The organism is Xanthobacter cornucopiae (assembly GCF_043195065.2).
Lineage (GTDB): Bacteria > Pseudomonadota > Alphaproteobacteria > Rhizobiales > Xanthobacteraceae > Xanthobacter.
Map to the genome: position 1 here is coordinate 3474206 of NZ_CM195531.1, position 57210 is coordinate 3531415.

Annotated in this window: 50 protein-coding genes (2 of these 50 only partly in view); 26 read left to right on the plus strand and 24 right to left on the minus strand. The window is 70.5% G+C overall.

The window, feature by feature from the left end:
• Window positions 1-547, minus strand: the 5' portion of a protein-coding gene (locus V5F53_RS15390; protein ID WP_393994986.1) for a Tim44/TimA family putative adaptor protein. It extends 179 nt beyond the left edge of the window; the window shows 547 of its 726 coding nt (coding positions 1-547); it begins with the start codon at window positions 545-547; the stop codon falls past the left edge of the window.
• A 541-nt stretch (window positions 548-1088) separates the two neighbouring features.
• On the opposite strand from V5F53_RS15390, the gene V5F53_RS15395 reads away from it, so the two are divergent.
• The gene (locus tag V5F53_RS15395; RefSeq protein ID WP_393994985.1) at window positions 1089-2030 is read left to right on the plus strand and encodes a glucokinase; all 942 of its coding nucleotides are present in this window, start codon (window positions 1089-1091) and stop codon (window positions 2028-2030) included.
• Between the two features lie 30 nt (window positions 2031-2060).
• On the opposite strand, the gene V5F53_RS15400 is transcribed toward V5F53_RS15395, so the two are convergent.
• Window positions 2061-2918: a LysR substrate-binding domain-containing protein gene (locus V5F53_RS15400; protein ID WP_393994984.1), complete on the minus strand. Its 858-nt coding sequence runs from the start codon at window positions 2916-2918 to the stop codon at window positions 2061-2063.
• 111 nt (window positions 2919-3029) lie between these two features.
• Between V5F53_RS15400 and V5F53_RS15405 the strand changes: the two genes are divergently transcribed.
• Window positions 3030-3950 (plus strand): DMT family transporter, encoded by a 921-nt coding sequence (locus V5F53_RS15405; protein ID WP_393994983.1) that lies wholly within the window; start codon window positions 3030-3032, stop codon window positions 3948-3950.
• On the opposite strand, the gene V5F53_RS15410 is transcribed toward V5F53_RS15405, so the two are convergent.
• Window positions 3938-4639, minus strand: coding sequence for a hypothetical protein (locus V5F53_RS15410; RefSeq protein WP_393994982.1), 702 nt, complete (start codon window positions 4637-4639; stop codon window positions 3938-3940). The genes V5F53_RS15405 and V5F53_RS15410 overlap by 13 nt on opposite strands.
• A gap of 421 nt (window positions 4640-5060) precedes the next feature.
• Between V5F53_RS15410 and V5F53_RS15415 the strand changes: the two genes are divergently transcribed.
• Window positions 5061-5849 carry a Bax inhibitor-1/YccA family protein gene (locus V5F53_RS15415; protein ID WP_393994981.1) on the plus strand — a complete coding sequence of 263 codons (789 nt, stop codon included), beginning with the start codon at window positions 5061-5063 and terminating at the stop codon, window positions 5847-5849.
• Window positions 5850-6144: 295 nt separating this feature from the next.
• A complete protein-coding gene (locus V5F53_RS15420) occupies window positions 6145-6666 on the plus strand; it encodes a GNAT family N-acetyltransferase (RefSeq protein WP_393994980.1) in 522 nt (173 codons plus the stop codon).
• Window positions 6667-6719: 53 nt separating this feature from the next.
• Here the strand turns inward: V5F53_RS15420 and argB are convergent, their stop codons facing one another.
• Window positions 6720-7625, minus strand: a complete 906-nt coding sequence (gene argB, locus V5F53_RS15425; RefSeq protein ID WP_393994979.1) for an acetylglutamate kinase — start codon at window positions 7623-7625, stop codon at window positions 6720-6722.
• Window positions 7626-7969: 344 nt separating this feature from the next.
• Here argB and V5F53_RS15430 point away from each other — a divergent pair, with 344 nt between their 5' ends.
• Both V5F53_RS15430 and V5F53_RS15435 read left to right on the plus strand, forming a co-directional pair.
• A complete protein-coding gene (locus tag V5F53_RS15430) occupies window positions 7970-9592 on the plus strand; it encodes a hypothetical protein (protein WP_393994978.1) in 1623 nt (540 codons plus the stop codon).
• A 100-nt stretch (window positions 9593-9692) separates the two neighbouring features.
• Window positions 9693-10826, plus strand: a complete 1134-nt coding sequence (locus tag V5F53_RS15435) for an alpha-D-ribose 1-methylphosphonate 5-triphosphate diphosphatase (RefSeq protein ID WP_393994977.1) — start codon at window positions 9693-9695, stop codon at window positions 10824-10826.
• A 16-nt stretch (window positions 10827-10842) separates the two neighbouring features.
• On the opposite strand, the gene V5F53_RS15440 is transcribed toward V5F53_RS15435, so the two are convergent.
• Window positions 10843-11898: a DUF2125 domain-containing protein gene (locus tag V5F53_RS15440; RefSeq protein ID WP_393994976.1), complete on the minus strand. Its 1056-nt coding sequence runs from the start codon at window positions 11896-11898 to the stop codon at window positions 10843-10845.
• Window positions 11899-12039: 141 nt separating this feature from the next.
• Here V5F53_RS15440 and V5F53_RS15445 point away from each other — a divergent pair, with 141 nt between their 5' ends.
• Window positions 12040-12639, plus strand: coding sequence for a gamma-glutamylcyclotransferase (locus V5F53_RS15445; protein WP_393994975.1), 600 nt, complete (start codon window positions 12040-12042; stop codon window positions 12637-12639).
• Window positions 12640-12696: 57 nt separating this feature from the next.
• Here V5F53_RS15445 and V5F53_RS15450 read toward each other — a convergent pair whose 3' ends face one another.
• The 5 genes from V5F53_RS15450 to ftsE all read right to left on the minus strand — a co-directional run bounded on the left by V5F53_RS15450 (window position 12697) and on the right by ftsE (window position 16470).
• Window positions 12697-13155: a hypothetical protein gene (locus V5F53_RS15450; protein WP_509212441.1), complete on the minus strand. Its 459-nt coding sequence runs from the start codon at window positions 13153-13155 to the stop codon at window positions 12697-12699.
• Entirely contained in the window at window positions 13152-13958 is an 807-nt protein-coding gene (locus tag V5F53_RS15455; protein ID WP_393995406.1) for a lysophospholipid acyltransferase family protein, read from the minus strand. The genes V5F53_RS15450 and V5F53_RS15455 overlap by 4 nt, the downstream gene beginning before the upstream one ends.
• A gap of 31 nt (window positions 13959-13989) precedes the next feature.
• Window positions 13990-14781, minus strand: coding sequence for a YdcF family protein (locus tag V5F53_RS15460; protein ID WP_393994973.1), 792 nt, complete (start codon window positions 14779-14781; stop codon window positions 13990-13992).
• Window positions 14782-14852: 71 nt separating this feature from the next.
• Window positions 14853-15824, minus strand: a complete 972-nt coding sequence (locus V5F53_RS15465; RefSeq protein ID WP_393994972.1) for a cell division protein FtsX — start codon at window positions 15822-15824, stop codon at window positions 14853-14855.
• Window positions 15811-16470 carry a cell division ATP-binding protein FtsE gene (ftsE, locus tag V5F53_RS15470; RefSeq protein ID WP_393995405.1) on the minus strand — a complete coding sequence of 220 codons (660 nt, stop codon included), beginning with the start codon at window positions 16468-16470 and terminating at the stop codon, window positions 15811-15813. The genes V5F53_RS15465 and ftsE overlap by 14 nt, the downstream gene beginning before the upstream one ends.
• 152 nt (window positions 16471-16622) lie before the next feature.
• On the opposite strand from ftsE, the gene hpt reads away from it, so the two are divergent.
• Window positions 16623-17159, plus strand: coding sequence for a hypoxanthine phosphoribosyltransferase (hpt, locus tag V5F53_RS15475; protein WP_393994971.1), 537 nt, complete (start codon window positions 16623-16625; stop codon window positions 17157-17159).
• A gap of 262 nt (window positions 17160-17421) precedes the next feature.
• Here the strand turns inward: hpt and V5F53_RS15480 are convergent, their stop codons facing one another.
• From V5F53_RS15480 to V5F53_RS15490, 3 genes are all read right to left on the minus strand, one after another.
• Window positions 17422-18480: a cytochrome-c peroxidase gene (locus V5F53_RS15480; RefSeq protein ID WP_393994970.1), complete on the minus strand. Its 1059-nt coding sequence runs from the start codon at window positions 18478-18480 to the stop codon at window positions 17422-17424.
• Window positions 18481-18914: 434 nt separating this feature from the next.
• Window positions 18915-21773: a phosphoenolpyruvate carboxylase gene (gene ppc, locus V5F53_RS15485; protein WP_393994969.1), complete on the minus strand. Its 2859-nt coding sequence runs from the start codon at window positions 21771-21773 to the stop codon at window positions 18915-18917.
• Between the two features lie 88 nt (window positions 21774-21861).
• Entirely contained in the window at window positions 21862-22773 is a 912-nt protein-coding gene (locus V5F53_RS15490; RefSeq protein WP_393994968.1) for a hypothetical protein, read from the minus strand.
• Window positions 22774-22945: 172 nt separating this feature from the next.
• Here V5F53_RS15490 and V5F53_RS15495 point away from each other — a divergent pair, with 172 nt between their 5' ends.
• Window positions 22946-23284 (plus strand): hypothetical protein, encoded by a 339-nt coding sequence (locus V5F53_RS15495; protein WP_393994967.1) that lies wholly within the window; start codon window positions 22946-22948, stop codon window positions 23282-23284.
• Window positions 23285-23362: 78 nt separating this feature from the next.
• Window positions 23363-23788 (plus strand): hypothetical protein, encoded by a 426-nt coding sequence (locus tag V5F53_RS15500; protein WP_393994966.1) that lies wholly within the window; start codon window positions 23363-23365, stop codon window positions 23786-23788.
• Between the two features lie 366 nt (window positions 23789-24154).
• Here the strand turns inward: V5F53_RS15500 and V5F53_RS15505 are convergent, their stop codons facing one another.
• Complete coding sequence (locus V5F53_RS15505; protein WP_393994965.1) at window positions 24155-25858, minus strand: acyl-CoA dehydrogenase family protein; 1704 nt, start codon at window positions 25856-25858, stop codon at window positions 24155-24157.
• A gap of 77 nt (window positions 25859-25935) precedes the next feature.
• Window positions 25936-27027, minus strand: a complete 1092-nt coding sequence (locus tag V5F53_RS15510) for an FUSC family protein (RefSeq protein WP_393994964.1) — start codon at window positions 27025-27027, stop codon at window positions 25936-25938.
• Between the two features lie 264 nt (window positions 27028-27291).
• Between V5F53_RS15510 and V5F53_RS15515 the strand changes: the two genes are divergently transcribed.
• Together V5F53_RS15515 and V5F53_RS15520 are read left to right on the plus strand one after the other, a co-directional pair.
• Window positions 27292-28182, plus strand: a complete 891-nt coding sequence (locus V5F53_RS15515; RefSeq protein WP_393994963.1) for a YihY/virulence factor BrkB family protein — start codon at window positions 27292-27294, stop codon at window positions 28180-28182.
• Window positions 28182-28661, plus strand: coding sequence for an MmcB family DNA repair protein (locus V5F53_RS15520; protein ID WP_393994962.1), 480 nt, complete (start codon window positions 28182-28184; stop codon window positions 28659-28661). The genes V5F53_RS15515 and V5F53_RS15520 overlap by 1 nt, the downstream gene beginning before the upstream one ends.
• A 34-nt stretch (window positions 28662-28695) precedes the next feature.
• Here V5F53_RS15520 and V5F53_RS15525 read toward each other — a convergent pair whose 3' ends face one another.
• A complete protein-coding gene (locus V5F53_RS15525) occupies window positions 28696-29250 on the minus strand; it encodes an ActR/PrrA/RegA family redox response regulator transcription factor (protein ID WP_393994961.1) in 555 nt (184 codons plus the stop codon).
• A 92-nt stretch (window positions 29251-29342) separates the two neighbouring features.
• The gene (locus V5F53_RS15530) at window positions 29343-30710 is read right to left on the minus strand and encodes an ActS/PrrB/RegB family redox-sensitive histidine kinase (protein WP_393994960.1); all 1368 of its coding nucleotides are present in this window, start codon (window positions 30708-30710) and stop codon (window positions 29343-29345) included.
• A gap of 175 nt (window positions 30711-30885) precedes the next feature.
• On the opposite strand from V5F53_RS15530, the gene V5F53_RS15535 reads away from it, so the two are divergent.
• Both V5F53_RS15535 and V5F53_RS15540 read left to right on the plus strand, forming a co-directional pair.
• A complete protein-coding gene (locus V5F53_RS15535; RefSeq protein WP_393994959.1) occupies window positions 30886-32319 on the plus strand; it encodes a polyhydroxyalkanoate depolymerase in 1434 nt (477 codons plus the stop codon).
• Between the two features lie 74 nt (window positions 32320-32393).
• Entirely contained in the window at window positions 32394-33149 is a 756-nt protein-coding gene (locus V5F53_RS15540; protein ID WP_393994958.1) for a M48 family metallopeptidase, read from the plus strand.
• On the opposite strand, the gene V5F53_RS15545 is transcribed toward V5F53_RS15540, so the two are convergent.
• Together V5F53_RS15545 and V5F53_RS15550 are read right to left on the minus strand one after the other, a co-directional pair.
• Window positions 33137-34231: an AbrB family protein gene (locus tag V5F53_RS15545; RefSeq protein ID WP_393994957.1), complete on the minus strand. Its 1095-nt coding sequence runs from the start codon at window positions 34229-34231 to the stop codon at window positions 33137-33139. The genes V5F53_RS15540 and V5F53_RS15545 overlap by 13 nt on opposite strands.
• Window positions 34228-35499 carry a pyridoxal phosphate-dependent aminotransferase gene (locus V5F53_RS15550; protein WP_393994956.1) on the minus strand — a complete coding sequence of 424 codons (1272 nt, stop codon included), beginning with the start codon at window positions 35497-35499 and terminating at the stop codon, window positions 34228-34230. Before V5F53_RS15550 ends, V5F53_RS15545 begins: the two co-directional genes overlap by 4 nt.
• A gap of 256 nt (window positions 35500-35755) precedes the next feature.
• Between V5F53_RS15550 and V5F53_RS15555 the strand changes: the two genes are divergently transcribed.
• Window positions 35756-36346, plus strand: a complete 591-nt coding sequence (locus V5F53_RS15555) for a malonic semialdehyde reductase (RefSeq protein WP_393994955.1) — start codon at window positions 35756-35758, stop codon at window positions 36344-36346.
• A gap of 39 nt (window positions 36347-36385) precedes the next feature.
• Here V5F53_RS15555 and V5F53_RS15560 read toward each other — a convergent pair whose 3' ends face one another.
• Window positions 36386-36844: a heme-binding protein gene (locus tag V5F53_RS15560; RefSeq protein WP_509212446.1), complete on the minus strand. Its 459-nt coding sequence runs from the start codon at window positions 36842-36844 to the stop codon at window positions 36386-36388.
• 150 nt (window positions 36845-36994) lie between these two features.
• Window positions 36995-37792 (minus strand): bestrophin-like domain, encoded by a 798-nt coding sequence (locus tag V5F53_RS15565; protein ID WP_393994953.1) that lies wholly within the window; start codon window positions 37790-37792, stop codon window positions 36995-36997.
• Window positions 37793-38019: 227 nt separating this feature from the next.
• Here V5F53_RS15565 and V5F53_RS15570 point away from each other — a divergent pair, with 227 nt between their 5' ends.
• From V5F53_RS15570 to ubiB, 5 genes are all read left to right on the plus strand, one after another.
• Window positions 38020-38550, plus strand: coding sequence for a universal stress protein (locus V5F53_RS15570; protein ID WP_393994952.1), 531 nt, complete (start codon window positions 38020-38022; stop codon window positions 38548-38550).
• A 138-nt stretch (window positions 38551-38688) separates the two neighbouring features.
• Entirely contained in the window at window positions 38689-42198 is a 3510-nt protein-coding gene (locus tag V5F53_RS15575; RefSeq protein ID WP_393994951.1) for a PAS domain-containing hybrid sensor histidine kinase/response regulator, read from the plus strand.
• Window positions 42199-42410: 212 nt separating this feature from the next.
• Window positions 42411-42608, plus strand: coding sequence for a hypothetical protein (locus V5F53_RS15580; protein WP_393994950.1), 198 nt, complete (start codon window positions 42411-42413; stop codon window positions 42606-42608).
• Between the two features lie 172 nt (window positions 42609-42780).
• Complete coding sequence (ubiE, locus tag V5F53_RS15585; protein ID WP_393994949.1) at window positions 42781-43593, plus strand: bifunctional demethylmenaquinone methyltransferase/2-methoxy-6-polyprenyl-1,4-benzoquinol methylase UbiE; 813 nt, start codon at window positions 42781-42783, stop codon at window positions 43591-43593.
• 64 nt (window positions 43594-43657) lie between these two features.
• Window positions 43658-45223, plus strand: coding sequence for a 2-polyprenylphenol 6-hydroxylase (gene ubiB / locus V5F53_RS15590; RefSeq protein WP_393994948.1), 1566 nt, complete (start codon window positions 43658-43660; stop codon window positions 45221-45223).
• Between the two features lie 803 nt (window positions 45224-46026).
• Here the strand turns inward: ubiB and V5F53_RS15595 are convergent.
• Entirely contained in the window at window positions 46027-46440 is a 414-nt protein-coding gene (locus V5F53_RS15595) for a Ros/MucR family transcriptional regulator (protein ID WP_393994947.1), read from the minus strand.
• A gap of 328 nt (window positions 46441-46768) precedes the next feature.
• On the opposite strand from V5F53_RS15595, the gene msrB reads away from it, so the two are divergent.
• Window positions 46769-47254, plus strand: coding sequence for a peptide-methionine (R)-S-oxide reductase MsrB (msrB, locus tag V5F53_RS15600; protein WP_393994946.1), 486 nt, complete (start codon window positions 46769-46771; stop codon window positions 47252-47254).
• Window positions 47241-49364, plus strand: coding sequence for a S9 family peptidase (locus tag V5F53_RS15605; RefSeq protein ID WP_393994945.1), 2124 nt, complete (start codon window positions 47241-47243; stop codon window positions 49362-49364). The genes msrB and V5F53_RS15605 overlap by 14 nt, the downstream gene beginning before the upstream one ends.
• Window positions 49365-49388: 24 nt before the next feature.
• Here the strand turns inward: V5F53_RS15605 and V5F53_RS15610 are convergent, their stop codons facing one another.
• The gene (locus V5F53_RS15610; RefSeq protein WP_393994944.1) at window positions 49389-51536 is read right to left on the minus strand and encodes a CHASE2 domain-containing protein; all 2148 of its coding nucleotides are present in this window, start codon (window positions 51534-51536) and stop codon (window positions 49389-49391) included.
• Window positions 51537-51568: 32 nt separating this feature from the next.
• Window positions 51569-53200: a M10 family metallopeptidase gene (locus V5F53_RS15615; protein WP_393994943.1), complete on the minus strand. Its 1632-nt coding sequence runs from the start codon at window positions 53198-53200 to the stop codon at window positions 51569-51571.
• Between the two features lie 435 nt (window positions 53201-53635).
• Between V5F53_RS15615 and V5F53_RS15620 the strand changes: the two genes are divergently transcribed.
• From V5F53_RS15620 to V5F53_RS15635, 4 genes are all read left to right on the plus strand, one after another.
• Window positions 53636-54109, plus strand: coding sequence for a division/cell wall cluster transcriptional repressor MraZ (locus V5F53_RS15620; RefSeq protein ID WP_393994942.1), 474 nt, complete (start codon window positions 53636-53638; stop codon window positions 54107-54109).
• Entirely contained in the window at window positions 54106-55143 is a 1038-nt protein-coding gene (gene rsmH, locus V5F53_RS15625; RefSeq protein ID WP_393994941.1) for a 16S rRNA (cytosine(1402)-N(4))-methyltransferase RsmH, read from the plus strand. Before V5F53_RS15620 ends, rsmH begins: the two co-directional genes overlap by 4 nt.
• A gap of 4 nt (window positions 55144-55147) precedes the next feature.
• On the plus strand, window positions 55148-55783 hold the full coding sequence (gene ftsL / locus V5F53_RS15630) for a cell division protein FtsL (RefSeq protein ID WP_393994940.1): 636 nt from the start codon (window positions 55148-55150) through the stop codon (window positions 55781-55783).
• 283 nt (window positions 55784-56066) lie between these two features.
• Window positions 56067-57210, plus strand: the 5' portion of a protein-coding gene (locus V5F53_RS15635) for a peptidoglycan D,D-transpeptidase FtsI family protein (RefSeq protein ID WP_393995404.1). 554 nt of this gene lie beyond the right edge of the window; 1144 of the gene's 1698 nt are visible here — the first part of the coding sequence; it begins with the start codon at window positions 56067-56069; the stop codon falls past the right edge of the window.

Genomic DNA, 57210 nt, shown 5'->3' on the forward strand with positions numbered 1-57210 from the left:
CCGTGGCCGCCTGCACCACCGCCTGCTCCAGATCGGCGCGGGAGATGGCCACGAAGCGGGATTCCATGGTCTCGCCCCGGCTTTCGCGGTCAGTGATGGCGGCGGCGAAATTATCGTAGACCTCCTTCGAGAGGAGATCCTTCAGGGCCCGCCGGTCGCCGTTGGCGAAGGCGGTGACGATCATCTCATAGGCGGCCTTGGCGCCGGACAGGAAATGCTTGGCGTCGAAATCCGGCTCCAGCCGCGCCACCTCGTCCAGGGCCGCCGCCACGGCGCTGCCCTCGGGGGCGACGCCCTCCCAGCGATATTTCGGCGCCTCGCCGTCGTCGGCCTCGGCCGGTGGCTGGGGTGCGCCGGGGCTCGCGGTGTTGCGCTCCGGCAATGACACCACGTTGTCCGCCGCCGGCTGGGGCGGGCGGGCGGTGTCGCGGGAATAGGGATCGTATGGCGGACGCTCGCGCCCCGTGCGCTGGCCCAGCACGCTGCGCAGCCGCACGAAGATGAACACGGCCAGGGCCAGAAAGATGATCGTGTAGATATCGAGCACTGCGCTTCGCCATGCCTTGCGGCGCCGTGGCCACCGCCACCACGCCTCGTTTGCCTCGTATGAGCCCCGCCGCCGGATGTCGCCGCATCGCGGACCGGGCCTCGCTGCTTTATGTACGCCCCTCGCCCGCTCCCGCCAGTCCTTCCGGGCGCGTCTCGCACATAATCCGCTGCACCTTACGGCAGCCGGCGCCGGCGCGCCACCTCGCACTGGCCCCGGTTGCCACCGGCGGCAGCACGCACCCTGCCTCTTCTCCCGGAGATTGAAGGCGGAAAAGAGACCGTGTCCAGGCGGGGATACGCCGCAGGACCCCGGCCGCGGCGCCAGCGAGACCCGGACGGCGGATTTCCGGCTTGCGCGGACGGCCCGCCTCGACGCAAATCCCGGAGGCTCGGCGGCGCCGAGGCCCGTGGCGCGCCACGGCGCCGCAGCCGGCGCGCCGGGAGAACAGGCGACGGACACGGTTTCTTCAGCCGGGCTGGCGCCTACTGCGCGCGAAAGCGCACACTATCGCAGGCCCGTTCATCATGCCGGATCGCCCATGGCCCCCACGCTCCTGATTGCGGATGTCGGTGGCACCACCACCCGGATCGCCCGCTGCGGCATCGACGGCGCCCCCTTCGACGTGCGCCTGGAAGCCAATGATTCCTATGCCTCCCTGCCGGAGCTCATCGCCGCCTATCTGGCCGCCGTCCCCGGGGCGGCGCCGAACGTGGCGGTGCTGGCGGTGGCCGGCCCGGTCGAGGGCGACGAGGTCCGCCTCACCAACCGCGCGTGGCAGTTCTCCCGCGCGGCGCTCGCCGCCACCCTGGGCGTCGCGCGGCTGGAGGTGCTCAACGACTTCGTCGCCGTTGCCCATGCCGTGCCGCAGCTCGGCCGCGACGACCTGCTGGGCGTCGGGGTCGGCCGCGCGGTGGCCGGGCGGCCGCGGCTGGTCTGCGGGCCCGGCACCGGCTTCGGCACCGCCCTCATCCTGCCGCGCGACGGCGGCTTCGAGGTGCTGCCGAGCGAGGCCGGGCATATGCGGCTCGGCGCCGTCACCACCGACGAGGCCCGCATCGTCGCCCACATGGTGCGCGATCGCGGCCCGGTCTCGGTGGAGCATGTGCTGTCCGGCGGCGGGCTGACGCGCCTGCACCGCACCCTGACCGGCGAGCAGCTTTCCTCCCACGCCATCATCAAGGCCGCGACCAACGGCCAGCCGAGCGAAAAGGAGAGCTGCGCCGTGTTCCTGCGGGTGCTCGGCCGGGTGCTCGGCGACCTCGCCCTGGCGTTCGAGGCGCTCGGCGGCGTCTATGTGGCCGGCGGCATCGGCCGGGCGCTGGCCCCGCTGTTCACGGAGAGCCCGTTCCGCGCCGCGTTCGAGGACCACCCCCCGTTCCGCGAGCACCTCGCCCAGGTGCCGGTGCAGGTGATCACCCACGCCGCGCCGGGCCTCATCGGCGCCGCCCAGATCGGCCGCCGGCTGTTGCCGCAGGGCTGAGAGCCACGCCCCCCAAAGGCGCCGCCCGCCTCAGGCGGCGCGGCCCACCCCCGCCTCGTGGTCGCAGAACGCGACCACCGCCTCCGCCAGGGCCTCGGCGGCGGCGCCGGGCCGGTCCGACAGGCACAGGGCAAGCTCGGTCGGCGCGATGGCCGGCAACCCCTCGGCGCCGTCCAGCACGCGATGCCCCGGCCCCACCGCCCGCCGCTCCAGCAGCGCCACGCCCAGGCCGCCGGCCAGGGCCGCCTCGATGCCGAGCAGGTTCGGGCTCTCATAGGCGATGCGCCAGTCGCGCCCCGCCCGCTCCAGCGCATGCACCGCGCGGTTGCGGTAGAGGCATCCCTGCGGAAAGGCCACCAGCGGAACCGGGTCGAGCGGAACCTCGCCGGGCCCCGCCACCCATACCAGCCGCTCCGGCCAGGCCGCGCGCACCGGGGCGCCGCCGCCCTCCCGCTTCAGCAGCGCCAGGTCCAGGTCGCCGCGGGCGAGGTCGGCCGCCAGTTCGCAGCTCAGAGCGCAGCGCACCGACAGGCGCGCGGAGGGATGGCGCCGGGCGAAATCGGCCACCAGGCCGGTCAAGGCCGCCACCGCGAAATCCTCGGGAATGCCGAAACGCACCACCCCCGCCGCGCCCACTTTGAGCGCCGCCCGGGCCTCCGCGCTCAGGGCGAGAATGCGGCGAGCATAGCCGATAAGCCGCTCCCCCTCCGCCGTGAGGGCCACCCCGCGCGCGCCGCGCACCAGCAGGTCATGGCCCGCCTGCTCCTCCAGGCGGCGGACCTGCTGGCTCACCGTGGACTGGGTGCGATGCACCCGCTCGCCGGCCCGGGTGAACCCACCGGCATCCACCACGCTCACGAAGGCCTTAAGAAGATCGAGGTCGAACATCGTCCACCCGCGCCCCCATCCATTCAGATTTCCACTACATGGCATCAAAACATCGAATTTCTCAATCCCTCTCCACCGTGCGAAAGAACAGGACCGACCCGTGAGCGAACCATGACCAAGCCCCAGTTCCCCTCCCTGGCTCCGAGCCTCGCCTTCGACGGCACCCTGGTGCTGATCGTCCTGTTCTGCCTGATCTGGAGCTCGGCATTCGCGGCGGCCAAGATGGCATTGGCCGACTGCCCGCCGCTGCTGCTGCTGTCGGCGCGGTTCCTGCTGGCCGGCGGACTGCTGCTTGGCGGCTGCGCCGTCATGGGCGCCCTCGCCAATGTGGGCTGGCGCGCCCTTGCGCTGTTCGCTGGCATCGGCGTGCTCAACAACGCCGCCTACCTCGGCTTTTCCTATTGGGGCATGACCACCGTCTCGTCGGGCTTCACGGCGGTGGTGGTCAGCGCCACCCCCCTTCTCACCGCTCTGGCGGCCGCGCCGCTGCTCGGCGAACGGCTGACCGGCAAGAAGCTCGTGGGCCTCCTGCTCGGCTTCGCCGGGGTCGCCATCGTGCTGCGCTCGCGCATCGGCGGCGGGCACGAGGACCCGACGGGCACGCTGTTCGTGCTCGCGGCGCTGCTCGCCCTCACCGCCGGCACCCTCGCCTACAAGCGCGCCCGCCTGCCGCCCGGCACCTTGATGCTCGGCAGCGGCGTCCAGGCGCTCGCCGGCGGCCTGGTGCTGACGCCCATCGCCCTGGCCCTGGAAGACCCCGCGCGCATTCATGTCACGCCGTCGCTGGTGGGCGCGTTCCTTTACCTCACCCTGGGTGCCTCGGTGGCGGCGTTCAGCCTGTGGCTGTTCATCCTCAACCGCTCCAGCGCCACCCGCGCCAGCGCCCTCCACTTCCTGATGCCGCCGCTCGGCCTGCTCTACGGCTGGCTGCTGCTGGGCGAGACGGTGCCGCCCCTCGACCTGCTGGGCATCATCCCCATCGCCCTCGGCATCCGGCTGGTCACCGCCGGCCCCGCCGCTCAGAAACGGTAAAGCGCGCTCAGCACCAGGCCGTTCTCCTGCGGCGCGTTGCGGGCGAACCAGGTGCTCACCACCGCCGCCTGCAACGTCATCGCCGCGCTCCAGTCGAAGCCGATGCCAAGCTGGAGCTTGTAATATTCATACGACACATCGAAATAGGGTCCCTCCCCGGCCCCTTCCGACACCACGTTGAACGACTGGACCAGCCCCTGCCACCGTTCCGCCAGGCGCACGCCCAGGGTCAGGTCGAAACGCAGTTCGTCGGGCGGATCGCCGAACCGCAGGCGCTGCGCCAGCTGCGCGTCGAGATAGGCGGGGCGGCCCCACAGGCTGAACGAGAAGCCGGCGAGCAGACGCAGGTCCAGCTCCGGGTCCTCATAGCCCACCGCCGCCGCGCTCTGCGACCCGCCGGTGCCGGGAAACCGCCCCACCGCCTGGACCGAGACCACGGCCGTCTCCTGGCTCCACAGGCGGAGGCGAGCGCCGGCGTCGGTATAGCCGGGACCGGAATAGGACGCCGGGTCGGGATCGCCGAGGGACACCGCGAGATACTGCGGGGCCGCGATCACCGTCAGCCAGTCGGTGAGGCCGTATTCGAACACCAAGGTGACTTCCACCTTCTCATACGGGCGGCTGTCGTAGAGCTGGGACGAGGGCCCGAACTCCGACGCGGCGGCGGCCATGGTCGCCTGCGCGATCACCTGCCCGCCGCCCGCAGGCTGCGTCCAGGCCCCCGCGCGCGCGGGACGTGGGGCGAGCCCGACAGTCGCCAGCGGCGCCAGGCCCAGACCAAGATATGCAAAAATTCCACACGCAACTTTAAATTGCAGCTGCGGACCGTCGGGTTCTCGGTGCGGGGCCCGCAGATCCCGCTCCCTCGCCGAAAATCTTCTGCTGCGCGCGCGCCCCATCGCGGTTGCCCTGACCCAACGCAACCATAGCGCAGGTGGCAGGCCGCGCCATATGAAATAAGTCTCCGGGCCACACGTGACCTTAAGTGACCTTGCGTAATTTTCATCTGCGCTCGTCTTGCCGCCCTATGCGGAAACCACCATATTGACGCACGAACCATGGGTCCATCTGGGGCGCATGGATTCCAGAGTTTCTTGAAGGGGAACGACGATGTCCGATTATGATCGCAACGTCGCCGGGCGTTGGAACCCGTCGGTGGCACGCTCGCAGGCCGCGATCGACCAGGGTCTCCGTTCGTACATGCTCAGCGTGTACAATTACATGACGCTCGGCCTCGCCATTACCGGCGCGGCCGCGCTCGGCATCTATCTGCTGTCGGTCACCACCGACCCGAGCCAGGCAGTGGGCCAGGTGCGCGGCGGCATCATGCTGACGCAGGTCGGCTATGCGCTGTTCGTGAGCCCGCTGAAGTGGGTGGTGATGCTGGCGCCGCTGGCCGCCGTGTTTTTCCTGAGCTTCCGCGTGGAGCGCATGAGCGTCTCCGCCGCGCAGATCACCTTCTGGGTGTATGCCGGCCTGGTGGGCGTGTCGCTCGCCACCATCTTCCTCGTCTACACCCATGAGAGCATCGTCCGGGTGTTCTTCATCACCGCGGCTTCCTTCGGTGCGCTGAGCCTTTACGGCTACACTACGCAGAAGGACCTCTCCGGCATGGGCACCTTCCTGATGATGGGCCTGTTCGGCATCATCATCGCCTCGCTGGTGAACATCTTCCTCGGCTCGTCGATGCTGCAGTTCATCGTCTCCGTGGTGGGCGTCCTGGTGTTCGCCGGCCTCACCGCCTACGACACCCAGCGCATCAAGGAGATGTATTTCGCCGGCGACGACACGGCGGTGATGGGCAAGAAGGCCATCATGGGCGCGCTCACCCTCTACCTGGACTTCATCAACCTGTTCATGATGCTGCTCCAGCTGTTCGGGAACCGCAACAGCAACTGACGCGGCCCCTCCACCGACGGATCGAACGAAAACCCCGGCGCAAGCCGGGGTTTTTCATTGGCGCGCCACGCCGGGCCAGTTCCGGGCCCGCCACCGGCGTGCCATGCACCTTCTTACCGCTTTCGTCGCCGTCGGCGACGGCCTAAGAGGGACGTGCGCCCAGCCTTGCCTCAGGTCCCCCCACGACCCGGCGGGCGGGCGCACGGGGACGAGATGCCACCGCCGCGGACACCGCGCCCGCGGCGGTGGCCTCGCCGCCCTCGGCGTTCATTGCAGCTTTGTGGAACTCCAGGCCATGCCGATCCGCGCCGCGACCCCCGAAGACAGTCCCGCCATTGCCGCCATCTACGATGCCGCCGTGCTCGCCGGCACCGCCTCCTTCGAGCTCGACCCGCCCGGACCGGACGAGATCGCCCGACGCCAGCAGGCCATCGTCGCGGCCGGCTATCCATTTCTGGTGAAGGAAGAGGACGGCCGGGTGGTGGGCTACGCCTATGTCAGCGCCTTCCGGCCGCGCGTCGCCTATCAGCACACGGTGGAGAATTCCATCTATGTGGATGACACCCTGCACGGCCGCGGCATCGGCAAGGCCCTGCTGGAAGCGCTCATCACCGAATGCGAGGCGCGCGGCTTCCGGCAGATGGTGGCGGTGATCGGCGATAGCGGCAACACCGGCTCCATCGCCCTGCACCGCGCCTGCGGCTTCGCGCCCATCGGCATCCTGCCGGCCACCGGCTTCAAGTTCGGGCGCTGGATCGACACCGTGCTGATGCAACGCGCCCTCGGCCCCGGCGCCACCGAGCTGCCGAGCCGCTGAAACGGCCCGCGCGGCAGGGGTGGATTCGGCTCCGCCCCTGCCGCCACCTGTGTTCAGCGGGTGATGAGGGTGCCGGCGCCGTGGTCGGTGAGCAGTTCCACCAGCACCGCGTGGGGCACCTTCCCGTCGACGATGACCACGCCCTCCACGCCCTTTTCCAGGGCATAGATGCAGGTTTCCACCTTGGGGATCATGCCGCCGGAAATGGTGCCGTCGGCGATCAGCGCATGCGCTTCGGCGATGGTGAGACGAGGGATCAGCACCTTGTTCTTGTCGAGCACGCCCGGCACGTCGGTGAGCATCAGCAGGCGCTTGGCGCCCAGCGCGCCGGCGATGGCGCCGGCGAAGGTGTCGGCGTTCACGTTGTAGGTGCCGCCATCCAGCGCCGCCGCCACCGGCGCCAGCACCGGAATGAGGTCGCGACCCAGGATCTGGTCGAGCACCATGGTGTCCACGGTGTCCGGCTCGCCCACGAAGCCGAGGTCCACGGCGTGGGGAAGGTTGCTGTCGGGATCGACGATGGTGCGGGTCGCCTTCTTGGCGCGCACCATGTTGCCGTCCTTGCCGCACAGGCCGATGGCCTTGCCGCCGGCCTCGTTGATGAAGCCCACGATCTGCTTGTTGATGGAGCCGGCGAGCACCATCTCGACGATCTCGACCGTGGCCTTGTCGGTCACCCGCAGGCCCGCCGCGAACTCGGACTTGATGCCGAGCTTCTGCAGCATGGCGCCGATCTGCGGCCCGCCACCGTGCACCACCACCGGGTTCACCCCGGCCTGTTCGAGCAGCACAATGTCGCGGGCGAAATGGCGCGCCAGATCCTCGTCGCCCATGGCGTGGCCACCGTATTTCACCACCACGATGGCGTCATCGTAGCGCTGCATGTGCGGCAGCGCCTTCGCCAGCACTTCGGCTTGCAGCTGCGCTTCCGCGACGGAAGAAGGGACGGGCTCGGTCATGGGGATCTCGCTCAAGCGGGGCGGCCGGAGGCGCGCCCGGCGCGCCCAACCGGCGCTGAAGGGGCACTCCCGGACCGGCGCCCTCATAGCCGGTTCGCCGCCGGGGGGGAAGGGTGGCGCCGCTGTTGACATCCGACCATTCGGGCATTCCTCGGCTCGCGAAAACGTGATGAGTAGGGGCCTCCGGCTGACCACATTCAGAGTGCGAAGAGCGCCTGCCGGGCGGCCCGTCGCGCTCCGCCAGGCCGGCCCGCCGCAACGCCCATCGATCGCCGCCGACACCACCCCGCCCCTCAACCCAAGCATGCGCGCTTTCCGGCGGCATACCCAGGCAGAGCTCACCCATGTCCGCCCAGTTGTCCGCCCAGCCGCACCCGCCCACGCCCTCCCGCCTGCCGCCCCGGCGTCCGCACGACCTCTCCCCGCGCCTCATCGGGCTCCTGTTCGTGGTGTGCCTGGCCCTGGTGTCGATCCCGATCCTCACCCATCCCATTCCGCCGCTGTCGGACTATGTGAACCACCTGGCGCGCATGCATGTCATCGCCGCCCTGCCCGGCGACAAGGACCTGGCGCGCTTCTACGCGCTGGACTGGTCGGTGCTGCCCAACCTGATGATGGACCTGATCGTCCCGGTCATCGACCGCGTGACCAACATTTATCTGGCCGGCGAGATCTACACCCTGATGTGCTTCGCGCTCATCACGGCCGGCACCCTGACCCTGCATCGCGCCCTGTTCGGAAGCTGGTCGGCCATTCCGCTGCTGGCCTTCCCGCTGCTGTACAACAGCATCTTCCTCATCGGCGTGATGAATTATTACTTCGGCATCGGCCTCGCCCTGTTCGCCCTGGCCTTCTGGAGCCTGCTGCGCGACAGGCCCTGGCCGCTGCGCTTCATGGTCTCCACCGCGTTCGTGGTGGCGCTGTTCTTCTGCCACCTGTTCGCCGCGGGCGTGTACGGCGTCGGGCTGCTGTCGTTCGAGCTGGCGCGCCTGTTCCAGCGCCGCGACACGCCGCTGCCGCAGCGCCTGCTGGACTTCGTCGCCTCCGGTCTGCCGTTCGTCGTGATCCTGCCGCTGCTCGTCGCCAGCCCCACCTGGGGCCTGTCGGGGCAGAACACCTGGGAGCCGCAAGGCAAGCTCCAGGGCGTCGAGTTCATCATCAACGTCTATTACGACATCGTCGCCTTCGTGCTCACGGCGGTGGTGGTGCTGGCCGCCGCGTGGGCGGTCCAGCATCGGCTGCTGCGCACCCATCCGCTGCTGCTGCCGCTGCTGCTGGTGGCCGGCGCCGTGTATCTCGCCATGCCGCGCGTGGTGTTCGCCACCTACATGGCGGACCAGCGCCTGCCCATCGCCATCGCCTTCATGGTGCTCGCCACCCTGCAGGTGGACCTGCGCCATCGCCTCGCCCAGCGCGGCTTCATGGCGGTGCTCATCGTCCTGGTCGCGGTGCGGGTGGGCGAGGTGCAGCTGGTCTGGACCCGGCTGACCCACTGGACCGCCAATTTCCAGAAGTCCGTCTCCCTCATCCATCGGGGCTCCCGGGTGCTGGTGGCCTATGCGGACACCCAGGGCGGCAACGACCCCCGCGACCTCGGCCTGGTGCATGCCGCCTGCCTCGCCATGATCGAGCGCTCGTCACTGGTCACCACCGCCTTCACGGTGAAAGGCAAGCAGATCCTGCGCGTGAACGCCCCCTATCGCGACCATGTGGACACCGAAGACGGCTCGCCGCCGCAGATCGAGCAATTGCTGCTCACGGAGGAGGACACCACCCCCGACGGGCCGCGCTATTGGGACCTGTGGCCGCAGAACTTCGATTATGTCTACGTGCTGTTCACCGAGCGCGGCGCGCCTGATCCCGATCCCGACCGGCTGAAGCTGGTGTTCGAGGGCGAGCGCTTCCAGCTCTACAAGGTCATCCCGCCCGCGCCGGCGACGCCCCCGGCCGCGGCGCCACGCGGCTGACGCCCGGGCGCGGGCCCCTGTCACGCGACAGTCACGGTTTTCTGTCAGGGCGGGGCCTTCCCCGCCCTGGCCCGCGCCCCCGACCTCATCCGGAGCCCCGATGGAATCCGTCCTCACCCATGCCCGCCTGATCCTCGACGACACGCTCATCGAGGGAACGCTGGTGCTGCGCGACGGCGTCATCGCCGCCGTCGATGACGGCCGCTCCAGCCTTCCCGGCGCGGTGGACTGCGAGGGCGATTACCTGAGCCCCGGCCTGATCGACCTGCACACCGACGCGATGGAAGGCCATTTCGTGCCGCGTCCCAAGGTGTTCTGGCCGGACGCCCGGGCCGCGGCCCTGGCCCACGACGGGCAGGTGGTGGCCAGCGGCATCACCACCGTGTTCGACGCCATCTGCGCCGGCGGGTTCGACCAGGCCAAGGCGGAGCGGCGCACGCTGTTCACGCTGATGCTGGACGCAGTGGAGGACGGCGCCGCCCTGTTCCGCGCCGATCACCGCATTCACCTGCGCTGCGAGATGACCGACCCCGACCTGATGGCGCTGGCCACCCCGGCCCTGGCCCGGCCGAAGGTGGGCCTCGCCTCGCTCATGGACCACACGCCCGGCGCCCGGCAATGGCGCAACGTGGACAGCCTGCGCGCCTTCCTGCTCGGCATCGGCAAGGCGGCAGACGAGGCCGAGGAGGAAATCGCCTCCCGCGCCGCCCGTGGCCGTGCGGCGGTGGCGGCCAATTTCACCCCGCTCGCCGCGTTGCTGCGCGAGCGGGACATCGTGCGCGCCAGCCATGACGACACCACGCCCGAGCATGTGGACATCGCCCGCCACGCCGGCTGCTCGGTCAGCGAGTTCCCCACCACCCTGGTGGCCGCCCGGGCCGCCCGCGACGCGGGCCTCGCCACCATCGGCGGCGCTCCGAATGTGGTGCGCGGCGGCTCCCACTCCAACGGGGTGGCCATGAAGGAGCTGGCGGCCGCCGGCCTGCTCGACGCCCTGGCGTCCGACTATGTGCCCGCGAGCCTGCTGCAAGCCGCCGTCCGCCTGCACCTGAGGCAGGGCATGGACCTGCCCGGCGCGCTCGCCCTCGTCACCCGCGCTCCCGCCCGGATCGCCGGGCTTAAGGATCGCGGCCGGCTCGCCCCCGGGCTGCGGGCGGATGTGACCCGGTTCCGCATCGTCGGCGATACGCCGGTGGTGCGCCAGGTGCTGGTGGCCGGCAACCGGGTGTACTGACCGCACGGGCGATCGCTCAGAACGCCGGCGGCACCATTCCCACCGGAAAGCCACCGAGCCGCAGCGTTCCCGCCTTGAAGCCCAGGGCGAAGGTCACGCCCTTGCGCCCCTCCACTGTCGCCGGCTTGCCCACCATGGCCAGGGCGCCGATGATCGGCGCCAGCTCGCCGGGCACCAGGCCGGCCCGGTCGAGCTGCTTCACCAGATCGTTGAGGCCGGAGAAGCCGAGGTCCAGGTTGCCGTTGAGGCGTCCGCCGATATCGAGCGACAATTCCCCCTTGGCCGCGGCCACCACCTGTGGGGTGGTCACCGCGAAGCGGTCGAGCCGCGCCACGCCGCCGGCTGCCGCCCACGCCTTCAGCCGCTGCGCCAACGGCATGGGCCGCAGGTCCGCCGCCGCGGTGACGAGGCCCTGAAGGGTCAGGTCCACCGGGCCCGGGCTGCCGGCCTCGGTCAAGACGGCGCTTTCGCCGCCGGTGAGGCCGGCGGCGTATTCGAGGCCATCGGGGCCCGAGGGTCCCGGCACCCGGCGAACATGAAACTCAAGCAGCCGCGCCAGCAGCAGCGCCCGGCCCGAGGGGTCGGCGGGCTCCTCCAGGCGGGGGTCGCGAATCGCCAGGGAGAAGCGCTGGGGCTGGCCGCTCAGGTCGCCCACCCCACTTATCTGCAGCTGCGACCAGGTGGCGGCGTAGGCGCGGCCGCTGGCGCGATCCTCCACCCGCGCCGGGGGCACGAACTCCGCCACGATATGGTTCGGCGCCCAGATCTGCGCCACCGCATGGGCCGCCACCGCGGTGATGCGGACCGGATCGCCGCCGCGCGTCTCCAGGGTGGCGTCGGTGCACACCAGCTCGAAACGGAAGGGAAAGCCCGCCAGCCGCCGTTCCCCGCAGTTCCAGACCCGGCCGAGCTTCGCCTCGCGGTCGACCCACGCGTCGATCTCGTGTTCGGCGCGGTTGGCGGCGTAAACCCACACGCCGCTCCAAGCCACCGCCAGCAGAACCAGCGCCGCCAGGGGTCCGATCACGAACCACGATCTCATGCGCTTGGAGGGAGTGTCGGTGGGGCTCATGCGCGTCCTTTTCCCTGGGCGTGTTCCCTGGGCACGGGCCGGGTGCGGGCGAATCGGGACCGGCCCGCTTGCGGCCGGCGGCCGGCGCTGTTAGGCGACGGCGAAGCATATCTGTCAACGCCCGGGGCGTCTGCGTCGATCATGACCGAACATCAGGAGGCTCACCACGACCCATCCGCGGGGCACTGGGTTTTCGCCTATGGCTCGCTGATGTGGAACCCCGGCTTTGTCCACGCCGAGCGCTGCGAGGCGCGGCTGATCGGGGCGCATCGGGCGCTGTGCGTCTATTCGTTTCATCATCGCGGCACGCCGCAGGCCCCCGGGCTGGTGCTGGGGCTGGAAACCGGAGGCTCCTGCCGCGGCATCGCCTATCGGGTCGCGCCGGAACTCTGGGCCGAGACCCATGCCTATCTCACCGAGCGGGAACAGATTTCCGGCGTCTATCGGGAATGCGTGCGGCGGGTCCAGCTTCTCGACGGCTCGCGGCGCACTGCGCCGGCGGTGGCTTACCTGGTCAATCGCGCGCACGCCCAATACGCCGGAGCCCTCAGCCGCGACGAACAACTGCAGCTGGTTCGGCGCTCCCACGGCAAGTCGGGGGCGAATTCGGACTATGTCCTCGCCACGGCTGGCGCCTTGGAGGACCTGGGCATCGCCGATCCCGGGCTCGCCTGGATCGCCCATCACCTGCGGCATGACCATGCCACACCGCACGCCAAGGGCAGCTTCGACCCCGCCTGACGACACGAAACCCGCGCCGCGCGCGACCGAACGGCCCCGGTGCGTCAGGCCCGCGCGTCAGGCCGCATGACGGTTGGCGTTGGCGGCGACCGGACGCGCCGCAGGCAGGCGGCAGCGGACCTCCATCGAACGCGCCACCGGCACCGGCTCCCCCAGCAGCCGCAGCAAGGACGGCGCGGGCGCCTCGCCGAGGACATGGATGTGGATTTCCTCGGCGTCCAGCCGCTCCGCCATGCGGCGGGCCTCCTCTCCGCTCCGCCCCACCCACATGGCGATGGAACCGGCCGGCGTGCGGCGCGCGACGATGGCCACAGCGTCCGGATATTCCGGCGCCGCATCGGCGGCATACACTGAAAACACATGCCGCATGCCGTCTCTGTCGCGCCAGAAGCGGTAGCGCGAGCCGAGCGCGCCATGCTTCAGGCCGCTGAGGCAGCCGGCATCGGTCAAGGGAATGAGGAGCGAATCAGTCGCGTTCATAGGAACGAAACTAGAACGACCCAGATTCCCGATCAAGAGTTTTCCACAGAGGTGGACAACGGGGATGACGCCCCGCCTCCAGGGCGTCCGGCGAGCCCCTCAGGCGCCCGGTCGCCCAGCTCGCGCAGCCCCTCGTCGAGCAGGCGGTCGCTGGCGGCCTCGATGTCCGCCTCAAGCCGCGCCATGAAGGCGGCCCGGCCGAGGCCGGGCGGGATCGGCGGCAGGATCTCCACCCGGATGGTGCCGGCACGCTTGATGAAGGCGCGGCGCGGCCAATAGAGGCCGGAGTTGAGCGCCACCGGCAGGCAGGGCACGCCGAGCGCCCCATAGAGGTGGGCCACCCCGAACTTGTAGTCCGGCGGCGCCCCGGGCGGCCGGCGGGTGCCCTCCGGGAAGATCAGGATCTGGCGGCCGGTCTCCACCTCGACGCGGGCGCGGCGGGTGATGGCCTTGAGCGCCGACATGCCGCCCCCCCGGTCCACCGGGATCATCTTCGCCTTGGCGAGATACCAGCCGAGCAGCGGAATGAAGGTGAGCTCGCGCTTCAGGATGAAGGCGGGATCGGCGAACAGCGGCAGCAGGGCCACGGTCTCCCAGGCGGACTGGTGCTTGGCGGCGATCAGCAGCGGACCGTCGGGAATGTTCTGGCGCCCGGCGAACTGCACCCGCGTGCCGCAGATCACGCGCAGCAGCACGCCGACGGTCTTGGCCCAGGTCAGCACCGCATAGCGCCAGGTGGCGCGGCGCGACAGCAGCAGCAGCGGCAGGAAGGCGAACAGAAAGAGCGTGGTGGTCGCGTAGAAGGCGACCTGGAACAGGAACGAGCGCAGCGCCGTCACCACCTTGGAAAGCTCCCACCCGCCGAGGATCTCACGGTGCGGCGCGCGCCTCGGCGGGAGCGAGCGGACGCGGCGCCTCGGCCACCGCCTGGACCGGCCGGATCTGCGCCTTCGCCATCATGTACTTCAAATATTCCTTGAACAGCAGCCTCACGGTGGCCGGATCGCGCCACCAGCGCTCGGCCTCCATGCGCGAGGTGACCACCGGATAGGCCACCAGCTCCACGTCCGGCAGCGACCGGTTCAGCTCCACCAGCGCCCGAGGCATGTGCCAGGCGGAGGTGACCACCACCAGCGAGCGGAAATTCTGGCTGCGCGTCCACTCCGCCGCCTCGATGGCGTTGCCCCGGGTGTTCAGGGCCTTGTGGCCGAGGTCCACGCAACAGGAGATCAGCGCCTCCCCGGACGGCAGCATGCGGCCGAGCTCACCCGGCGAGGTGATGGGATTGACACCGGTGATGAGCAGCCGCCGGCCCCGACCCTCCGACAGCAGGCTCACCGCGTCGGCGATGCGCGAGGCGCCGCCCGTCAGCACCACGATGGCGTCGGCCGAGCGCACCTGCACCGGCTCGCGGGCGGCGATCTGGGTGAGGAACGCCAGGAAGCCGGCCAGCACCGCGAGGCCGCCGGCGCCCGCCAGCAGCACCACGCCCTTGGCGAGCCGCAGCCACAGCCGCCGGCGCCCCGGCGGCTTCGGCGCCGCGACCGGCTGCGGCGCGCCGGCGCCATCCGCCCGCCCGGCCGCCTCCGCCTGCCGCTCCCGGCCGGACGGCCGGGCGGCGGAGCGCGGCAGCACTGGCGAAACGTCGATCGTGGTCCTCATGGCGCCAACCTTGCGTGCCGAATGCGGCGGCGCCGAGGACGCCGCGCCACGGCCCGGAATGGCCGAGGATTTCACTGGATCGTCCTCAAGGTTCGGTAAACGGTGACCCGCGACGTGAAGGCGGTGGCGAAGGCGACCACCGCCACCGCCGCGGCGATGCCGACGAAGCCGGCGATGCCCGGATTGAGCCAGACCAGGATGGAGGGTGCCTCCGGGTCGCCCACCAGTGCGAACCGCGGCAGGGCGACGATGGCGCCGAACACCGCCGCCGCGGCGCCGCCGCCGAGCAGCCCGCCCTGGGCCCCGATCTTCAGGAAATGCCGCTGGAACTGGATGGCGATGAAGCCGTCGCGGGCGCCGACGAAATGCAGCACCTCCACCACCGCGCGATTGGTGGCCACCGCCGCGCGGGTGGCGAACACCACCGACAGCACCGTCGCCAGCCCCACCAGCACCAGCAGCCCGGCGCCGGTGATCATCACCCCCTCGGCCATGGTGCTGAGGCGGTTGGACCAGATGCGGTGATCGTCCAGGGTGGCGGTGGGAATGCGGTCGCTGAGGGTGCGGCGGAGCTTGCCGAAATCCACCGGCGTGCCGCCGTCGAGCTTCAAGACCACCACCCGCGGCACCGGCAGGTCGCCCAGGTCGAGCCCCGACCCCAGCCACGGCTCCAGCAGCCGGGCGGTCTCGTCGGTGGACAGGATGTGCGCCTCGGCGATGCCGGGGGTGGAGCGGGCGATGTCGGCCGCCAGCTGCACCTGGGCGTCGGTGGCCTGGCGCTCGCCGGCGCGGATCTGGATGGTCACCTCGCGCGTCACGTCGGCGCGCCACTGGCTCGCCGTGGTGCGCACCGCCAGCGCCACGCCGATGGTGAGCGAAGCCAGGAAGGTCATGATGGCCACCACCGCCACCAAAGTGCGCCCGGCGATGGTGGCGCCGGGCACGATGGAGGTCTGGGCCCGCGCCCGGGCCGGCCGGGCGGCCTCTTCCGCCGCCGCGGCGGCCGCCTTGGGGGCGAGGGGGGCGGGTTCAGTCGTAGACATAGAGGCGACCGTCCGCGATCACGAGGCGCCGGGCATCATACTGGTCCATGAGCGCGATGTCGTGGGTGGCCAGCAGAACGGACGTTCCGGTGCGGTTGAGCTCGATGAACAGGCGCAGCAGGCGGCGCGCCAGGGTGGGGTCCACATTGCCGGTGGGCTCGTCCGCCAGCAGGAATTCGGGCCGGCCGATGAGGGCGCGAGCGATGGCGGCGCGCTGCTTCTCGCCGCCCGAGAGCACCGGGGGCAGCACGTCCATGCGATCGCCCAGGCCCACCCAGCTCAACAGCTCGGTGACCTCAGCGCGATAGCTCGCCTCCTCCTTGCCGAGCACGCGCAGCGGCAGCGCCACGTTCTCATAGGTGGTGAGGTGGTCGAGCAGGCGGAAGTCCTGGAACACGATGCCGATGCGCCGCCGCAGCACCGCCACCTCATCCGGGTCGAGCGAGGAGACGTCGCGGCCGAACAGGGTGATGAGCCCGCGCGTCGGCTTCAGTTGCAGGAACAGGAGCCGCATCAAGGTGGTCTTGCCGGCGCCCGAGGGGCCGGTGAGGAACTGGAACGAATTGGGCGCGATGCCGAAGGACACGTCCTTCAGCACTTCCGGCCCCATTCCATATCTCAGACCGACATTCTCGAAGCGGACCAGATGTTCCACCCTTCCCCCGAATCGTCCGTGGCATTGATCCTTCAACATAAACGAAGCGCGCCGGCCCGCCAGCACGCACCGCCGCACCGCCGCGGCGCTCTGGACGCCCGCCGCCATCCGGTCCATGCTCGGCGTCCTGTGAGCGAGGACCCATGCCCCTGCCGAATATCGCCATCCTGTTCGACGAGAACCGCATCGCCGCCCGCAACAGCGCCCTGGCGAGCGAGATCGTGGCGGCGCAGCCGCTCAACCCGATCGCCGTGGTGGTGATGAACGGCGCCTTCATGTTCTCCGCCGATCTCCTGCGCGCCCTGTCGGCCTCGGGCCTGACGCCGGAGGTGGAGTTCATGCGCCTGTCCTCCTACCGGGAAGCCACGGTCTCGTCGGGGCAGGTGGACATTCTCTCGGACGTGCGCAGCGACGTGAGCGGCCGCGACGTCCTGCTCATCGACGACATTCTCGAATCGGGGCGCACCCTCGCCTTCGCCAAGGATCTGCTGATGGCGCGCGGCGCCCGTCGGGTGCTGGTGTGCGTGCTGCTGGAAAAGCCGGGCAAGCGGGCGGTGCATCTCCACCCGGATTTCGTGGGCTTCACCTGCCCGGACGTGTTCGTGGTGGGCTACGGCATGGATGTGGCGCACGCCTTCCGCCAGCTTCCCTACATCGGCCGCATCACCGGCCTTGAATAGGCCGCCCGCCTGAGCGCGGCGGTCGATGCCGCGCGGGCTTGGACCCGGCCAGCCCGCGCGACGGGGGAACCCGATGCCATCGCCACGGCACGCGGAACCGGCGCGACCGGCACGTACAGCCCGCGTGGCACCGTCCAACGCCCTCCCCCCCGGAAACCATCGAGGACGCCCGCGATCGCTCGCGGACGTCCTCGCGCCCTGACCGGCATGGGCCCCCGCCCCTGAACGCCAGGTCACAGAGTCTTGCGCCGCGCCCCCTGGCTCAGGGCTTGACCACGTCGGCGGTGGGATGGGGCGTGGCGGCGGTTTCGGCCGGCAGCACCGGAACCGTCACCTCCGGCACCTTGCCCGTGAGCGAGCCGAGGAAGGCCACGATCAGCTTCACATCCCCGTCCTTCAATTCCTCGCCGAGCTGGGAATTGCCCATGATGGCCACCGCCTGCCCCAGGTCCCACACTTTGCCGGAGTGGAAATAGGGCCGGGTCACCGCCACGTTGCGCAGCGGCGCGGCGCGATAGACATATTCGTCGTCGGCGGTCTTGGTGACCGTGAAGCGCCCCTTGTCCGTGGGCGGCAGGATGTCGGCGCCGGGCTTCTCCACCACGCCGAACGGGTAGTAGCCGTGGCCGCCCACGTTCACGCCCGAGTGGCAGGTGGCGCAGCCCTTGTCCATGAACAAAGCGAGGCCCTTCTTCTGGTCGGCGGTGAGGGCGTCGTCATCGCCGTTCAGCCAGGCGTCGAATGGCGCGGGCGTGATGAGGGTCGCCTCGTAGGCCTCGATCGCCTTCGCCATGTTGTCGAAGGTCACCGGATCGGTCTCGCCCGGGAAGGCGGACTGGAACGCCACCACGTAGGGCGGCATGCTCTTCAGCGTCTTCACCACGTTGTCCGGGGTGTTGGCCATCTCGACGCTGGCCTGGATGGGCCCTTTCGCCTGGGCCTTCAGGTCTTCCGCGCGACCGTCCCAGAACTGCGCCTCGTTCAGCACCGAGTTGAACACGGTGGGGGCATTGCGGGGCCCGCGCTGCCAGCCGTGGCCAATGGACGTCTCCAGATTGTCGTCGCCGCCGGTCGCCAGGTTATGGCAGGAATAGCAGCTGAACACGCCCGACGCCGACAGGCGCGGCTCGAAGAAGAGCTGCTTGCCGAGATCGATCTTCGGCGGAGTGATCGTGTTGCCCTTCACCGCCGGAATCGTGGAGGGCAAGGGTTTGAACACCTCCAGCGCCTGCTTGCGCAGATCGTCGGCCGCCATCGCCGGACCGGCCATGGCGCCGGCCGCGAACACGGCCATAACGCCGGCCAGGAACATCCGCCTCATCATCGCCCCTCCCGCATCGTCGTGGAACTGAAGCTAGCGAGAAGCGTTCGCAAAAGGCTTGACTTAGATCAATTCCAGACTGCGACGAATGCTTGCACCCGGCGCCCCTCGCCGCGCCCTTCGCAGATTTGACATGAAATGGCGGATCAGCCGGGAAAAGCGAATTCTGGCGCGCGCAGTCAGAGCGCCAGCTCCCGACAATGGAGAATTATCGAATATTTTATCTATCGCTGGGTGAGTTTCCATAGAAGGACTTGGGCATCGCTATCAGGTTGAGCGCGGGCTTGAACATCGTCTGCGGTCACCCGGCAACAGCCCAAGGCCGGTCGGCACACGGGCGCCGGCCGGGCTCCCGGCATCGGGCCGGATGCTCCATGGACCCGGCGCCGGACGACTCTCGCGGATCTGCTCCTCCGGCTGTTCCGGGCGGGCCCTCAGCCCGAGTTGCGCAGGCCCGCCGAGATGCCGTTGATGGAAAGCTGGATGCCGTGCAGCACATTTTCCCGCGCCGGGCCGTCCCCCGCGCCCGCCGCCGATCCAACTGCCGATCCCCCCGCTCCTTGCCGGCGATGCAGCTTCAGGAACTCGATCTGCAGGTGATTGAGAGGATCGAGATAGGGAAAGCGCGCCCGGATGGAGCGGTCGAGGGCGGGGTTGCCCTCCAGCAGCCGCACCTGCCCCATGATGGCGTTGAGGTGCTTCACAGTGAGCGCGTGCTCGGCTTGGATGCGGCCGAAGATCGCCTCGCGCAGGCGCGCGTCGGGCACCAGCTCGGCATAGCGCGAGGCCACAGCCAGCGAGCTCTTGGCCAGCACCATGTCCATGTTGGAAAGCTGGGTGCGGAAGAACGGCCATTCCCGGTACATGGCCTGGAGAAACGTCGCCCCATAGTCGGTGCGGCGCGCGGTGAAGGCCTCCACCGCGGTGCCGAAGCCGTACCAGCCGGGCAGCATCAGCCGGCACTGGGCCCAGGAGAACACCCAGGGAATGGCGCGCAGAGCGGTGATGGCGCGCGTCTTCGCCCGCGAGGCCGGGCGCGAGCCGATGTTCAAGGTGGCGATCTCGGAAATCACCGTCGATGACCAGAAATAGTCCTCGAAGCCCTCCGTCTCATAGACCAGATGGCGATAGGCGCGGAACGCCTCGTCGGAAATCTCCTCCATCGCGCTCAGGAATTCCGGGCGCGGCGCGTTCTCCTGGGGTTGCAGCAGGGAGGCCTCCAGCGTCGCCGCGACCAGGATCTCCAGGTTGCGGCGGCCGACGTCCGGCTGCGAATACTTGGAAGAGATGATCTCGCCCTGCTCGGTGATGCGGATCTGTCCATTCACCGCCCCGCCCGGCTGGGCCAGGATGGCGTCATAGCTCGGCCCGCCCCCGCGCCCCACCGAGCCGCCGCGGCCGTGGAACAGCCGCAGCCGCACGCCGCGGGCGCGGAACACGTCGATGAGGCCGATCTCCGCCTTGTACAGCTCCCAGCCCGAGGTGACGAAGCCGCCATCCTTGTTGCTGTCGGAATAGCCCAGCATCACCTCCTGCTCGCCGCCCCGGCTGGCCACCAGGCGGGCATAGACCGGCAGCGCCAGGGCACGGGCCATCACCGCCCCGCACGCCTTCAGGTCGCCGATGGTCTCGAACAGCGGGATGATGTTCACGGCGCTGCCGCCGTCGGCGGTAACAAGCCCCACCTCCTTCAGCAGCAATGCCACTTCCAGCAGGTCGGAGACGCTCTCGGCCTTGGAGATGATGGAATTGGGGATGACCAGGGGCCCCAGCGCCCGGTGTGCCGCCGCCGCCGCGCGGAAGATGGCAAGCTCGGAGCGGGTCTCGTCCGTATAAGCCACGAACGGGGAGGACAGCAGGCGCGCCGTGGACAGTTCCTTCACCAGCAGCGCCACCCGCGCATCCTCGCCGAGGGCGGCGTAGCCGGTGCCGGGGGCCACCTTTTCGAACAGCTCGGCGACGGTGCGCTCGTGCACCTCGGAATTCTGCCGCAGATCCACGCAGGCGAGGTGGAAGCCGAAGCAGTCCACCGCCCGCCGCAGCAGCCGCAGCCGGCCCCGCGCCAGGATCCGCGAGCCGTTCGCGCACAAGGAGCGGTGGATCACGTCCAGGTCGGCCCGCAACGCCTCGGCGGTGGCATAGGGCGCGCCGTTCGGCGCGGCGCCGCGCAGATGGTCACGGGTGGCCAGGAGCCGGGCCAGGATGTGAGCCAGCACCAGCCGGTAGGGCTCTTCCCGGTGGCTGAGCACCGGATCGGCCGAGCATGCGGCCAGGGCCGCCAGCTCCGGCGACACCACCACCAGCCGCCCCGCCAGGGACAGCTCCGAGCCGAGCGCCGTCAGCTCCTGCTCGTAATGGGCGAAGATGCGGTCGCGATGAAGGCGGACCGTCTCCTCCAGCACCTCGGCGGTGACGAACGGGTTGCCGTCGCGGTCGCCGCCGATCCAGCTGCCCATGCGCAGGAACGAGGGCAGGTTGATGTCCGCCGCGCCGCCGCCCGCCTCGTCCGCGCCGGCCTCGCGGGCGAGCTGGTCCTCGATGGCGCAGTACAGGCGCGGAAGCTGCTCCAGGAAGGTGTAGTCGTAATAGGACAGGCCGTTGGTGACCTCGTCCAGGACGGTGAGCTTGATGCGCCGCAGCAGCGCCGTCTGCCACAAGGTGAGCACCGCGCGGCGCAGCGCCTCGTCCTCCGCCTCCCGCTCCTGCGGTGTCAGGACCATGCGCTCGCGCCGGTCGAGCAGGGTGGCGATCTCCATCTCCCGGTTCAGGGTGCTTTTGCGCCGCACCTCGGTGGGGTGCGCGGTGAGCACCGGGCTGATGTGCGCGCCGGTGAAGAAGGCGAGCAGCGCGGCGGCGTCCAGCTTCCTCTCCCGCGCGAGACCGAAGGAGCGCGCGAGGCTGCCCGCCGCTGGCGGCGCCCCGGCGATCTCCTCGGCGCGGCCGCGACGGATGTGGTGCTGGTCCTCGGCGATGTTGGCGAGGTGGGAGAAATAGGAGAAGGCGCGGATGATCTCCACCGCGCGCTCCGCCGACAGGGCCGGCAGCAGGTCCTCCAGCTCCTGGCGGGCGGCCTCGTCGCCGGCGCGGTGGAAGCGGATGGAGGTCTGGCGGATGCGCTCCACCAGCTCGAACACCTCCGCGCCCTCCTGCCCGCGCACCGTGTCGCCGAGGATGCGTCCGAGCAGCCGGATCTCCTCCTTGAGCGGCAGGTCGTCCAGCGTCTCCGGTCCCTCCGTGAAATCCGCCCCCGAAGCCTGCGTGCCCGTATCCCCCAGCGTTACCCTCGTCGTCATGCCGCGCATCCCGTTGCCTGCCTCGAGCCCCGCCCTAGTGTTCAGGAAATCGCGCGGGGGTGGAAGGGCGCAAGCGCCGCGGGCGGCCTCAATCGGTGGCGGCGCGGGCCCGCCGCGCCGCCACCTGCTCCAGCGCCGCGCCGGCGGCGCCGGCGAGAAAGGCGAAGGAGGCGACGAAGAAATCGTCCAGCGCGGCGTGTCCGGCCGGGGTGAGCTGGCCGGCGCCTCCGCCCTCGCCGCGCGCCACCAGATCGCCGGCCTCCGCGTCCTTCAGCAATTGCAGCACATGGGCGCGCGAGACATGGAACCGCCGCGCCAGCTCGGCGATGGAGGGCATGTCGCGGCCCTCCGCCTCGGCAACGAGCAGGGCGATGAGAATCATCAGCCCGCTGTCGCGGTCGGCAATGTCGGCCAGCCGCGGCATTCCGCCCAGCACCCGGTAGCCGGCGCGGAACGCGGTGGCCAAGGCGATGACCAGGGCGTCGAACATCTCCCGCTCGCAGAGGGCGGCCGGCATCGGCGCTATCCGCGGATCGAGCATGGCGATCACCCGATATTGCGCCTGCCAGCGCTGGCATTGCTGCGAAACCATGCGTGGCGTGGGCACCAGCGGCTTCAGGCGCCGGTCGTCGGCGGTGTCGGCGGGCGCCAGGTATCCGCCCCATCGCATCAGCGCCAGCATGGCCTTGGCCCGCCCCCGGCTGCACACGCCCGTCTCCGCCGCGAGCGCCGCCATGCGACTCACCGTAAGCCCGCCGCCCTCGGCCTCCGGCAGCGCATCCAGGTACAGCGCGAAAAAGCCGAACAGAACGCGGCCGCGATCATTGAGCACCCGGTTGAGCAGGCGGTTGCCGCTGTAGAGCTCCACCAGCGAGACCGCGCTCGCCGCCACGGCCGAGGGAAAGCCCGGATGCGACTTGAGGCGCGCCAGAGCCGCGCCGCCCACGGCCTCGTTCAGCCATGTGGGCGCCACGCCCGTCCCGATTCGCGTATCGTCCACGCCACTCACCTTGAACTCCCGAAAGCTCGGCCCCCGGCCCGGGCGCGGTGCCCGTCCACCCCCGCGCCTTGCCGCAACATCGACGACATGAAGAAAGGGTCAAGTTTCGGCATTGAGACCCTCCTTCCGTCGACGTAGCGATACTCCCATCAGACTTTCCCCGAGGTACGCCATGTCCCGCTTTGCCCTGATCGCCGTGATGGCCGCGACATTGACCGCCGCCGCCGGCGCCGCCCTCCTCGCCGCGTCGCCCGCGGCGGCGGTGGTGTATTGCAAGGCCGCCGGCGTTCCCAAGGGCTGCGTCGCGCGCCCGGCCGCCCCCGCCACGCGGGCCGCCGTCCACTGCACCCGGCCGGGCTATCCCGCCGGCTGCGTGCCTGGCGCCGGTGCTCCGGGCGTGGGCGTCACCCCCGGCGTGGGTGTCGGGGCGCCGGGCGTCGGCGTCGCGCCCGGCCCGGGTGTCGCCCCGGCCAACGCGGGTGGACCGGTCAACCGGGTCGGCGTGCGCTGATCGCCGGGCCCATCGGCGCCATCCTGGCGCGGATGCGCGCGCGGGTCGGGAGCCGGCCAGCGGCGGCGGACGCGTCACTTGAAGAGTCCGGGTCATTCTCGTGATTCGATCATAGCCGAATATGCGCGCGCGCACCGCATCGAACGCCTCGGCATCCGCCTTTCGTCCGGGGCTGACGACGGCACGCCCTCCCTCGCCGACCTGCAGGAGTTCCCCATCATGAAGAAGCTGTCCCTCGCCTGCGCTATGCTTGGCACCGTGGCCGTGTCCATCTCCGCGCCCGCATGGGCCGATAAGGCCGCGGCCGACGCGTGCGCCGCCGGGCTGGACGCCAATGGCCAGGCCATCTACGCGGCCACCGCGCCCCAGGCGGGCACCACGTCCGACCTGCGCGGGCTGCTGACCAGCACCACCAAGGCCCTGGTGACCAACGGCACCGTGCCCATGGGCGCCGCCCGCGCCGCCGCCGAGGCCGCCGGCTCCTGCCTGACCAAGCTGCGCTGACGCCGCCGCGCGGGCTCCGCGCCCGCCGCGCCGACCCGCCGATACAATGCCGGGCCCAGCATCACCAGCCTTGCCCGCACGACGAACGCTCCAGGACCGTCACGCCGGTCCTGGAGCGTTCTGCATTCGCGCCGGCTCACGGCAGATATTCCGGCTTATCGTTCTGACGCCTTTTCTTCACGCGGACCAGCAGTCCATTCGCTTGAAAACGTTCCAGCCGCCCCGTCCTGATCGCCCGCCCCGCTCCACGCCCGTCGCGCTCCACGCCCGTCGCGCGAAGGGGCGATCATCTCCCCGCGCCGGGCTCGGGCCGGCTCGGGGCCCGCGCATGCGCCCGGCCCCGGTCGAAGACCGGGGCCGGTGGCGTCAATTGCCGCCGTCGAGCAGGCGGCGGGCGATGACCTGGGCCTGGATCTCCGCCGCGCCCTCGAAGATGTTGAGGATGCGCGCATCGCACAGCAGACGCGATACCGGATATTCCAGCGCGAAGCCGTTGCCGCCGTGGATCTGCAGGGCATTGTCCGCCGCCGCCCAGGCGACGCGGGCGCCGAGCAGCTTGGCCATGCCGGCCTCCAGGTCGGTGCGCCGCCCCTCATCCTTGGCGCGGGCCGCGAAATAGGTGATCTGGCGGGCGATCATGGTCTCCACCGCCATCATCACGATCTTGTCGGCGACGCGGGGGAAGGCGATCAGCGGCTTGCCGAACTGGATGCGCTCCTCGGCGTATTTCAGGCCCACCTCCAGCGCCGCCTGGGCCACGCCCACGGCGCGGGCGGCGGTCTGGATGCGGGCGCTTTCGAAGGTGGTCATGAGCTGCTTGAAGCCCTGCCCCTCCACGCCGCCGAGCAGATTGGCCGCCGGCACGGTGAAGCCGTCGAAGCCGATCTCATATTCCTTCATGCCGCGATAGCCGAGCACCTCGATCTCGCCGCCGGTCATGCCCTCGGCCGGGAACGGGTTCTCATCCGATCCGCGCGGCTTCTCGGCCATGAGAATCGACAGGCCCTTGTAGCCGGGCTCGGCCGGGTTGGTGCGCACCAGCAGCGTCATCACGTCGGCGCGGACCGGATGGGTGATCCAGGTCTTGTTGCCGGACACCTTGTAGACCGCCTCGTCCCCCTCCCCTTCCTTCACCGCCCGGGTGCGCAGGGAGGCGAGGTCCGAGCCGGTGTTGGGCTCGGTGAACACCGCCGTGGGGAGGATTTCGCCGGCGGCGATCTTGGGCAGGTAATGGGCCTTCTGGGCATCGGTGCCGCCGGCCAGGATCAGCTCGGCCGCGATCTCGGAGCGGGTGCCCAGCGAGCCGACGCCGATATAACCGCGCGACAGCTCCTCGGTGACCACGCACATGGCCTCCTTGGGCAGGCCGAGGCCGCCGAAATCCTCGGGAATGGTCAGGCCGAACACGCCCAGCTCCGAAAGCTTGGCGATGATGTCCAGCGGAATATAGGTGTTCTTCAAATGCCACTCGTGGGCGTGGGGGGCGACCTCCGCCTCCACGAAGCGATGCATCTCGGTGCGCATGGCCTCCAGCGTCTCGTCGAGGCCCGCCTCGCCGATGGTGCCGGTGGGATGAGCGCCGCGGATGATGTCGGCCAGCGCCGCGCGGGAGGCGGCGGTGTTGCCCTGCCCGGCGAGGGTGGCGAGGGCGGTGTCGCCCGCCAGCGCCTGGATCGATGCCGCCGGAACATAGAGGTCGGCCAGGCGCACGATCTCGCCCTGGCTCATGGGAATGCCGCCGAGGATCTGCGCCACATACTCGCCCAGGCCGATCTGCACGATCAGCTTCTCGGTGGCACCGAAGCGGCCCTGCTCGGCGAGGCGGTCGGCGTAATGCACCAGTTCACGCACCGAGAACACATAGGTGGCCAGCCAGGCGAGGCCGTGGGCGGCCCGCTGCTCGCCCTCCAGCAGGGCGGATGAGATCTTCCCGCCCTCGCTCACCTTGGCCCGCACGGCGGAGGTGGCTTCCGCCAGCAGCTTTTCGAGGCTCCCCGTCGCGGCTCGACCGAGGGCGACCGCGTCGATGGGGCTCTGATCGACCGGACGGAGGGCTGCGCTGGCGGACATGGACGAGGATCTCCCTTTGTGCATCGCGAAAATGTATCTTGCCCCGGAACCGTTCCAAAGCAACGACAGACTTGTGTTCAATCGGCGCCGCCATCCATTTCGGCGAGGCGCGCCACCAGTTCGTCGAGGTTTTCCATCACATGGCCGCAGGCGGAGATGGCGGCGAACAGGGTGCGCAGGTCGGCCCCGGTGGCGCCGTCGAAGGCCCCGGCGGCATTGAGCCGCTCCACCTCGCCGTCCAGCGCCACCACCGCCGCCCGCGCCGCCTCGCCCGGCGCGCCCAGGTCCACCCCCTTGTCGCCGTCGAGGCGGCGGGCGATCTCCTGCATGTACAGTGACAGGCCCGATACCGCCGCATCGAGACCGGCGCCCAGCAGCGCCGCCATCTGCGCCGACAAGGTGGTGTCGGTGCCGCGCAGCAGGATGATCACCGAATGCCACAGGCGCCGGCAGGCGCGCACCACGGGGGTGGGATCGGCATGGCCCGACAGCCGCCGCTCGGCCCGCGCCTCGGCGATGCGGGCATCGGCGGCGCGCAGCGCCTGGCGGGTCTTGGCGTTGAGAGCGTCCATCTCGGCCGGATCGAGCCCGCGGCCCAGCAGCCCGTCGCTGCCGAGCGCCAGCAGGGCGCCGCACAGCTTCACCGCCGTCGCGCAATGGGGAAACAGGACGTACACCGCGCGCGCCGGCAGCACCAGCAGCGCGCACAGCACCCCCACCGCGCCGCCGAGGCCGATCTCGAACACCCGGTGGAGCCCGGAGATCCACGGGTCCATGTGGGTGGGATCGGACAGGAGCACGATCACCGCCGTCACCGGCGCCAGCTTGTAGCTGGAGAAGCGGGCCGCCAGGGTGCTGGTGGCGATCACCGCCACCCCCAGCGCCACGAAGGTCAGCGTCACCGACGGTCCCGCCGCCATGGCCGCGACCACCCCCACCCCGCCGCCCACCACCGTGCCCAGGGCGCGGTCGATGGCCACCGACAGGCTGGCGCCGATGGTGGACTGCACCACCAGGATCGCCGTGAGCACGGCCCAATAGCCGTTGGGCAGGTCCAGCCCGTAGGCGAGCCCATAGGCGGCCAGCGCCGCCAGCGCCGCCTTGACGCCGAGCTTGACGTGGGCGGCGGTGAACACCTGGCCGAGCGCCTTGGGCGGGAACGAGGGCATCTGGACCGACACTCGGTGTGTGGCCGGCGGCCGAGCCCACGGGTGTGGCGGCCACCGGCGAGGAAAGCGCATGCGACCCGGAGCGCCGGGTCGATGCACGCTGATCGGCGAATCCGCGCCCGAACTCAAGTCCCGACGCAGCGAAACCCCGCCTCGCCGGCCCGCGACAGCCGTCCCTGTCCCCAGCGGAAGCCGCCGGTGACGGCGGGCCGGCTTGCCAATCGCCGGGGAAAGCCCGATGTCTTCGTGGCGAACGGGGGCCCCATGCTGCGACGCATCATCCATATCGTCCTGGACGCGGTGTGGACCTTCGCCGCCGACGACGGCTGGGCCATCGCCAGCCACATCGCCCTGTCGGCGCTGATGTCGCTGTTTCCGTTCCTGATCTTCGTCACCGCCCTGGCCGGCTTCCTGGACCTGCGGCCGCTGGCGGCGGAGACCATTCCGCTGCTGCTGGAAAGCTGGCCCAGGCAGGTGGCGGACCCGATCTCGCGGGAAATCTACAACGTGGTGAACCAGGTGCGCACCGACGTGCTCACCTATGGCGTGGTGCTCGCCATCTATTTCTCCTCCAACGGCATCGAGAGCCTGCGCATCGGCCTCAACCGTGCCTATGGCGTGAAGGAGATGCGCGCCTGGTACTGGCTGCGGCTGGAATCCATCGGCTATGTGCTGCTGGCGGCGGGGGCGGTGCTCGCCCTGTCGTTCCTGGTGGTGCTGGGGCCGCTGCTGTGGCAGGCGGCGCTGTCGCAGCTGCCGGCGCTGAAGCCGTTCTCCCACATCGTCACGCTGGCGCGATTCGCCGCAACCTCCATCATCCTGGTGGTGGCGCTGGTGGTGGCGCACCTGTGGCTGCCGGCGGGGCGCCGCAACCTCGCCGAGGTGGCGCCGGGCATCCTCGTCACCCTGGTGCTGTGGCTGGTGGCCGCCACCGCCTTCGGCATGTATCTCGCTGAATTTCCGGCCAATTACGTCACCACCTATGCCGGCCTCGCCTCGGTGATGATCGCTCTGGTGTTTTTGTACCTCACGGCATCCATCTTCGTGTTCGGCGGCGAGCTCAACGCCGCCATTTCCCGCGCCTATCGGGCCCGCCTGCCCAAGGAGGACGAGCGCCTGGTTCGTGAGAAGCTGACCGCGGGGGCCGAGAACTGATGGAGGCCGCGCCCCCGCCCCGGCTGAAGGAGGACGGCCGGCAGTCGCCCACCGCCCGCATGGTGCAGCGCGGCGTGCTGCGCCACCTCGCCAGCCATGGCCTGGTGGGCATCACCGAGTTTGCCCTGGCATCGGGCCGGCGCGCCGACATTCTCGCCGTCGACGGGCGCGGCGAGCTCTCGATCATCGAGATCAAGTCCTCGGTCCAGGATTTCCGCGCCGACGGCAAGTGGCCGGACTACCGCGCCTTCTGCGACCGCCTGCTGTTCGCCGTGCCGCTCGGTTTTCCCGACGAGATCCTGCCCGCGGACGCCGGCCTGATGGTGGCGGACGGGTTCGGCGCCGAGCTGCTGCGCGAGGCGCCGCGCCACCCGCTCGCGGCGGCCACCCGCAAAGCGCTGACCCTGCGCCTTGCCCGGACCGCCGCCCACCGCCTCGCCGCGCTCCACGACCCGGAGCTGTCGCGCGCCGACCTGTGATCCGGCGGCGCGCCACGCGCCGCGCGCGGCCCCGTCAGCGGGGCGCGCGCTTGGCCAGGATGCGCTGCAGCGTGCGCCGGTGCATCGAGAGGCGGCGGGCCGTCTCCGACACGTTGCGCCCGCACAATTCGTAGACCCGCTGGATGTGTTCCCAGCGCACCCGGTCGGCCGACATGGGGTTTTCCGGCGGATGGGGCTTGTGGTCGCCGGGGGCGATCAGCGCCGCCATCACGTCGTCCGCGTCGGCGGGCTTGGCGAGGTAGTCCACCGCGCCCAGCTTCACCGCGGTCACGGCGGTGGCAATGTTGCCGTAGCCGGTGAGGACGATGGCGCGGGCGCCGGGGCGCTGCTTCTTGAGGGCGGAGATCACGTCGAGGCCGCTGCCGTCGCCGAGCCGCATATCGACCACGGCGAAGGCCGGCGCCGCCTCCTCCACCCGGGCGAGGCCGTCGGCCACGGTCTCGGCGGTGGCGACCAGGAAGCCGCGCGCCTCCATGGCCCGCGCCAGGCGCTGCAGGAAGGAGCGATCGTCGTCGACGATCAGGACCGTGCGGTCTTCTCCCACTTCGAGCGGCGTCGTTTCATTCATCGTTCTGTGTCCTCGACATCCGGGAGCGCGATGGGGTGCGCCGCCGCGTCAAACGCTGGGTGGTCTGGAACGGGACGTTTCCGCGCCCGCTTTTACGCGCCTTCGGTGGCAGAATAGTCCGCTCCGCGTCCCTTTGTCGCGTCATGATCCATTTCTATGGCCAATGCCCGCCGCGGCCAAGTGATCCGTATGGAGGCGCCGGTGGCGGGAAGCGGGCGATTTTCGAAGGTGAGGCTGGCCCCGGTGCGCTCCAGCAGCGTCTTGGCGATGAAGAAGCCGAGGCCGAGCCCGCTTTCCTCGTCCGCGTCCTGGCGCTCCTCCAGGCGGTCGCGGCCGCGCGACGTCACATAGGGCTGGCCGATGCGGGCGCTCACCTCGGGCGAGAAGCCCGGCCCGTCGTCCTCCACCACGATGACGAGGCTCGACGGCGTCCATTCGGCGGCGATGTCCACCCGGGCGCGGGCGAAGTCCACCGCGTTCTCCACCAGGTTGCCGAGGCCGTAGAGCAGGCCCGGATTGCGGTCGATGACCGGATCGCTCGGCCGCCCCGGCGCGTTGATGACGATGGCGATGCCGAAGTCGCGATGCGGCTCCACCACCTCCTCCAGCAGCTGGCGCACCGGCATGCGGTCGAACGGGGCATCGCCCGAGCTCAGCGAGGTCAGGGTCTGGAGGATGTCGCGGCAGCGGCTCACCTGGTCGCGCAGCAGCGCCACATCGTCGGCATAGGGCGCGCCGGGCGGCATGGCCCGCTGCATCTCCTTCACCACCAGGGCGATGGTGGACAGGGGCGTGCCCAGCTCGTGCGCCGCCGCCGCCGCCAGGCCGTCGATGGCGGACAGGTGCTGCTCCCGGGCCAGCACCAGCTCGGTGGCCGCGAGCGCATCCGCCAGCTCCCGCGCCTCCTCCGCCACCCGCCAGGCATGGAGCCCGATGAAGCCGATGGACACGGTGAGCGCCACCCAGATGCCGGCGAGATAAAGGTCCGGCAGCACCGGCGCCGCCTCGCCGGCCCAGGGCAGCGGGCTCGCCCACAGGCCCACGGCACCGGCGCACGCCGCCGCCAGAATGCCCAGCAGCACCGTGGTGCTCCAGGCCAGCGCGGTCGCGGAAATCATCACCGGCGCCAGGTAAAGCAGCGCAAACGGATTCTTGAGCCCGCCGGTCAAGTAGAGCAGGGCCGTGAGCTGAAGAAGATCATAGGCGAGCAGCGGTCCTGCCGCAGCGTCACTCAGTCGTCGTGCCACCGGATACTTGATCCGAAGCAACACATTAACCAACGCCGAGAGAAGGATGACCGCAAGGCAGGAACTCACCGGTAGCGGAAAACCAAGCAGCAGGCTGACCACCACCAGCGCCGCGATCTGCCCCGTGACGGCGAGCCAGCGCAGACGGATGAGCGTGTCCAGCCGCAGCCCGAAGGAGCGCCCATGCAGGGGGGGAGCGAAGGCGGAATTCATTGCGTTTCTTCACTTTCAGTCAAGATTCGGAGCGCAACACTCATCGTCGCAATGTGCGACAATGTGACATCTTGGCCATACCTTTGGCCCAAGTCCCGGCTATGTCCTTCGTCGGCATTGACCGCACTGGAAAGAGGGCACAGGCTCCTTTCCCAAAATAAAGCGAGGAACGCACATGGCGATTGGAGATTTCGCGGGCACCGCCCGCCGGCAGGCACAAGGCGAGATCGGCACGGACTCAGGCTTTTCGACCCCCCTCTACTGGCTTTACGAGATGGGCCATGCCGCGCTCAACCCATCCCGCGCCATGGCCGACGCCAGCCGCCTGTTTCTGAAGAACCCCATCAACCCGGTGTCCCACACCACGCTCGGCAAGTCGATGGCCGCCGCCTGCGAGCTGTTCGAGCGCACCACCCGGCGCTATGGCAAGCCCGACTGGGGCATCACCGAGATCGTCTCCGGCGGCCAGCGGGTTCCGGTGCACGTGAACACCGTGTGGCATCGCCCGTTCTGCAACCTCCTGCATTTCGAGCGGGCGTTCGAGTATCCCCCCGCCCGCAAACATCCCAAGCTGCTGGTGGTGGCGCCGGTGTCCGGCCATTACGCCACCCTGCTGCGCGGCACGGTGGAAGCCATGCTGCCCACCCACGACGTGTACGTGACCGACTGGGTGGACGCCAAGCTGGTGCCCCTGGCGGAGGGCCGCTTCGGCCTGTCCGACTATGTGGATTACCTCATCTCCATCTTCCATCGCCTGGGCGGCGACTGCCACGTGATGGCGGTGTGCCAGCCGGCGGTGCCGGTGATGATGGCGGTGGCCCGCATGGAAGCGGAGGACGACCCCTACGTCCCGAAGTCCATGACCCTCATGGGCGGCCCCATCGACACCCGCGAGGCGCCCACCGCCGTGAACGCCCTCGCCAAGGATCGCGGCATCGACTGGTTCCGCCGCAACGTCATCACCACCGTGCCCTGGCCCCACGCCGGCGCCCTGCGCGAGGTCTATCCCGGCTTCCTGCAGCTCAACGGCTTCATGAGCATGAATCTCGACCGCCACCTGCAGGCCCACTGGGACCTGTTCACCCATCTGGTGAAGGGCGACGGCGATTCGGCCGAGAAGCACCGCGAGTTCTATGACGAATACCTCGCGGTCATGGACCTGACCTCGGAATTCTACCTCGACACGGTCGAGAACGTGTTCATCACCCACGCCCTGCCGAAGGGCGAGATCCTGCACCATTCCCAGGTGGTGAAGCCGGAAGCCATCCATCGCGTCGCGCTGATGACGGTGGAAGGCGAGAAGGACGACATCTCCGGCATCGGCCAGACCAAGGCCGCCCACAAGCTGTGCCCGCGCATTCCCGACCACATGCGCGCCCACTACGAGCAGCCCGGCGTCGGTCACTATGGCGTGTTCAACGGCTCGCGCTTCCGCTCGGAGATCGCCCCCCGCATCGCCGATTTCATCCTGAGCCAGGAGGACCCGCGCGGCACCGTTCATGCGCCCACCAAGGTGGACCCGGCCCCGGTCGATGCCGACGACGGGCCGGACGTGTTCAGCATACCGGCGAACGTGACTTCGCTTTATCCCCGGAATGCTGCAACTTAGTACTGGCCGGGGGCACCCATTCTGGAGAATGATGACGTCAGATCGTCATCAGGCTCCTTTTTAACGGTGCCCTCATGCCGCTGTTTCGTCGTCCGGACCTGAAGGCGCCGCCGAAGCGTGCCGAAGCCATTGAGCTGGAGCTCGATGGCGAGGTTCTCTGCGTCGCCGTTCGCAGGCACCCGCAAGCGCGCCGGCTCACCCTGCGCGTGCGTTCCGCCACGCGCGACGTCACCGTCACCGCCCCGCCCCATGTGTCCATCGCCGCAGCGGGCGACTTCGTGCGTCGTCACCGGGACTGGATCCGGGTGCGGCTCGGCCGCCTGCCCGAGGTGGTCCGGCTCGCGCACGGCGCCCTGGTGCCGGTGCGTGGCGAGCCCCACCTGGTCATCCACGTGCCGGAGGCGCGCGGCACGGTCTGGGCCGGCACCGCCCCGTCCGGGGACCCGGCGCTTTACGTGGCGGGCGAGGCCCCGCACGTGGGGCGCCGCATCATCGATCATCTGAAACGGGAAGCCCGCCGCGACATCGCCGAGGCGGTGCGCCGCCACGCCGAGGCTGCGCGGGTGGAGGTGGGCCGCATCACCCTGCGCGACACCGCCAGCCGCTGGGGCTCGTGCTCGGCGCGGGGCGACCTGTCCTTCTCCTGGCGCCTCATCATGGCGCCCGCCTTCGTGCTGGACTATCTGGCCGCCCACGAGGTCTCGCACCGGCTGGAACTGAACCACGGCCCGCGCTTCTGGCAGGTGGTGGAGCGCCTGTTCCCGGCCCGCCGCGAGGCCGAAGGCTGGCTGCGACACCATGGGGCCAGCCTGCACCGCTACGGCGCCTGATCCCCGTCCCGCCCCGCGCCCCCGCGCTCCCGCTCCTCGGCGCTGAACAGCAGGTGCGCCGCCACCGGCAGCACCACCGACAGGCCGGCGAAGCGGAACAGGTGGTGGGCGCTCATGAAGGCCGGGTCATAGCCCATGGCGAAGCCGAGCGCGGTCATCGCCTCCAGCGCCCCGGGCGAGAAGGCGGTGAGCAACTTGCCCATGTCGTCCCCGGTCAGCCAGGCCGCCAGCAGCGCGAACGCCGCAGCCACCGAGAGCGCCACCAGGAACGCCCCCAGCGACACCCAGAAATAGGACCGGATGGCCGCCAGGCTGGTGCCGATAAAGCGCGCGCCCACCCCCGCCCCCAGCACCACGAACGCCGGCAGCAGGATGGCCGAGGGCACCGTGGCATCGGACCAGCCGCCCAGATGCATCGCCGCGCTCCCCGCCAGCGCCCCGAGGATGAGACCGCCCGGCACCTTGAGCGCCGCCGTCGCCAGCCCGCAGGCGGCAGAAACCCCGAGCAGCAGCGCCACGTCCGCCAGCGCCGACACATGGGGCACCGGCTGGAACCCGCCGCCGGCGAGGCCGCCGGCGCCCAGCACGTTGGGCAGCGCCGCCACCAGCAGGAACAGCCGCAGCGTCTGGGCGAAGGCGACCCGGGTCAGGTCCGCCCGGCTCGCCTCGGCCATGGCCAGGACGGTGGAAAAGGCGCCCGGCGCGGAGGCGTAGAAGGCGGTCGGCAGCGACCAGCCGCCGACGCGGGTGAGAAACAGCACGCCGCCGCCGAGGGTGCCGACCACGCTCGCCGCCAGGCAGGCCATGCTCACCGGCCAGGAGCCGGCGCGCGCCAGCATCTCCGGCGTCAGCACCGTGCCCATGGAGGTGCCGAGCACCGTATAGGCCAGAAACCGCACCCCTTCCGGCACCACCACCGGCACGCCCGCCATGGCCAGCACCAGGGTGAACACCAGCGCGCCCGAGATCCACGCCGCCGGCAGGCCGAGCAGCGAGAACACGCCGCCGCCGAGGGCGCCGGCGCCAAGCGTCACCACCGCGGCCAGGGCGGCGCGGGTCGCCGCCGGGGACAGGCCCCTCACGCCGCCCCGCCCCCGACCTCGCCCTCTGCCCCACCCTTCGCCTCGATCCAGCCCGCGAGCCGGCGCGCGGCCTCGGCGAGCTGGTCGGCGCCGCGCGCGAAGCACAGGCGCATGAAGCCCTCGCCGCCGGCGCCGAAGGCGGTGCCCGGCGCGATGCCCACATTGGCCTCGTCCACCAGGGTGAGGCCCAGCCGCCGCACGTCCCGCTGCCCGGCGATGCCGAAGAAGAGATAGAAGGCGCCCTCGGGCTTCACCAGGTCCACCTTGCCGGTGGCCAGCAGCGCGTCGGCGACGATGTCGCGGCCGTGGCGGGCGCGGGCGATCTGCTCGGCCACGAACGGCTCGCCCAGTTCCAGCGCCGCCACCGCGCCGCGCTGCATGAAGGCCGCCACCCCGGAGGTGGAGTATTGGATGAGGTTCTCCACCACCTGGCCCAGCCGGGGATCGGCCTCGATCCAGCCGATGCGCCAGCCGGTCATGGCCCAGTTCTTGGAGAAGGTCTGCACGAACAGGACGGCGTCGTCGGGCTCCATCACGTCGTGGAAGGAGGGCGCCCGCGCCGCCCCGCCGTAATAGAAGCGGCCGTAGATCTCGTCGGCGATGATCCAGAGCCCGTGGCGGCGGGCAAGCTCCAGCACCGCCCGCAGCTCCGCATGGGTGGCCACGAAGCCGGTGGGATTGGCCGGCGTGTTGAGGAAGATGGCGCGGGTGCGCGCCGTCACCGCCGCCTCCAGCCGCGGCAGGTCGAGGGAGAACCCCCGCGGGCCATAGGCCAGCGGCACGTGCACCGGCACCGCGCCGATCTTCTGCGCTCCCGCCGCCGCATTGGGCCAGATGGGGGACGGCAGCAGGATCTCGTCGCCGGCTCCGAGCGCCATGGAGAAGGCCACCAGGATCGCCTGCATGCCGGAGCCGGTCACGAAATAGCGCTCGGGATCCTCCGCCACCCCGTAAACCCGCGCCATGTAGCGCGCGATGGCGGCGCGCAGCTCCGGCAAGCCGCGCTGCCAGGTGTAGAAGGTCTCGCCGGCGTGCAGCGCCGCCGCCGCCGCCTCGCAGATGAAGGAGGGGGTGGGCACATCGCCCTCGCCGGCCCAGAGCGGAATCATGCCCGGCCGCGCGCGGCCGTAGTTCATCACCTCGACGATGCCGCTCTCCGGCAGGGCCAGGATGTGCTCACGCACCCGATCGACATAGGCATCCTGGGATGTCGCGGGCGAAACGGCGGGAGCTGTGGAAGCGGCGGTGGGGGTGCGGAGCGGCGACATGGCAGATCTCGAACAGCGGCGCGCCGGCTGGAACGCGCCGAGATGGACTCGTGGACGGACGCGAGCCTGACGGCGCGGACCATAGCGGCAGAGGGACGAACTGACCCATCAAATCGCGTGACGCGGCCATCACGCATGCTGATCCATTTGCAGTCATGCAACGGCCTCTTGCAGGACGGGCCGTTGTCCCCGCGCCGATGAACTCCTAGATCGCCGCTATTGAACCCATTGCCGCCCCGTCTTTTTGGACTGCGCCATGACCACGAAAATCGACCAGACCGTCATCGACCAGCTGTTCACCACCGCCCGCTCGCACAACGGCTGGACCACCGAGCCGGTGACCGACGCCGAGCTGGAGGCCCTCTACGACATCGTGAAGTTCGGCCCGACCTCGGCCAATACCCAGCCGGCGCGCTTCGTGTTCCTGCGCTCGGAGGCGGCCAAGGCGCGGCTGAAGCCGGCGCTCTCGCCCGGCAACCACAAGGCGCTGGATGCCCCGGTGATCGTGCTGATCGGCTACGACCTGAAGTTCTACGACCGGATTCCCGAGCTGTTCCCGCATAATCCGGGCTTCCGCGACCTGTTCGTGAACACCCCGGCCATGGTCGAGCCCCACGCCTTCCGCAACTCATCGCTGCAGGGCGCCTACCTCATCCTCGCGGCGCGGGCGCTGGGGCTGGATGTCGGCCCCATGTCCGGCTTCGATGCCGCCAAGGTGGATGCCGAATTCTTCCCCGGCGGCGTCGTGAAGACCAACTTCATCGCCGCGCTCGGCCACGGCGATCACGGCAAGCTGTTCGACCGCCTTCCACGCCTGGCGTTCAAGGACGCCGTCGAGCTGCTCTGAGCGGACGCCCCCGGCACGGGAGCGTCCGTGCCGGGCCAGTCAGTCGGCGCCGGGATCGGCGGCGAGGCCGGCGGCCAGGATGCCGGCCACGGCCGCCGCCTCGTCATTGTCCGAGGTATCGCCGGAAATGCCGACGGCGCCGATCAGGCGGCCCCTGGCGTCGCGGACCAGCACGCCGCCCGGCACCGGAATGAGCGCGCCGCCGATGGCGGCGGTGGCGGCGCTGATGAAGAAGGGCTGCTCCTGCGCCCGCCGGAACAGGGCACGCGAGCCGACGCCCAGCGACAGCGCGCCATTGGCCTTGCCGCGGGCGATGTTGCCGCGCTTCAGGCTGGTGCCATCCTCGGCCGCGAACGCCTTGAGGGAGCCGCGCGCATCCAGCACGCACACCGCCAGCGGGTTCATCTGCTGCGCCCGCGCATGCGCGAGGGCCGCCGCGAGGATGGTCTGCGCCGCGTCGAGGGAGAGATCGACGACGCTGGCTGCGGTGTCGGGCAAGGGCATCTCCTGGGGTTCTGGAGCCGGTGAGGCTCCATCGCTACCATTTCCCCCGGCGCGGCTCTAGCGCGTTTTCACCCCCGGCGCCGCCCGGCGCGGACGGAACATGTTCCGCGACAAGGATGTAGCCACGCTCCCCCGGCCCGTGCTTCAGCGCAGGCGGGCATCCAGCTGGCCTTGAATCTTGACCAGCGGCGCCGGCGACACGCTGAGCTCGCCCTGGAACGGGCGGTCCATGATGAACAGCAGCGCGCTCAGCAGGCCGAGCCCGGCGATGTAGAGGACCGGCAGCGGATGGCGCGCCGCCGTCCCCTGCAGGCAGGCGGCGCAGGCGAACAGCAGCACCAGCAAGGACAGCAGCACCCACCACATGATCGCCGGCAGCCCGCCATGGGCGATGCCGAGCCGGGTGGCGCGGTCGTCGTGCACGTCGTCGAGGTTCTTGTCGATGTCGTTGGAGAAGCGCACATCCGGCGGCAGCACCGCCAGCAGGGCGTCCACCTCGGCTTGCAGCCGCGCCAACGCCTGCGCGCTCTCGGGAGATTCGTCGCGGCCCTCGCGCATGGCCTGCCAGCCGTCGCTCACCACATGGCCCACATAGGCCCGAAGCGCCAGGCGGGCCGGCCGCGTGTCGGCGAGGGCCGTGGCGCCGTTCAGGGCCCGGTCGAGCTGGTAGATGTTGGCGGCCTCGCGGCTGACGTTGGTATCGGCGGCGCGGAACTGGCCGATGGCCTGCACCAGGGTGAAGCTGAGGAACACACCCGCCAGCGGCCCCAGCACCTTGAAGGTGTCGAGGGCGGCAACGGCGCGGGCCTCCTGGCCGTCCGCGGGCAGCAATCGCCCGAGGCGCTCGGCGATCACCAGCAGCCCCAGCAGCACGCCGGCGAACACGAGCGCGATGGCCACGTTGGGCCATTGTGCCACGCTGTCGGCGATGGCGATGATCATGGCGGCGCGCGAACCTCCGTGGGGCGGGAACCTCTTCGGCTCATAGCCAAGGGACCGCCGCGCGTCCACGCGACGCTTTGGAGCGGCGCAGTTTTTTTCCCGGCTCCCCGGCCCCCATGGCAGCATGAGGGCGCCCCGTCGAATCGTCCCGCGCGCGAGCCCGGCGCGCCGGGCGGACGGCCCGCGCGACGGACCCGCGCCATCCGGCCGAGGTTGCAGAGGTTGCCATGAGCACGCCCCATCCGCCTGTCCGCCACCCGCCGGCCGCGCCGCGCCGCAGCCGGGAGAGCGGGCATCGCCGCAAGTTCCTGGTGGTGGTGGACGACACGCCCGAATGCAGCCGCGCGGTCCATTACGCCAGCCGCCGCGCCGCCGACACCGGCGGCGACCTGCTGCTGCTCGGGGTGCTGGAGCTGGAGGGGGCCCACCAGCAATGGCTGGGAGTGGCCGACCTGATGCGCGCCGAGGCCCAGGACGAGATGAGCGCCCGCCTCGACAAATTCATCGCCCGCGCCCGCCAGGTGGCCGGCGTGGAGGCCCAGGCGGTGATCCGCGAGGGCACCAAGGCCGACGCGGTGATCACCCTCATCGGCGAGGATGAGGACATCGCCACCCTGGTGCTGGCGGCCGGCGTCGGCAAGGAGGGGCCCGGCCCGCTGGTGAGCGCGCTGGTGGGCTTCCACGCCGGACACTTCCCGGTGCCCATCACCCTGGTGCCCGGGGCCCTCAGCGACGCCGAGATCGACGCCCTCGCCTGACGCGCTCCGCTGCGGAGTCTCCCTGGGTGGACAAGGCCCGCCCCCGGTGGTGATCTGCGGGCCAAGAACAGGCCCGCGGCGGGCCGAAAATAAGCATCAGGCGCCGGGGCGCACGCCACCCGCCGCCGGACGGGGGACATGCTTCAGGCTTCGGTCGTCATATTCGCCGCGCTGGCCTATATCGGCCTCCTGTTCGCCATCGCGAGCTTCGGCGACCGGCTGCGCCCGACCGCCGCGCGGAGCGCCCCCCGGCCGCTGATCTATTCCCTGTCGCTGGCGGTCTACTGCACCTCCTGGACCTTCTTCGGCTCGGTGGGGCTTGCCACCACCCAGGGCTTCGACTTCCTCACCATCTACCTTGGCCCGATCGTGCTGATGACGGTAGCGGCCCCCGCCTTCCTGCGGGTGGTGCGGCTGGCCAAGGCCAACAACATCACCTCCATCGCCGACTTCATCGCTGCCCGCTATGGCAAGAACCAGGGCATCGCCGCCCTGGTCGCGGCGGTGGCCCTGGCCGGCTCAATTCCCTATATCTCACTGCAATTGAAGGCGGTTTCGGCCTCTCTTCTGGCCGTTCTGGGCTATTTCGCGGGCCAGGCGGCGCAAGGCACGCTGGCCGGCGACCTCGCTTTGTTCGTCGCCTGCGCCATGGCCGCGTTCGCGGTGCTGTTCGGCACCCGCCACACCGACGCCACCGAGCACCAGGACGGCCTGATGCTCGCCATCGCCACCGAATCCATCGTCAAGCTCGCCGCCTTCCTGGCGGTGGGCATCCTCGTCACCTTCTTCATCTTCTCCGGCCCCGCCCACCTGTGGCGGGCGGCCCGGGACGCGGCGGTGACCGGCCCCTTCACCCACGGCCTGTCGCTGGAGAACTGGATCACCATGACCATTCTCTCCGGCGGCGCCTTCATCCTGCTGCCGCGCCAGTTCCACGTGGCGGTGGTGGAGAACAAGGGCGAGGAGGAAATCCGCCGCGCCCGCTGGCTGTTCCCGCTCTATCTGGTGCTCATCAACCTGTTCGTGGTGCCGCTGGCGCTCGCCGGCATGACGCTGTTTCCCCGCGAGGTGGTGGACAGCGACATGTACGTGCTGGCGGTGCCGCTGGCGGCCGGCGCCGACGGGCTGGCGCTGCTCGCCTTCGTGGGCGGGCTGTCCGCCGCCACCGCCATGGTGATCGTGGAAAGCGTGGCGCTCGCCATCATGATCTCCAACGACCTGGTCATGCCGCTGCTGCTGCGCCGGCGCGCCGGCCGCGCCCACGACGAGCCCAAGCCCAGCGACATGGTGGGGGTGCTGCTGCTGGTGCGGCGGGTGGCCATCTTCCTCATCCTGCTGTTCGCCTATCTCTATTACCGCATCATCGGCGAGGTGCAGCTGGCGCAGATCGGCCTGCTCTCCTTCGCCGCCGTGGCCCAGGTGGGCCCCGCCTTCGCCGCCGGGCTCATGTGGCGGCGCGCCACCGCCAAGGGCGCCATCGCCGGCATCCTGGCCGGCTCGCTGTTCTGGGCCTACACCCTGATGATGCCGAGCCTGGTGGAAGCCGGGCTGGTCGCCCACTCGGTGCTCGTCGACGGCCCGTTCGGCATCGGCCTGCTCAAGCCCACGGCGCTTTTGGGCCTCACCGCCGGCCCCCTGGCCCATGGCGTCGCCTGGAGCCTCGGCGTCAACACGCTGGTGCTGGTCATCGTCTCCTTCCTCACCCGCCCGAGCCAGATCGAGGCGGTGCAGGCGGAGGTCTTCATCGCCCGGAGCCCGGACACGCCGCCGCTGCGCCCGGTATTCCTGCGCTGGCGCTCGGCGGTCACCGTGGGCGAGGTGATCGGCACCGTCGAGCGCTATCTCGGCCACGACCGCGCCCAGGCCGCCTTCTCCACCTATGCCCGCCTCAGCGGCAGCAGCCTCGACCCCCACCGCGAGGCCGACGCCGGCACCGTGCGCCATGCCGAGCACCTGCTGGCGGCGGCGGTGGGGGCGGCCTCCTCGCGCCTGGTGCTGTCGCTGCTGCTGCGCAAGCGCGCCGTCTCCACCAAGGCCGCGCTCAAGCTGCTCGACGAGGCCTCCGCCGCCATCCAGTACAATCGCGAGCTGCTGCAAAGCGCCATCGACCATGTGCATCAGGGCATCGCGGTGTTCGACCGCGAGCTGAAGCTGGTGTGCTGGAACCGCAGCTTCGGCGAGATGCTGGAACTGCCCGCCGACTGCTACACCGTGGGCGCGCCGCTGCGCGCCATCCTGGCCAACGCTCCGCGCGCCGCCGGCTGCCGCGTCAGCCTCGCCGCGCGGGTGGAGCGCTACGCCAGCCCCGCGCCCGGCTTCTCCGAGCGCCTCGACCAGAACGGGCAGGTCATTGAGACCCGGTCCGACCCCATGCCGGACGGCGGCATCGCCGTGACCTTCACCGACATCACCGCCTCGGTGGACGCCGCGCTGGCCCTGGAGCGGGCCAACGAGAGCCTGGAACGGCGCGTGCGCGAGCGCACCGAGGAGCTGGTGTGCCTCAACCGCGCCCTGGAGAAGGCGCGGGCCGAGGCGGAAGAAGCCAACATTTCCAAGACCCGCTTTCTCGCCGCCGCCAGCCATGACATCCTCCAGCCGCTCAATGCCGCGCGGCTCTACGTGACGAGCCTGGTAGAGCGGGCCCGGGCGCCCGAGGAACGGCGCCTCGCCGGCAATGTGGATGCCTCCCTGGAGGCGGTGGAGGAAATCCTCGGCGCCCTGCTCGACATGTCCCGCCTCGACAGCGGCGCCCTGCGGCCCGACATCGCGCCGCTGCGCATCGGCGAGATGCTGCGGCAGCTCGAGATGGAATTCACGCCCCTGGCGCGAGAGAAGAACCTTTCCCTCACCTTCGTGCCGAGCTCCCTCACCGTGCGCTCCGACCGGCGGCTGCTGCGGCGGCTGCTGCAGAACCTCATCTCCAACGCCATCAAGTACACCCCCCGGGGCCGGGTCCTGGTGGGCTGCCGGCGCCATCACGGCCGGCTGCGGGTGGAGGTGTGGGATACCGGCATCGGCATTCCCGCCGACCAGCAGAAGCTGGTGTTCCAGGAGTTCCAGCGGCTCGACCAGGGCGCGCGGGTGGCGCGGGGCCTCGGCCTCGGCCTGTCCATCGTCGAGCGCATCGCCCGGGTGCTGGACCACCCCATGACGCTGCGCTCGCAGCCCGGCAAGGGCTCGGTGTTCGCCCTCGACCTGCCGCTGGCGGTGCCCATTCCCGAGGCCGCCGCCGCCGCGCCGCGCCCGGCCCGGCCCGGCGCCGCCCTCGACGGGCTCACCATCCTCGTCATCGACAACGAGCCGGCCATCCTGGAGGGCATGAAGCTGCTCCTCACCGGCTGGGGCTGCGCGGTGCTCACCGCCCCGGACGCCGCCGGCGCCCTCGATGCGGTGCGCGAGGCCAAGGTCGCCCCCGACATCGCCCTCGTCGACTATCACCTGGACGGCGGGCTGGGCATCGACGCGGTGATGGGCCTGCGGTGGAAACTGGGGAAGCTGCCGGCGGTGCTGATCACCGCCGACCGCAGCCAGGCCGTGCGCGAGGCCGCGCAAGCCGCTGACATGCTGACGCTGAACAAGCCCCTGAAGCCGGCGGTGCTGCGCGCCATGCTGGCGCAATGGCGGATGTCGCGATCCACCGCTGTTTAGCAGGCGTTAACCACGCGGGCAGCCGCCGCCGTCGCATCCTCGATTAAGCCCTGCTTCATCCCCATGAACGCCCCATAAACGCCCCGTTCAGACGGCGTTATCGGCGCGTGCCATAGAAGCACGCCCTCGCGGCAGGATATTGTTACGGATGTGCAAACAGACGTGAGATTTCCTTGCCGACTTGTACAGATGAATACAATTGGAGAGCGGCTATGACGATCACGATCAACGTTCCTCTCTTTCCAATGCGGAAAGAGATCGCAGACCGCAAGCAGCGGCGCGGATTGAAGATCGGCTTTCTGCCGTTCCTGGGCGCCCGCGGCACCAAGACCGCCGAGCAGCGCTACAGCCGCGAGGGGCTGGAGTTCGACGTGTCGGGCCTCGGCAAGCCCAATCCGACCTCACGCTGACACGGGCCCTGGCGACGGCGCGCCCCCCGCGCGCCGGCCACCCCGACCCGCCCGGCACGCCGGCGGAGACGTTCGGGCGCACCGCATCTTCCCGGCCACCGCATGGCATCGCGCCCCATCATCCTTTAAGGTCCCGCGCCATCAAGAACGAAGCGCATGGTGCCGACCCGTCATGACGGACCCTAACTTCCAGCCGACCCCGTCGCCCCAAGCCGCCCAGGGCCCCGCCACGGCCGCCCCGGACACCCATTTCGGCTATCGCACCGTGCCCCTCGACGCCAAGCAGGCCCTGGTGGACGATGTGTTCCACAAGGTCGCGCGGCGCTACGACATCATGAACGACCTCATGTCCGCCGGCCTGCACCGGGTGTGGAAAGACGCCCTGGTGTCGAAGCTGCGGCCGCCGCGGGGGGATCGTCCCTTCCACCTGCTCGACCTCGCCGGCGGCACCGGCGACGTCGCCTTCCGGGTGGCGGAGGCCGGGGGCCCGGGCACCCGCGTCACCGTCGCCGACATCAACACCGAGATGCTGGCGGTGGGCCGCGAGCGCGCCGCGGCGCGCGGCCTGTCCGAGCGGGTGGAGTTCACCGAGGCCAACGCCGAGGACCTGCCCTTCCCCGACAAGTCGTTCGATGCCGTCACCATCGCCTTCGGCATCCGCAACGTGCCGCGCATTCCGCTCGCCCTCACGGAGATGCGGCGGGTGCTGAAGCCGGGCGGACGGGCGTTCGTGCTCGAATTCTCCAAGGTCGACGTGCCGGTGCTCGACAAGATCTACGAGACCTATTCGTTCAAGGTCATCCCCGAGGTGGGCAAGCGGGTGGCCGGCGATGCCGAACCCTACCAGTACCTGGTGGAATCCATCCGCCGCTTCCCCCACGCCGAGGCCTTCGCGCAGATGATGCGCGACGCCGGCTTCAAGCGCGTCGACCTGCTGCGCATGACCGGCGGCGTGGTGGCCCTGCACTGGGGCTTCCGCATCTGATGCGCCGTCTCCCTCCAGCCCCGCTGGATACGGCTGAACTTCATCCGGCTGAAAGGCGCCCGACGTGATCTTCCTTGTCGCCGATGCGGCGCGGCTGCTGCGCGCCGGCTATGTGCTGGCGCGCGAGGGCGTGCTGTCCCTGGTGTCGCCGGCGGTGGCCCCGCCGCTGGCCCGCCCGGCCCTGCGCCTTGCCCGGCTCATCGCCCGGCGCGACGCCGGCAGCCGGGCCGCCCGCTTCTCGGCGGCGCTGTCGCGGCTCGGCCCCTCCTATGTGAAGCTCGGCCAGTTCCTCGCCACCCGGCCGGACGTGGTGGGCCCCACCGTCGCCCGCGACCTGGAGGTGCTGCAGGACCGCATGCCCGCCTTCGGCCAGGCGGTGGCCGAGGACATCGTGGCCACCAGCTTCGACCGGCCGGTGCGCGAGGTGTTCGCGGCGTTCGGCCCGGCGGTGGCGGCGGCCTCCATCGCCGAGGTGCACAAGGGCGCGGTGGAGGAGGACGGCAGCCGCCGCGACGTGGCCGTGAAGGTGCTGCGGCCGGGCATCAGCCGGCGCTTTTCCTCCGACATGGCGAGCTTCCGCCGGCTCGCCGCCTTCGCCGAGGCCAATTTCGCCGAGGCCCGCCGGCTGCGGCTGGAAAGCGTGGTGGACACCATGGCCCGCTCGGTGTCCATGGAGATGGACCTGCGCCTGGAGGCCGCCGCCTATGCGGAGCTGGCGGAGAACACCCGCGAGGACCACGACATCCATGTGCCGCAGGTGGACTGGGACCGCTCCAGCCGCGAGGTGCTGACCACCGAGTGGATCGACGGCATCAAGCTCTCGGACAAAGAGGCGCTCATCGCCGCCGGGCACGATCCCAAGGAGATCGCCCGCATCGTGATGCAGTCGTTCCTGCGGCAGGCCATGCGCGACGGCTTCTTCCACGCCGACATGCACCCCGGCAACCTGTTCGTGGACGCCGGTGGCCGCCTGGTGGTGGTGGATTGCGGCATCATGGGGCGCCTGGGCCACAAGGAGCGCCGCTTCCTGGCGGAAATCCTCTACGGCTTCATCACCCGCAACTGGCGCCGCACCGCCGAGGTGCATTTCGAGGCCGGCTACGTGCCGTTCCACCATTCGGTGGACGATTTCGCCCAGGCCATCCGCGCCATCGGCGAGCCCATCCACTCCCGCCGCGCCGACCAGATCTCCATGGCCCGCCTGCTGGCGCTGCTGTTGGAGGTGACCGCGCTGTTCGACATGCAGACCCGGCCCGAGCTGCTGCTGCTGCAGAAGACCATGGTTGTGGTGGAGGGCGTCGCCCGCTCCCTCGATCCCCAGCTCGACATGTGGAAGACGGCGGCTCCGGTGGTCGAGGACTGGATCGCCCGCAACCTCGGCCCGGTGGGCCAGCTCCAGCAGGCCGGGCTGAGTCTCGGCGAGGTCGGCCACTTCGCCACCACGGTGCCGGCCCTGCTCACCCGCACCGCTCGGGTGATGCAGCAGCTCGACGCCGCCACCCGCGACGGCATCCAATTGTCCGCCGCATCGCTGGAGGGCATCGGCCGGGCCGAGGCACGCCGGGCCTTCTGGGGCAACGCCGCCCTGTGGGTGATCGCGCTGGCGCTGCTGGGCCTGTGGCTGGGATAGGCGGCATCCACGGTGACCGGCGGCGAGGCTCCTCCCGGTTAGGCTTCGGGCATCGCGCCGGCCCCGCCGTCCCGCGGCATGCCCGCTGACGGCGGCGCCGATCCGTCCACATGCGTCGCCCTGGCGCGGCTAAGCGTCCCCGCCGCTTCATTTCAACCCTGGATATGCCATGAAGGGGAAGCCGGCCGCGCGCATCCGGGTGGTCATGCCGGGGGACACCCCGGCCCGTCACGCCCCAGCATCGTTCGGGGCGGGAACCCTCGGGCGCTGTCAGCACCGGATCACCAACCGGAGCTCCGGGCCCCGGCATCCCCCAACGGCCATGCGCCACCCGCGCCCCGCCCCGCCGAAGGCCTCCGAGTTCGACGCCCGGGCCTTTGGTGACGCCCAAGGGGCGCTGCAGCGAAATCCGCGCGGCACCGGTGACGACCGGGGTTGCCGGTATGATACGAACGGACTTGAATTTGTTTCAGGGGCTTTGACTCAAAGCCCACGCGGCGCTTGGGCAGATCCCATCGGGCGCCGGTCGAAAAGCCGGGTGATGGCTGAAGTCCGGCTCCCCAGGCCTCGGCCGGCGATCGGAACGCCTCGGGCAGCACCGGCCGACGCATATCCGGCACGCCAAGGCGAAGCCAGCGCGCCAGACATGCGCCAAGGCGCGGTCAAGTCGTCAGTCCGCACGCGAGAGCGCGACGCACCCTTGCCCGATGCGCCGCAGCGGACGCCACTCCCGATCCTGGCGCAGGAGCGCCTCTCCATGCGCAGCGCCAGCCGCGCATGGAGACACCCCGGGGCCGGCGGGATCAGCCCGCGCGACGCTGCTGGCCGAGGCCCATCTGCTTGGCCAGCTCCGAGCGGGCCGCCGCGTAGTTCGGCGCCACCATCGGGTAATCCGGCGGCAGGCCCCACTTTTCCCGATATTGCTCGGGGGTCATGTTGTATTGGGTACGCAGGTGGCGCTTGAGCGACTTGAACTTCTTCCCGTCCTCAAGGCAGATGATGAAATCGGGAGCCACCGACTTTTTCACCGGAACCGCCGGACGCAGCTGCTCCACCACCGGCTCGCTCTCACCGGTGGCAATACGCTGCAAGGTGGCATGCACTTCGCTGATCAGCACCGGCAGATCCGCAGCAGCCACGGAATTGTTGCTGACATAGGCCGAAACGATGTCCGCCGCCAGGGCGATGAAGGAATTCGATTCCGTTTCTTCAGTCATGGGACTTTCTTTATGTCTGCGACGATAACCCGACCCGGGCTGCAGAATACAGGGCGCACACCCACGGCGACCGGCTTTGCCCATCCGGCATGGACGGTCGGCGACGCTTCGGCGCGTCCTGCGCTCCCAAGGTCTTAAGTTCGCACCGGGGCAAATGCAAGTAGAAACTCAGAAACGGTTATGTACTTCCAAGTTCGACTTGCAGCCTTGCTCGGCGCATCGCTGCTCAAGCGCGGCCGTCGCCCCAGCCGGTGCGCCGCGCGGACCGGGATGCCTTGTCAGCACGCCCGGCAATGCCTACCTCTGTGGCAAACACAGCGGGGTTCTTATGCCCAACACCCTTCCCGACCACCCGCCGGAGCTTCCGGATACCAGCGAGGCCGCGAACGCCGCGTCGGAGCCGAAGGTGATCAAGAGCGAGAGCGAATGGCGCTCGTGCCTGACGCCGGAACAATTCCGCATCGCCCGCGAGCACGGCACCGAGCGCGCCTTCACCGGCCCCTATTGGGATGAGAAGCGCTCCGGGCTCTACCGCTGCGTCGCCTGCGGGGCGCCGCTGTTCCGCTCCGAGACGAAGTATGAATCCGGCACCGGCTGGCCCAGCTTCTTCTCGCCCGTATCGGCGGATGCCGTGGTGACACACGAGGATACCTCCTACGGCATGCGCCGCATTGAGGTGCGCTGCGCCCGCTGCGAGAGCCACCTGGGCCATGTGTTTCCCGACGGGCCGGCCCCCACCGGCCTGCGCTTCTGCCTGAACGGCACCGCGCTGAAGCTGGAGCCCGACGCGGGAGACGCCCATGACGGCGCCTGAGCCTCCGCGCGCCGAGCGGCGTCCGTCCTCGCGCGTTGTCCACGGGGTCACGCTCACCGACGATTATGCCTGGCTGCGGGCCGAGAACTGGCGGGACGTGATGCGCGACCCGAGCGCCCTCGATCCCGGGATCCGGACCTATCTGGAAGCGGAGAACGCCTACGCGGACGCCTATTTCGCGCCGCTGGCGGAGCTGCGCCGCGCCCTGGTGGCGGAGATGCGCGGCCGCATCAAGGAGGACGACGCCACCGTCCCCGCCCCGGACGGCGCCTATGCCTATTACAGCCGGCACCGGGAAGGGGGCCAGCAGGCCCTGGCCTGCCGCAAGGCGTGGCCGGACGGCGCCGAGGAAATCATCCTCGACGGCGACAAGGAGGCGGCAGGCAAGGCCTATTTCCATCTCGGCCCCTGGCGCCACAGCCATGACCACCGCCGCCTGGCCTTCGCCGCCGACGAGCAGGGGTCCGAACTCTACGTCATCCGCATCCGCGACCTCGCCACCGGCGCCGACCTGCCGGACGTGATCGTCGAGAGCACCGGCGACCTGTTGTGGACCGCCGACGGCACCGCGCTCTACTACATCCGCCGCGACGCCGAGCACCGTCCCTCCAAGGTCTACCGCCATGTGCTGGGGACCGATCCGGCCGCCGACGCGCTGGTCTATGAGGAGCCGGACAAGGGCTTTTTCGTCTCGCTGAGCGAAACCCAGTCGCGCGCCTTCGGCCTCGTCTCCTGCGGCGACCACCAGACCTCCGAGGTCCATCTTCTGGATCTGCGCAATCCCGCCGCAAGGCCGCGCCTGGTGGCCGCGCGGACCGCCGGCGTGCGCTACGAGGTGGAGCACCACCCCGCGCTCGACGGCACCGACACGCTGGTCCTGCTGACCAATGCCGGCGATGCCGAGGACTTCAAGATCGTCACCGCCCCCACGGCGGCGCCGGATCGGGCCAACTGGCGCGATCTGGTGCCCCACGCGCCGGGCCGCATGATCTTGAGCCACACCGTGTTCGCCGGCCACATGGCGCGGCTGGAGCGGGAAGGCGGGCTGCCGCGCATCATCGTCCGCGACCTCGCCAGCGGCGCCGAGCATCCGGTGGCGTTCGACGAGGAGGCCTACGCCCTCGGGCTGCACCCCGGATACACCTTCGACACCACCGAGGTGCGCTTCACCTACGCCTCCATGACCACCCCCTCGCAGGTGTGGTCCTACGACATGGCGAGCCGCGCCCGCGCCCTGCTGAAGCGGCAGGAGGTGCCCTCCGGCCACGATCCGGCCGATTATGTCACCCGCCGCATCCTCGCCCCCGCGCCCGATGGCGAGAGCGTGCCGGTGTCCTTGCTCTACCGGAAGGGCACGCCACTGGACGGCTCGGCGCCGCTGCTGCTCTATGGCTATGGCGCCTACGGCATCACCATACCTGCCAGCTTCTCCACCGCCCGCCTCTCCCTGGTGGACCGGGGCTTCGTCTACGCCATCGCCCATGTGCGCGGCGGCACCGACAAGGGCTGGCGCTGGTATGCCCAGGGCAAGCTCGCCCACAAGACCAACACCTTCACCGATTTCATCGCCGTGGCCGAGCATCTGGCGCGGGAGCGTTTCACCCGGCCCGACCGCATCGTCGCCCATGGCGGCTCGGCCGGCGGCATGCTCATGGGCGCCATCGCCAACCTGCGGCCGGGCCTGTTCGCCGGCATCGTGGCGGAAGTGCCGTTCGTGGACGTGCTGGCCACCATGCTGGACGACACCCTGCCCCTCACCCCACCAGAATGGCCCGAGTGGGGCAATCCCATCGCCGACCCGGAGGCCTTCACCCGCCTCCTCGGCTATTCGCCGGTGGACAATGTGCGCCCGGCGTCCTACCCGGCCATCTTCGCCCTCGCCGGCCTCACCGATCCGCGCGTGACCTATTGGGAGCCCGCCAAATGGGTGGCGCGGCTGCGGGCCGCCGCCACCTCGCGCGCGCCCATCCTGCTGCGCACCAACATGGACGCCGGCCATGGCGGTGCCTCCGGGCGGTTCGACCGCCTGGACGAGGTGGCCCTGGTCTTCGCCTTCGCATTGCAGACGGTGGGGGCGCTCGCCCCGGCGCCGGTGGCGGAGCCGGCCTGACGCACATCGCGCCGGCGCCGGCCGTCAGCCGGCCCGGCGCGCGTGGTCCATATAGAACGGCCGCAGCCGCTCGGGACAGAGACCGGCCGCGGTCTCGGCGAGGCGTCCGGCGGATGCCTGATCGCCGGCGGCGACGGCCGCCAGCAGCGCCGCATGGGTGGTGGAGAGGGCCGCGAACGCCGCCGAGCCCGCAAAGGCGGCGTCGCCCGCCAGCAGGAACAGGCGGCTCGGCAGCGACTTGCCCTTCAGCGTCAGCGCGCCGGCTTCCAGAAAGGCGAGGTCCGGCGCCGCCGCGCGCGTGGCCTGCGACACCAGGATGTCGGCCGCGAACGATTTGGTGGCGCCCTCGATGCGTGAGGCGAGGTTCACATCGTCGCCAAGGCAGGAATATTCCAGACGCTGGGTCGAGCCCAGGTTGCCCACGCAACATGGCCCGGTGGCCAGCCCGACCCCGCACCGCACCGGCTGGAACGCCCGCCCCGCGGCCTCCGCCGCGCGCCGCCAGTCGGCGTTGAGCGCCTCCAGCCGCCGGACCATGGCCAGCGCGCACGCCGCGGCGTTGCGGGCGTGCGCCGGATCGTCCAGGGGCGCGTTCCAGAACGCCATGATGGCGTCGCCGATATATTTGTCGATGGTACCGCCGTGGGCGAGCACCACCTCGGTCATGGGCGTGAGGTAACCGTTCATGAAGCGCGTGAGCGCCTGGGCGTCCATGGTCTCCGAGAGCGTCGTGAAATCGCGCAGGTCACAGAACAGAATGGTGAGGTCCCGGGTTTGCCCGCCCAGTTCCAGCCGGTCCGGCGCCGCGGCCAGGCGCTCCACCACCGCCGGCGCCACGAAGCGGCCGAACACGGAGCGCACCCAGCGCTTCTGCCGCTGCTCCTGCCGATAGAGGGCGAGCACCCCGACGCCATAGACCGCGAGCACGCCCCCCGCCGGCCCCAGCGGGTCCAGCAGCACCGCGCCGTCGCGGAAGGCGAACCAGGAGCCGGCGAACAGCAGCCCGAACACCGCCGCCCCGCACAGGCCAGCGCTCCAGGCCGGCACCCGGGGCAGCCCCGCCGCCATGGCCAGCCCCAGCAGCGCCGCCAGCGCCAGCTCGGCGCCGCGCGCCCAGTCGGGCCGCACCAGCCGCGCGCCGGACAGCAGGTGCTCGATGAGCTGGGCCTGGATCTCCACCCCCGGCACCGCGGCGTCGAGGGGCGTGGCGCGGGTGTCCTTCAGCCCGGCAGCGCTGGTGCCGATGAGGATGATGCGGCCGGACACCTCCGCCGCCGGCACCTGCCCATCGAGCACCGCCGCGGCCGACAGGAAGCGCCGCGGATCGCTGGGCCCGAACCGCACCCGCACCGCGCCGGTGGCATCGGTGGGCACCGCGAGCGCACCGATGCGGACCGAGACCAGGCCCGGCGCCGCGCCGAACGCCGCCTCGCCCGAGGCGCCGGTGGCCCGCAGCAGGTAGCCGGGCGCACCCTGCGCCACCCGCAGCGCCTCGGCGGCAAGGCCCGGCACCAAGGTTCCCTCGCGCTCGAGCACCAGCGGCACCCGGCGCACCACCTGGTCGCGGTCGGGTAGCCAGTTGAGCGCGCCGATGCCGGCCGCCGCCGCCGCCAGCTCCGGCAGCGGCCCCACCGCCCCGGAAAAGCGCGGCACCGCCTGGAGCGGGTCCGCCCCGGCCACCGCCATGCCCCACTTCACCGGATAGGCGCCGCCCCCCTGGGTCAGCACGGCGCCGAGGACCGCGGGCCCGATGGACAGGGCCCGCGCCAGGCCGGCGTCATTGCTCTCCAGTCCGGCCAGCGCCTCGAGCAGGAGGGCCCGGGCGGGCTCCGGCAGCCGCGCCGTCACCGCCGCCGCGTCGAGCCGGTCCGGCTCCGCCAGCAGCATGTCGAAGGCGACCGCCGCCGCCCCGTTCGAGGCCAGGCGCTCCACCAGCCGGGCCAGGGTGGAGCGCGGCCACGGCCACTGGCCCACCGCCGCCAGCGCGGCATCGTCGATATCGACGATGCGCACCGGGATGTCGGGGTGGAACGGGCGCGGGTCGGCGCGCTGATAGGCGTCGAACAGGTCGTTGCGCGCCTCGGCGAGCCCGGGCGGGTCCAGGGCCAGCGCCAGCAGCGCGAGCGCGAGCGCGCCGCAGGTGGCGAGCCAGTACAGGCGCGGGGCGCGCATGGGCCGGCCTCCTTGGCGGTGGAGCGCGCCGCCTAGAGGATGATGCTGGCGCGGGAGAAGCTGGAAATGTCGGTCAGGGCGATCTGGAGATCGACCCGCCGGTCGCCGTTGACGTCACCCTGGAGGGTTCCGTTGATGAACCGCAGCTCGCCGGCGGCGCCGGAAAAGCCCGCCGATCCGATGAAGACGAACGCGTCGTTGGCGGAGCCGCTGACCGTGTCGGCATCGATGGCCGAGAGGTCGATGCGGTCGCCGGCGCTGGCCGAATACCCCATCACCCGATCATAGGCGGTGCGGGTGGAATCGGCGATGCTTTCATAGACGAAGGTGTCGCCACCCGCCCCGCCGCTGAGCACATCCGCCCCGCGCCCGCCCACCAGGACGTCGTTGCCGCCGCCCCCGTACAGGGTGTCGTTGCCGGCGCCGCCGTACAGGCGATCCTTGCCGGTGCTGCCGGTGAGGATGTTGGCGAGGCTGTTGCCGGTGCCGGTGAAGGACGACGCGCCGGTGTGGACCAGCCGTTCCACATTGCTGCCCAGGGTATAGCGCGACAGGCCGGTGCGCACCGTGTCGATGCCGGCGCCCGCCGACTCACGCACCGTGTCGGCAAGGGAATCCACCACATAGGTGTCGTTGCCGGCGCCGCCATACATGGCATCGGCACCAGCGCCCCCGTTCAGCGTGTCATTGCCGAGGCCGCCGCGCAGCTCGTCGGCACCCGCATTGCCGGTGAGAATGTTGTTTGCGGCATTGCCGATGAGGGTGTCGTCGCCGCTGCCGCCGATCCCGCGCTCGATGACGGTATCGAGATAGATGCCGATATTGCCGACGAGGCCGCCGATGTCGGAATAGGTGCCGCCCCTGAGGTCGATATACTGGTCGTCGGCATAGCCGGAGGCATCCAGGGTGTCGATGCCGCCGTCGTCAACGATGGTGAAGCTCGGGGCTTCGTAGAAATTATCGAAATCGTAGAGCAGGCCGGTGAGGCCGGAGGTGTTGGCATTGAAGCCGTAGGTGGTGCTGCCGGTGCGGGTGCCGGCGCTGCCATAGACGCTCTGCACCGCCAGGATGTCGGCCATCATGGGGGTTGCGACCGTGCGCCAGCTGCCCTGCCCCGCCTCCTCCTGGTCGAAATAAGACATGACCGTCATCTGCCAGGAATCGTTGGCATAGGCGGCATCGGCGGGATAGCTGGCGGACCCGTCGTAGGGCCCCGCATGCGACAGGCCCAGCGCGTGGCCGATCTCATGGATGAAGGTCTGAAAGGCGTAGCTGTCAACGTCGCTGGAACCGTCGTCCCAGTCCGCCTCCACATTGATGTCGGCGGAGGTGATGGTGGTACCGGAATAGGAATAGCTGCAATAGGCGCCGGAATCGGTGTCGTCGAAGGAGATGAGGGCGGCGCCGCTGGTTTCCGTGAAGGTCAGGCCACACGCATCGCTCCAGGTCGCCAGCGCCAGCCGGGCCAGGTCGGCGCGGTCGGCGCTCAGGCCCTTGAGGTTGACGGTGACCGGCTGGTCACCGGCGTCGATCATCAGGAACTCGCTGCCGTCCGGGCCGTACTGGATGTAGTCGGCGATCTCCTGCACCGAATAGGTCGGCAGCGCGGCCCGCGCCACGCCGCTCCCGGTCGCCTCGAATGCCCCTGCATCGGTGATCGACATCGCCCTCTCCCAGCTCCCGACGATTTTGAAGCAGCTCCGCCCAAGTCGCAGCCTAAGTCGCAGTCTAAGTGCCGGCCCAAGCCCCAGCCCAAGTCCTACCACATTCGCGCCGGCGCGCCATGGATGGCCGGGCGTCTGCACGCCGGCGGCAGCGGGCGCCGCGCCATCAGCGGCCACGGTCCAGCGCGGCCAGGGAGAACCGGATCGGACCGCCCGTGACGCCACGCCACACAGCCGCGGCAACGCCGTCAGCCGAGCCGCCGCGCGACAAGCGCCGGAGGGCCCCTGCCCGCCCTCGCCCATGCCGTTCCATTGACGGCCCATGATTTCCCATGTTAACCCATCAATACCCAAGAACATGTTGGACGGCCGCCTGGCCGTCGCAGGGCGCGTCCTCTGTCGAGGTGCCCGCGGAATGGAAGGCACTCCCGGGCCATGGACCGCTTCGTGTCCACATACACGATGCGTCTCGACGCCAAGGGCCGGGTGTCCATCCCCGCGCCTTACCGGGCGGTGCTGCTGAAGGATGGCGCGGAAGGCCTGTACTGCCACCCGAGCCTTGCCGAGCCCGCCTTGGATGCGGGCGGGAACCGGCTGATCGGCGAGATCGACGCGCTGATCGACCGTTATCCGCCCTATTCCGAGGAACGGGAGGAGCTGGCCGCCGCCCTGTACGGCACCAGCGAGACCCTGCGCATTGACCCGGAAGGCCGGGTGGTGCTGAGCGACACGCTCAAGGCCCATGCCGGCATCGCCGACCAGGTCGCGTTCGTGGGGCTCGGACACAAGTTTCGAATCTGGGAACCGGAGCGGCTGAAGACGCATCTCGCGGAGGCCACCCACAGGGTGCGCGAGTTGCGCAAGGCCATCGGCTCCCGCACCGGGAACCCTGGGAGCAGCGCGGAATGACGACGGGCCACGGGGTCGGCCCCGCCGACGCCGTTGGCGGACTGGCCCGTCATCTTCCCGTGATGCTGCGAGAGGTTCTCGCGCATCTCGCGCCGAAGGATGCCGGCACTTACGTGGACGGCACCTTCGGCGCGGGCGGCTACACCCGCGCCATCCTGGCCGCGGCCGACTGCCGGGTGCTGGCCATCGACCGCGACCCCACCGCCATCGCCGGCGGGCAGGCCCTCATCGCCGCGTCCGGCGGGCGGCTGCGGCTGGTCCAGGGCCGCTTCTCGGCGCTCGACGACCTCGCCACCGCAGCCGGCCTCGCCCCCCTCGACGGGGTGGTGCTCGACATCGGCGTGTCCTCCATGCAGCTCGACCAGGCCGAGCGCGGCTTCTCGTTCCGCCGCGACGGGCCGCTCGACATGCGCATGGGCGACACCGGCCCCTCCGCCGCCGACCTGGTGGCGGAGCTGGACGAGGTCAGCCTCGCCCACGTCATCTGGTCGCTGGGCGAGGAGCGGCACTCGCGGGCCATCGCCCGCGCCATCGTCAAGGCGCGCGCGGAGACGCCCATCACCCGCACCGGGCAGCTCGCCGAGATCGTCGGCCGGGTGGTGTGGGCGAAGCCGGGGGAGATGCATCCGGCGACGCGCACCTTCCAGGCCCTGCGCATCGCCGTGAACGAGGAGCTGAACGAGCTCGCCAGGGCCCTGGCCGCCGCCGAGCGGGTGCTGAAGCCGGGCGGGCGGCTGGTGGTCGTCACCTTCCACTCGCTGGAAGACAGGATCGTTAAGACTTTTCTGGCAAACAGGGTAAAGGCACCGTCCGCGTCGCGCCATCTGCCGCATGCGGAGGGGCCGGAGCCCGCCTTCCGCCTGGTGGCGAAGGGCGCCGTGGAGCCCGGTCCCGACGAAGTGGCAGAGAACCCGCGCGCCAGGTCCGCGAAGCTTCGCGCGGCCGAACGCACGCTCGCTCCGGCGCATCCGGGCGGTGACCTGATGGGGCTGCTACCCGCCCCCTCACCGCAACGGCATGGGCGGAGACGTTGAGAGAATGCTTCGTGTCGCCAACATCGTGATGGTCGGCGCGCTCCTGCTGACCGCCGCGGTGGTGTACCAGCTCAAATACGCCTCCACCGCGGAGGCCGAGCGGCTGGCCACCCTGCGCGCGTCGATCCGCAAGGAACGCGATGCGATTGCCGTGATGCGCGCCGAATGGGCGCGGCGCACCTCGCCCTTCTATATCCAGGGGCTGGTGGAGCGGCATCTCGACCTGAAGCGGCTCGACGTGGAATCGATCTCGTCCCTCGACGACCTGCCCTCCAAGGCGGCCAATGCCGGCGACGGCATCGGCGGCATCATCGAGGCGCTGGAGGATGCCCCGCTGGTGACCTCCTCCACCGGCAGGGCGTCGAGCCCGACCCCCAATGGCGGCGCCCCCGCCGCCACCGGCAATGCCGGCGCCGCCAGCATTCCCGCCACCTCGGCGATCCGGCCCAAGCCGGCGCCGAAGCCGCCGGCGACGCCCGTGGCCGCGGTGGCGGCGCCGGCCACCACCGGCTCCATCACGCCGCGCCCGGTGCCGCCGCGCCCGGCCGCCGCCGCGCCGCCGCCGTCCGCAGCCGCGGAAACCGAGGCCGACGGGTCACCCGTGGCCACCTTCTTCAAAGGCTTCCTGAGCGGGCGTTGACGAGGCTGCGATGACCAAGACCCCTTCCGACACCCCGTCCGACGCCGGCCCCGCCGCCTCCGATCTGCCCCCGGTGGAGGCGCGCGCGCCGATGCCGCCGGAACCGAAGGCCTCCATCGCGGATGCGCTCAACGGCGCGCTGATCCTGTCCGGCCGCGCCCTGGGGCATGGCGCGCAGCGATCGGGCGCCGCCCTCGGCGCCGCCGGCATGGGCATCGCCGGCGCCTTCGGGCGCGCGGTGGCCCGCCTCGGCGCCGCCGCCTATCGCGGCGGGCGGCGCGCCATGCGCGGCCTGTTCGGCCTCGACCGCGGCAGCCCGGAGGCCGTCGCCCGCAGCCGCATCAAGCTGGTGATGGGCGCATTCTGCCTGGTGTTCCTGGCCATCGCCACCCAGCTCACCCACCTCGCCCTCACCTCCGATCCCGGCGCCTCGCGCGGGCGGGGCGCGGACGCAGTCGCCTCGGCGCGACCGGACATCGTCGACCGCAACGGCGACATCATCGCCATCGACGTCAAGTCGCCGTCGCTGTTCGCCGAGCCCAAGCGCCTCATCGATCCCGACGAGGCGCTGGAAGGCCTGCTCAAGATCCTGCCCGACCTCGACGTGGAGGAGACCCGCAAGCGCCTCAATTCCGGCAAGGGCTTCGCCTGGCTGAAGCGCGAGATCACGCCGGCCCAGCAGCGCGCCATCCATCGCCTCGGCCTGCCGGGCATCGGCTTCCTGAAGGAGAACCGCCGCATCTATCCGGACGGGCCGATCCTGTCGCACGTCATCGGCGGCGTGAACGTGGACAACCAGGGCATTTCCGGCCTTGAGAAGTGGATCGACGGACGCGGCCTGGCCGACCTGCACCTGGCCGGCTTCGCCACCGACCGCCAGCAGGCGCCGGTGGAGCTGTCCATCGACATGCGGGTGCAGCACGCGGTGCGCGACGAGCTGATCCGCGCCAAGGAGAAGTTCTCGGCCCTGCACGCCATGGCGGTGGTGACGGACGTGAACACCGGCGAGATCATCTCGCTGGTGTCGCTGCCGGACTTCGACCCCAACGTGCCCGGCAACCCCAAGGACGACGCCTATCTCAACCGCCTCACCACCGGCGTGTACGAGATGGGGTCCACCTTCAAGGCCATGTCGTTCGCCATGGCCCTCGATTCGGGCAAGATCGGCCTCAACTCCACCTTCGACGCCCGCGGCGCGCTGCATTTCGGCCGCTTCAAGATCTCCGACTACCACGCTGAGAACCGCATCCTCACGGTGCCGGAAATCTTCCTGGTGTCGTCCAACATCGGCACCGCCAAGATGGTGCTGGCGCTGGGCGTGGAGGCGCACAAGGTGTTCCTGAAGAAGATGGGCCAGCTCGACCGGCTGCGCACCGAGCTGCCGGAAAGCTCCGAACCCATCGTGCCCAAGCGCTGGGGCGAGCTGA

Coding starts and splice junctions, on each gene's coding strand:
- V5F53_RS15395 (WP_393994985.1), top strand. CDS start 1,089: ATGGCCCCCACGCTCCTGATTGCGGATGTCGGTGGCACCACCACCCGG.
- V5F53_RS15400 (WP_393994984.1), bottom strand. CDS start 2,918: ATGTTCGACCTCGATCTTCTTAAGGCCTTCGTGAGCGTGGTGGATGCC.
- V5F53_RS15405 (WP_393994983.1), top strand. CDS start 3,030: ATGACCAAGCCCCAGTTCCCCTCCCTGGCTCCGAGCCTCGCCTTCGAC.
- V5F53_RS15415 (WP_393994981.1), top strand. CDS start 5,061: ATGTCCGATTATGATCGCAACGTCGCCGGGCGTTGGAACCCGTCGGTG.
- V5F53_RS15420 (WP_393994980.1), top strand. CDS start 6,145: ATGCCGATCCGCGCCGCGACCCCCGAAGACAGTCCCGCCATTGCCGCC.
- argB (WP_393994979.1), bottom strand. CDS start 7,625: ATGACCGAGCCCGTCCCTTCTTCCGTCGCGGAAGCGCAGCTGCAAGCC.
- V5F53_RS15430 (WP_393994978.1), top strand. CDS start 7,970: ATGTCCGCCCAGTTGTCCGCCCAGCCGCACCCGCCCACGCCCTCCCGC.
- V5F53_RS15435 (WP_393994977.1), top strand. CDS start 9,693: ATGGAATCCGTCCTCACCCATGCCCGCCTGATCCTCGACGACACGCTC.
- V5F53_RS15440 (WP_393994976.1), bottom strand. CDS start 11,898: ATGAGCCCCACCGACACTCCCTCCAAGCGCATGAGATCGTGGTTCGTG.
- V5F53_RS15445 (WP_393994975.1), top strand. CDS start 12,040: ATGACCGAACATCAGGAGGCTCACCACGACCCATCCGCGGGGCACTGG.
- V5F53_RS15460 (WP_393994973.1), bottom strand. CDS start 14,781: ATGAGGACCACGATCGACGTTTCGCCAGTGCTGCCGCGCTCCGCCGCC.
- V5F53_RS15465 (WP_393994972.1), bottom strand. CDS start 15,824: ATGTCTACGACTGAACCCGCCCCCCTCGCCCCCAAGGCGGCCGCCGCG.
- hpt (WP_393994971.1), top strand. CDS start 16,623: ATGCCCCTGCCGAATATCGCCATCCTGTTCGACGAGAACCGCATCGCC.
- V5F53_RS15480 (WP_393994970.1), bottom strand. CDS start 18,480: ATGAGGCGGATGTTCCTGGCCGGCGTTATGGCCGTGTTCGCGGCCGGC.
- ppc (WP_393994969.1), bottom strand. CDS start 21,773: ATGACGACGAGGGTAACGCTGGGGGATACGGGCACGCAGGCTTCGGGG.
- V5F53_RS15495 (WP_393994967.1), top strand. CDS start 22,946: ATGTCCCGCTTTGCCCTGATCGCCGTGATGGCCGCGACATTGACCGCC.
- V5F53_RS15505 (WP_393994965.1), bottom strand. CDS start 25,858: ATGTCCGCCAGCGCAGCCCTCCGTCCGGTCGATCAGAGCCCCATCGAC.
- V5F53_RS15510 (WP_393994964.1), bottom strand. CDS start 27,027: ATGCCCTCGTTCCCGCCCAAGGCGCTCGGCCAGGTGTTCACCGCCGCC.
- V5F53_RS15515 (WP_393994963.1), top strand. CDS start 27,292: ATGCTGCGACGCATCATCCATATCGTCCTGGACGCGGTGTGGACCTTC.
- V5F53_RS15520 (WP_393994962.1), top strand. CDS start 28,182: ATGGAGGCCGCGCCCCCGCCCCGGCTGAAGGAGGACGGCCGGCAGTCG.
- V5F53_RS15525 (WP_393994961.1), bottom strand. CDS start 29,250: ATGAATGAAACGACGCCGCTCGAAGTGGGAGAAGACCGCACGGTCCTG.
- V5F53_RS15530 (WP_393994960.1), bottom strand. CDS start 30,710: ATGAATTCCGCCTTCGCTCCCCCCCTGCATGGGCGCTCCTTCGGGCTG.
- V5F53_RS15535 (WP_393994959.1), top strand. CDS start 30,886: ATGGCGATTGGAGATTTCGCGGGCACCGCCCGCCGGCAGGCACAAGGC.
- V5F53_RS15540 (WP_393994958.1), top strand. CDS start 32,394: ATGCCGCTGTTTCGTCGTCCGGACCTGAAGGCGCCGCCGAAGCGTGCC.
- V5F53_RS15550 (WP_393994956.1), bottom strand. CDS start 35,499: ATGTCGCCGCTCCGCACCCCCACCGCCGCTTCCACAGCTCCCGCCGTT.
- V5F53_RS15555 (WP_393994955.1), top strand. CDS start 35,756: ATGACCACGAAAATCGACCAGACCGTCATCGACCAGCTGTTCACCACC.
- V5F53_RS15565 (WP_393994953.1), bottom strand. CDS start 37,792: ATGATCATCGCCATCGCCGACAGCGTGGCACAATGGCCCAACGTGGCC.
- V5F53_RS15570 (WP_393994952.1), top strand. CDS start 38,020: ATGAGCACGCCCCATCCGCCTGTCCGCCACCCGCCGGCCGCGCCGCGC.
- V5F53_RS15575 (WP_393994951.1), top strand. CDS start 38,689: ATGCTTCAGGCTTCGGTCGTCATATTCGCCGCGCTGGCCTATATCGGC.
- V5F53_RS15580 (WP_393994950.1), top strand. CDS start 42,411: ATGACGATCACGATCAACGTTCCTCTCTTTCCAATGCGGAAAGAGATC.
- ubiE (WP_393994949.1), top strand. CDS start 42,781: ATGACGGACCCTAACTTCCAGCCGACCCCGTCGCCCCAAGCCGCCCAG.
- V5F53_RS15595 (WP_393994947.1), bottom strand. CDS start 46,440: ATGACTGAAGAAACGGAATCGAATTCCTTCATCGCCCTGGCGGCGGAC.
- msrB (WP_393994946.1), top strand. CDS start 46,769: ATGCCCAACACCCTTCCCGACCACCCGCCGGAGCTTCCGGATACCAGC.
- V5F53_RS15605 (WP_393994945.1), top strand. CDS start 47,241: ATGACGGCGCCTGAGCCTCCGCGCGCCGAGCGGCGTCCGTCCTCGCGC.
- V5F53_RS15610 (WP_393994944.1), bottom strand. CDS start 51,536: ATGCGCGCCCCGCGCCTGTACTGGCTCGCCACCTGCGGCGCGCTCGCG.
- V5F53_RS15615 (WP_393994943.1), bottom strand. CDS start 53,200: ATGTCGATCACCGATGCAGGGGCATTCGAGGCGACCGGGAGCGGCGTG.
- V5F53_RS15620 (WP_393994942.1), top strand. CDS start 53,636: ATGGACCGCTTCGTGTCCACATACACGATGCGTCTCGACGCCAAGGGC.
- rsmH (WP_393994941.1), top strand. CDS start 54,106: ATGACGACGGGCCACGGGGTCGGCCCCGCCGACGCCGTTGGCGGACTG.
- ftsL (WP_393994940.1), top strand. CDS start 55,148: ATGCTTCGTGTCGCCAACATCGTGATGGTCGGCGCGCTCCTGCTGACC.